General features: G+C 70.9%; 46 protein-coding genes and 3 rRNA genes (2 of these 49 only partly in view). 10 read left to right on the top strand and 39 right to left on the bottom strand.

Annotated features, from left to right (window positions below; all coding sequences use genetic code 11):
• Positions 1-254 carry the 5' portion of a chorismate mutase gene (gene aroH / locus FHR37_RS10430; protein WP_092655379.1) on the bottom strand. 139 nt of this gene lie to the left of the window's left edge, so 254 of the gene's 393 nt are visible here — the first part of the coding sequence; its start codon is at positions 252-254; the stop codon falls past the left edge of the window.
• A gap of 267 nt (positions 255-521) precedes the next feature.
• On the opposite strand from aroH, the gene FHR37_RS10425 reads away from it, so the two are divergent.
• Positions 522-1,427 (top strand): aminoglycoside phosphotransferase family protein, encoded by a 906-nt coding sequence (locus FHR37_RS10425; RefSeq protein WP_092884618.1) that lies wholly within the window; start codon positions 522-524, stop codon positions 1,425-1,427.
• 48 nt (positions 1,428-1,475) lie between these two features.
• Here the strand turns inward: FHR37_RS10425 and FHR37_RS10420 are convergent, their stop codons facing one another.
• Positions 1,476-2,477 carry an acyltransferase domain-containing protein gene (locus FHR37_RS10420; RefSeq protein WP_092884494.1) on the bottom strand — a complete coding sequence of 334 codons (1,002 nt, stop codon included), beginning with the start codon at positions 2,475-2,477 and terminating at the stop codon, positions 1,476-1,478.
• Between the two features lie 47 nt (positions 2,478-2,524).
• On the bottom strand, positions 2,525-2,968 hold the full coding sequence (locus FHR37_RS10415; protein WP_092884496.1) for an ester cyclase: 444 nt from the start codon (positions 2,966-2,968) through the stop codon (positions 2,525-2,527).
• Between the two features lie 92 nt (positions 2,969-3,060).
• Here FHR37_RS10415 and FHR37_RS10410 point away from each other — a divergent pair, with 92 nt between their 5' ends.
• Positions 3,061-4,110, top strand: coding sequence for a DUF4037 domain-containing protein (locus tag FHR37_RS10410; RefSeq protein ID WP_092884620.1), 1,050 nt, complete (start codon positions 3,061-3,063; stop codon positions 4,108-4,110).
• Positions 4,111-4,118: 8 nt separating this feature from the next.
• On the opposite strand, the gene FHR37_RS10405 is transcribed toward FHR37_RS10410, so the two are convergent.
• From FHR37_RS10405 to FHR37_RS10380, 6 genes are all read right to left on the bottom strand, one after another.
• Positions 4,119-5,207, bottom strand: a complete 1,089-nt coding sequence (locus FHR37_RS10405) for an acetate/propionate family kinase (protein WP_092884498.1) — start codon at positions 5,205-5,207, stop codon at positions 4,119-4,121.
• Positions 5,204-7,672: a phosphoketolase family protein gene (locus tag FHR37_RS10400; protein WP_092884500.1), complete on the bottom strand. Its 2,469-nt coding sequence runs from the start codon at positions 7,670-7,672 to the stop codon at positions 5,204-5,206. The genes FHR37_RS10405 and FHR37_RS10400 overlap by 4 nt, the downstream gene beginning before the upstream one ends.
• A gap of 64 nt (positions 7,673-7,736) precedes the next feature.
• Positions 7,737-8,393 (bottom strand): hypothetical protein, encoded by a 657-nt coding sequence (locus FHR37_RS10395; RefSeq protein WP_092884502.1) that lies wholly within the window; start codon positions 8,391-8,393, stop codon positions 7,737-7,739.
• Entirely contained in the window at positions 8,387-9,145 is a 759-nt protein-coding gene (locus FHR37_RS10390; RefSeq protein ID WP_175542587.1) for a MerR family transcriptional regulator, read from the bottom strand. Before FHR37_RS10390 ends, FHR37_RS10395 begins: the two co-directional genes overlap by 7 nt.
• Before the next feature lie 65 nt (positions 9,146-9,210).
• Positions 9,211-9,948, bottom strand: coding sequence for a creatininase family protein (locus FHR37_RS10385; protein ID WP_092884504.1), 738 nt, complete (start codon positions 9,946-9,948; stop codon positions 9,211-9,213).
• Positions 9,949-9,983: 35 nt separating this feature from the next.
• Positions 9,984-11,789, bottom strand: a complete 1,806-nt coding sequence (locus FHR37_RS10380; RefSeq protein ID WP_139239033.1) for a serine/threonine-protein kinase — start codon at positions 11,787-11,789, stop codon at positions 9,984-9,986.
• Positions 11,790-12,261: 472 nt separating this feature from the next.
• On the opposite strand from FHR37_RS10380, the gene FHR37_RS10375 reads away from it, so the two are divergent.
• Both FHR37_RS10375 and FHR37_RS10370 read left to right on the top strand, forming a co-directional pair.
• Positions 12,262-13,671, top strand: coding sequence for a cation:dicarboxylate symporter family transporter (locus FHR37_RS10375; RefSeq protein WP_092884508.1), 1,410 nt, complete (start codon positions 12,262-12,264; stop codon positions 13,669-13,671).
• A 279-nt stretch (positions 13,672-13,950) separates the two neighbouring features.
• Positions 13,951-16,644 (top strand): PEP/pyruvate-binding domain-containing protein, encoded by a 2,694-nt coding sequence (locus FHR37_RS10370; RefSeq protein WP_237768879.1) that lies wholly within the window; start codon positions 13,951-13,953, stop codon positions 16,642-16,644.
• 62 nt (positions 16,645-16,706) lie between these two features.
• Here FHR37_RS10370 and FHR37_RS10365 read toward each other — a convergent pair whose 3' ends face one another.
• From FHR37_RS10365 to ald, 6 genes are all read right to left on the bottom strand, one after another.
• Positions 16,707-17,441 carry a pseudouridine synthase gene (locus tag FHR37_RS10365; RefSeq protein WP_092884513.1) on the bottom strand — a complete coding sequence of 245 codons (735 nt, stop codon included), beginning with the start codon at positions 17,439-17,441 and terminating at the stop codon, positions 16,707-16,709.
• The gene (scpB, locus tag FHR37_RS10360; RefSeq protein ID WP_092884515.1) at positions 17,434-18,462 is read right to left on the bottom strand and encodes an SMC-Scp complex subunit ScpB; all 1,029 of its coding nucleotides are present in this window, start codon (positions 18,460-18,462) and stop codon (positions 17,434-17,436) included. The genes FHR37_RS10365 and scpB overlap by 8 nt, the downstream gene beginning before the upstream one ends.
• Positions 18,459-19,442, bottom strand: a complete 984-nt coding sequence (locus FHR37_RS10355; protein WP_378079763.1) for a segregation and condensation protein A — start codon at positions 19,440-19,442, stop codon at positions 18,459-18,461. Before FHR37_RS10355 ends, scpB begins: the two co-directional genes overlap by 4 nt.
• A 47-nt stretch (positions 19,443-19,489) precedes the next feature.
• Positions 19,490-20,365: a ParA family protein gene (locus FHR37_RS10350; protein WP_175542599.1), complete on the bottom strand. Its 876-nt coding sequence runs from the start codon at positions 20,363-20,365 to the stop codon at positions 19,490-19,492.
• 494 nt (positions 20,366-20,859) lie between these two features.
• On the bottom strand, positions 20,860-21,789 hold the full coding sequence (gene xerD / locus FHR37_RS10345; RefSeq protein ID WP_092884517.1) for a site-specific tyrosine recombinase XerD: 930 nt from the start codon (positions 21,787-21,789) through the stop codon (positions 20,860-20,862).
• Position 21,790: 1 nt separating this feature from the next.
• Positions 21,791-22,906, bottom strand: a complete 1,116-nt coding sequence (gene ald, locus FHR37_RS10340) for an alanine dehydrogenase (protein WP_092884519.1) — start codon at positions 22,904-22,906, stop codon at positions 21,791-21,793.
• A gap of 181 nt (positions 22,907-23,087) precedes the next feature.
• Here ald and FHR37_RS10335 point away from each other — a divergent pair, with 181 nt between their 5' ends.
• Positions 23,088-24,155, top strand: coding sequence for an aminotransferase class V-fold PLP-dependent enzyme (locus tag FHR37_RS10335; protein WP_092884521.1), 1,068 nt, complete (start codon positions 23,088-23,090; stop codon positions 24,153-24,155).
• 126 nt (positions 24,156-24,281) lie between these two features.
• Complete coding sequence (locus FHR37_RS10330; protein WP_092884523.1) at positions 24,282-25,808, top strand: helix-turn-helix domain-containing protein; 1,527 nt, start codon at positions 24,282-24,284, stop codon at positions 25,806-25,808.
• A 20-nt stretch (positions 25,809-25,828) separates the two neighbouring features.
• Here the strand turns inward: FHR37_RS10330 and FHR37_RS10325 are convergent, their stop codons facing one another.
• Both FHR37_RS10325 and FHR37_RS10320 read right to left on the bottom strand, forming a co-directional pair.
• Positions 25,829-26,407 (bottom strand): GNAT family N-acetyltransferase, encoded by a 579-nt coding sequence (locus FHR37_RS10325; RefSeq protein ID WP_092884525.1) that lies wholly within the window; start codon positions 26,405-26,407, stop codon positions 25,829-25,831.
• Between the two features lie 85 nt (positions 26,408-26,492).
• Complete coding sequence (locus FHR37_RS10320) at positions 26,493-27,335, bottom strand: 3-hydroxybutyrate dehydrogenase (protein ID WP_092884527.1); 843 nt, start codon at positions 27,333-27,335, stop codon at positions 26,493-26,495.
• Between the two features lie 190 nt (positions 27,336-27,525).
• Between FHR37_RS10320 and FHR37_RS10315 the strand changes: the two genes are divergently transcribed.
• Positions 27,526-28,236 carry an NBR1-Ig-like domain-containing protein gene (locus FHR37_RS10315; protein ID WP_092884529.1) on the top strand — a complete coding sequence of 237 codons (711 nt, stop codon included), beginning with the start codon at positions 27,526-27,528 and terminating at the stop codon, positions 28,234-28,236.
• A gap of 81 nt (positions 28,237-28,317) precedes the next feature.
• Here the strand turns inward: FHR37_RS10315 and FHR37_RS10310 are convergent, their stop codons facing one another.
• Entirely contained in the window at positions 28,318-28,908 is a 591-nt protein-coding gene (locus FHR37_RS10310; protein WP_092884531.1) for a TetR/AcrR family transcriptional regulator, read from the bottom strand.
• A 120-nt stretch (positions 28,909-29,028) separates the two neighbouring features.
• Here FHR37_RS10310 and FHR37_RS10305 point away from each other — a divergent pair, with 120 nt between their 5' ends.
• A complete protein-coding gene (locus FHR37_RS10305) occupies positions 29,029-29,763 on the top strand; it encodes an SDR family oxidoreductase (protein WP_092884533.1) in 735 nt (244 codons plus the stop codon).
• Positions 29,764-29,923: 160 nt separating this feature from the next.
• Positions 29,924-31,096 carry a serine hydrolase domain-containing protein gene (locus FHR37_RS10300; RefSeq protein WP_092884535.1) on the top strand — a complete coding sequence of 391 codons (1,173 nt, stop codon included), beginning with the start codon at positions 29,924-29,926 and terminating at the stop codon, positions 31,094-31,096.
• Here the strand turns inward: FHR37_RS10300 and FHR37_RS10295 are convergent.
• The 13 genes from FHR37_RS10295 to FHR37_RS10235 form a co-directional block, all read right to left on the bottom strand.
• A complete protein-coding gene (locus FHR37_RS10295; RefSeq protein ID WP_092884626.1) occupies positions 31,072-31,761 on the bottom strand; it encodes an NUDIX domain-containing protein in 690 nt (229 codons plus the stop codon). The genes FHR37_RS10300 and FHR37_RS10295 overlap by 25 nt on opposite strands.
• An 11-nt stretch (positions 31,762-31,772) precedes the next feature.
• Positions 31,773-33,644 (bottom strand): CTP synthase, encoded by a 1,872-nt coding sequence (locus FHR37_RS10290; RefSeq protein ID WP_237768880.1) that lies wholly within the window; start codon positions 33,642-33,644, stop codon positions 31,773-31,775.
• Between the two features lie 275 nt (positions 33,645-33,919).
• The gene (locus FHR37_RS10285; protein WP_092884537.1) at positions 33,920-34,990 is read right to left on the bottom strand and encodes a glycosyltransferase family 4 protein; all 1,071 of its coding nucleotides are present in this window, start codon (positions 34,988-34,990) and stop codon (positions 33,920-33,922) included.
• Positions 34,987-36,708: a lipid II flippase MurJ gene (locus FHR37_RS10280; RefSeq protein WP_092884539.1), complete on the bottom strand. Its 1,722-nt coding sequence runs from the start codon at positions 36,706-36,708 to the stop codon at positions 34,987-34,989. Before FHR37_RS10280 ends, FHR37_RS10285 begins: the two co-directional genes overlap by 4 nt.
• The gene (locus FHR37_RS10275; RefSeq protein ID WP_175542590.1) at positions 36,705-37,637 is read right to left on the bottom strand and encodes a hypothetical protein; all 933 of its coding nucleotides are present in this window, start codon (positions 37,635-37,637) and stop codon (positions 36,705-36,707) included. The genes FHR37_RS10280 and FHR37_RS10275 overlap by 4 nt, the downstream gene beginning before the upstream one ends.
• Entirely contained in the window at positions 37,634-38,587 is a 954-nt protein-coding gene (locus FHR37_RS10270; RefSeq protein ID WP_175542591.1) for a copper transporter, read from the bottom strand. Before FHR37_RS10270 ends, FHR37_RS10275 begins: the two co-directional genes overlap by 4 nt.
• On the bottom strand, positions 38,584-39,750 hold the full coding sequence (gene steA, locus FHR37_RS10265; RefSeq protein WP_237768881.1) for a putative cytokinetic ring protein SteA: 1,167 nt from the start codon (positions 39,748-39,750) through the stop codon (positions 38,584-38,586). The genes FHR37_RS10270 and steA overlap by 4 nt, the downstream gene beginning before the upstream one ends.
• A gap of 221 nt (positions 39,751-39,971) precedes the next feature.
• Positions 39,972-42,185 carry a DNA repair protein RecN gene (recN, locus tag FHR37_RS10260; protein WP_092884628.1) on the bottom strand — a complete coding sequence of 738 codons (2,214 nt, stop codon included), beginning with the start codon at positions 42,183-42,185 and terminating at the stop codon, positions 39,972-39,974.
• 10 nt (positions 42,186-42,195) lie between these two features.
• Entirely contained in the window at positions 42,196-43,257 is a 1,062-nt protein-coding gene (locus FHR37_RS10255) for an NAD kinase (protein ID WP_092884545.1), read from the bottom strand.
• Entirely contained in the window at positions 43,254-44,114 is an 861-nt protein-coding gene (locus tag FHR37_RS10250; RefSeq protein WP_179770991.1) for a TlyA family RNA methyltransferase, read from the bottom strand. Before FHR37_RS10250 ends, FHR37_RS10255 begins: the two co-directional genes overlap by 4 nt.
• Positions 44,089-44,340, bottom strand: a complete 252-nt coding sequence (locus tag FHR37_RS10245) for a hypothetical protein (protein WP_202818161.1) — start codon at positions 44,338-44,340, stop codon at positions 44,089-44,091. The genes FHR37_RS10250 and FHR37_RS10245 overlap by 26 nt, the downstream gene beginning before the upstream one ends.
• Before the next feature lie 125 nt (positions 44,341-44,465).
• Entirely contained in the window at positions 44,466-45,560 is a 1,095-nt protein-coding gene (locus FHR37_RS10240) for an HAD-IIA family hydrolase (protein WP_175542592.1), read from the bottom strand.
• Positions 45,557-45,970, bottom strand: a complete 414-nt coding sequence (locus FHR37_RS10235; protein WP_092884547.1) for a tetratricopeptide repeat protein — start codon at positions 45,968-45,970, stop codon at positions 45,557-45,559. Before FHR37_RS10235 ends, FHR37_RS10240 begins: the two co-directional genes overlap by 4 nt.
• 144 nt (positions 45,971-46,114) lie before the next feature.
• On the opposite strand from FHR37_RS10235, the gene FHR37_RS10230 reads away from it, so the two are divergent.
• Positions 46,115-47,551, top strand: coding sequence for a DUF1015 family protein (locus tag FHR37_RS10230; RefSeq protein WP_237768882.1), 1,437 nt, complete (start codon positions 46,115-46,117; stop codon positions 47,549-47,551).
• On the opposite strand, the gene FHR37_RS10225 is transcribed toward FHR37_RS10230, so the two are convergent.
• The 8 genes from FHR37_RS10225 to FHR37_RS10190 all read right to left on the bottom strand — a co-directional run.
• Positions 47,526-47,921, bottom strand: coding sequence for a single-stranded DNA-binding protein (locus tag FHR37_RS10225; protein ID WP_092884551.1), 396 nt, complete (start codon positions 47,919-47,921; stop codon positions 47,526-47,528). The two genes, FHR37_RS10230 and FHR37_RS10225, sit on opposite strands and share 26 nt — an antisense overlap.
• A 182-nt stretch (positions 47,922-48,103) precedes the next feature.
• Positions 48,104-48,781, bottom strand: a complete 678-nt coding sequence (locus tag FHR37_RS10220; RefSeq protein WP_092884553.1) for a tetratricopeptide repeat protein — start codon at positions 48,779-48,781, stop codon at positions 48,104-48,106.
• Positions 48,778-49,143 (bottom strand): hypothetical protein, encoded by a 366-nt coding sequence (locus tag FHR37_RS10215; RefSeq protein ID WP_139239034.1) that lies wholly within the window; start codon positions 49,141-49,143, stop codon positions 48,778-48,780. Before FHR37_RS10215 ends, FHR37_RS10220 begins: the two co-directional genes overlap by 4 nt.
• Positions 49,144-50,081: 938 nt before the next feature.
• Positions 50,082-50,198: ribosomal RNA gene (rrf, locus tag FHR37_RS10210) — 5S ribosomal RNA — on the bottom strand.
• Positions 50,199-50,377: 179 nt separating this feature from the next.
• Positions 50,378-53,509, bottom strand: a 23S ribosomal RNA gene (locus FHR37_RS10205).
• 456 nt (positions 53,510-53,965) lie between these two features.
• Positions 53,966-55,482, bottom strand: a 16S ribosomal RNA gene (locus tag FHR37_RS10200).
• The 16S, 23S and 5S rRNA genes sit together here, the layout of an rRNA operon.
• Before the next feature lie 738 nt (positions 55,483-56,220).
• Positions 56,221-57,552 carry a tyrosine--tRNA ligase gene (gene tyrS, locus FHR37_RS10195; protein WP_237768831.1) on the bottom strand — a complete coding sequence of 444 codons (1,332 nt, stop codon included), beginning with the start codon at positions 57,550-57,552 and terminating at the stop codon, positions 56,221-56,223.
• A protein-coding gene (locus tag FHR37_RS10190; protein ID WP_092883828.1) for a DNA-3-methyladenine glycosylase crosses the window boundary here: on the bottom strand, positions 57,549-57,671 show its 3' portion. 600 nt of this gene lie beyond the right edge of the window; the window shows 123 of its 723 coding nt (coding positions 601-723); the start codon falls outside the window, past its right edge; it ends in the stop codon at positions 57,549-57,551. The genes tyrS and FHR37_RS10190 overlap by 4 nt, the downstream gene beginning before the upstream one ends.

Genomic DNA, 57,671 nt, shown 5'->3' with positions numbered 1-57,671 from the left:
GGCATCCCGCCGCCGATCTCCAGCTCCCGCGCACACAGCAGCGGGACGTCGGTCATCCCCATCAGCCGGGCGGCGTAGGCGGGGAACTCCGACTGCACGTCGGAGGTGGCGGTGAAGATGACGCTGATCAGGTCGTCGTTGGTGAGGTCGTTGCTGTGCAGGACGGTGCGGACGAGCTCCGCGACCCGCTCCAGCAGGTGTTCTCGTTCGTCGACCTCGAGCTGGGTCGCGCCACGCACTGCCCGGACAGCCACCGTGGTTTCCTTCCGTACGGGTTCCGGGCCAGCCTATCGACGTGCCCCACAGTGCCGTCCCCGGGCGCTCCCCGGGCGCCTCCCGGGCGACGCCGCGTAGCGGGACGGACCGCGCGAACCGGGCGTACGCGATCCTGGGCCGAAACCCGCGTGACCACCCCGGCCGGCCGCCGGTATCGTCCCCGCCGGGGACGCGCGCTCGGCACGTCCGGACCCGCCGCCGATCTGTCGCGGCCCGAGCGGGTGAGGACCGGCACAGGGAGCACCATGCGGATCGTCGTACCCCCGAGCTTCGTGGACGAGCGGGTCCTGCTCGCCGGACCGGACGCCCACACCTGGCTCGACCGGCTGCCCGACCTCGTGGCCGAACTGGCCCGGCAGTGGGCGGTGGAGGTGCTGCCCGATCCGCCGCGGCACGGCGCCAACAGCCTGGTCTTCACCGCCCTGCACGGCTCGCAGCCGTGCGTCCTCAAGGTCTGCTGGGATCCGCTGAGCACGGCGAGGGAGGCCGAGGCGCTGCGGGCGTGGGACGGGCGGGGCATCGTCCGGCTGCTCGCCGCCCGACCCGAGGACGGCGCCCTGCTGCTGGAGCGCCTGGACGCCGGGCGCTCGCTCGCCGACCTCGAGCTGTACGACGCGGCCGGGATCGCCGGCGGGCTGCTGCGTCGGCTCACGGTGCCGCTCACGACGGACCAGCCGCTGCCCGCCGGAACCCCGAAGCTCGCCGACCTCGGCGCCGAGATCGCGGCGACGGCACACGAGCGGCAGCGCGCTCTCGGTGATCCGGTGCCGGCGCGGTGGATCGACCGGGTCGCCGCGACGGCCCGCGACCTCGCCGCCGACGCGGGCACCGACCTGGTGCACGCCGACCTGCACTACGGCAACGTGCTGGCGGCCGACCGCGAACCCTGGCTGGCGATCGACCCCAAACCGGTCGCCGGCGATCCGGAGTTCGCGGTGCCGGAGCTGATGTGGACCCGGGTCGACGAGGCCCCGGACGCCTGGTCGATCCGCCGTCTGCTGAGCGTCCTGACCGCGGCCGGCGGGCTGGACCCCGACCGGGCCCGCGCCTGGGCGATCGTCCGCGCGGTCGACTACTGGCTGTGGGGGCTGGACGTCGGCCTCACCATCGACCCGCCGCGCTGCGAACGCGTGGTGGCCGCCCTCGTCTGAGGACGGCCACCCACTGCCACGCGGTTCCTACCGACCTTGGCGTACGCCCTACAGCGCGACCCAGCCCGAGCGCACCTGCCAGTGCTTGCCGGCCTCGAGGTGCGCGGCGACCGCGCGCTCCAGCGTCGTCCGCCGGGGAAGCTGGTCGACCGTCGGATTGATCATCCGGAAGACGAACTGGAACACGTCCCGGTCGCCGTCGTGGCCGCCCGGCAGGAGCTCGAACCGCCGCTGGAACCGGATGATGTTGGAGTCCTCGGGCAGGTACTCGGCCAGCTGCGGGTCGAGCAGCCAGGACGAGCAGACGCCGTAGCGGTACTTGTCCTCGGGGAAGTACCGGTCGTAGAACTCCCGGGCGCGGCGGAACGACTCGTCGCACGCCTCGGGCGTCATCGGCCCGGACTCCGGGATGTGTACGCCGAGCACCGGGTCGCCCTTGCGGAACGGCGCGCCCCCGGCGGAGATCGTCTCGTCGTCGAAGTTGACCAGCGCCCGGTTGAACTGCAGCCGGCCGAAGTCGTAGATCAGGCCGCGGAAGTGCAGCGCGAACCAGCCCTGCACGTCCAGGCCGCCGACCCCGTGGATCCGGCGGTAGATCGCGATCTGGCGGCCGAGGTCGGCCAGGATCGGCCAGCTGTCCGATGCCGGGATGGCGCGGCTCTCGTGGTAGCGCAGCAGCGCCGGGATCGAGGCGAGGAAGACGTGGACGTAGAAGAACCGCCCCTTGGCACCCAGCTCCGCGGGGAGGTTCGGCCAGCGCAGCCACTCCGAGTCCAGGGTGCCCGTGCCGGAGACCAGGTGCTCGTGGCACCGCTGCAGGAGCCACCACAGCTGCGGGTCCTCGGCCGCGGTGAACCTGGTGGCCACGATGTCGGCCGCGTCGTCGGCGTGCAGTCCGAGCGGCTCGGCCAGCGCCTGCACCTGGGCGGGTTCGGCCAGGGTGACCTCGGTGTCGGGCGGGCCCACCCGGTCCAGCTCCGCCACAAATGTGGCGTACTCCTCGCCGCCACCCAGCCAGGCCGTCACCGCAGCCGCGTCCAGCTCACTCACGCACGTCCTCCTTCGACACCGACGAAAAGTCCCCGCTGAGCGGGGGTTCAGCTCTGGACCTGAAGCTGCCGCATCAGATGGTCGGCGTCCGAGGACACCCAGTACTCCGCGGCGCGGCCGTCTGCCAGCCGCACCAGGTCCAGCCCAGAGAATGCCACCCGCGTCCCCTCCGGTGCCCGGGCCCCCGGCAGTCCGCCGCGGTAGCTGCCGGTGAATGTCCAGCGCGCGGCCACCATGTCACCGTCCGCGATCGGCCCCTGGTCGATCCGTACGTCGATGTCGTCGAACAGCGCGGTGCTCTGCTCGACCAGCGCGAGCAGGGCCTTCGGGCCGCGGGCGGGGTCGTCGTGCCCGCCGCGGCGGATGGCGAAGTCGTCGGTCACGAGCTCGGCGGCGAGCCGGGCGCGCTGAGCGGGTTCGGCGCCCCACAGCTCGACGAGGAAGCGGTAGTAGAACTGCCGGGCGCTCGCGCGGTCCGGTGTGCTGGTCATCGGGTGATCCTCCCGTGTGCTGAAACCCTGAACCCCGAAAGCACCGAAAACCGATTGCGTACGCCCGGGCCGGTGCCGCCAGGATGGGCCGCGTGCCTGCCACCTTCGTTCCCGCCCTGGAACTCAATGCAGCCTTCCACACCGAGGTCGTCGCCCCCCTCGTACGACCCGCGGAGCACGCCGCGGCGTTGCTGGGCTGGGGGTCGGACGTCCTCGGCTACGACACCGACCGCTCCACCGACCACGGCTGGGGTCCCCGGCTGCAGGTGTTCGTCGGCGAGGCCGACGTGGACGCGGTGCGCGCCCGGGTCGACGCCGGGCTGCCGAGGGAGTTCCGCGGCTGGCCGGTCCGGTTCGGCTGGGACGACGCGCCCGAGGAGCACCGGGTCGACGTGCTCACCTGGCGGGACTGGCTGCAGGGCCAGCTCGGCGTGCAGCCGCTGGACGGGATGAGCACCCTCGACTGGCTGACCGTGCCGCAGCAGCAGTTGCTCGGAGTGGTCCGCGGCGCGGTGTACGCGGACCCGGCCGGTGAGCTGGCGGCGACCCGGGAGGCGCTGGCGTGGTACCCGCCGGACGTGTGGCGGTGGCTGGTCGCAGCTCAGTGGGGCCGGATCGCGCAGGAGGTGGCGTTCGTGGGCCGGACCGCCGAGGTGGGTGACGACCTCGGCTCCGCGGTGCTGGCCGGCCGGCTGGTCCGCGATCTGATGGGGCTGGGGTTCCTGCTCGCCCGGGAGTACCGCCCGTACACGAAGTGGGTCGGCACCGCGTTCGCCCGGCTGCCGAGGGCGGAGGCGCTCGTCCCGCCGCTGCGGCGGGCGGTGGCGGCCACCGACTTCGCGAGCCGCGAGCAGGCACTGGTCGAGGCGTACGAACTGGCCGGCAGGTGGCACAACGAGTCCGGGGTGAGCGATCCGGTCGACCCGCACGTACGGCCTTATCACAGCAGGCCGTTCCGGGTGCCGGACGCGGGCGGGTTCGCGGAGGCGTGCCGGAGCAGGATCGAGGATCCCTGGCTGCGGGCACTGCCGCTGGTCGGGTCGGTCGACCAGTTCGCCGACTCCACCGACGTGCTCAGCGCCGCCGACCGCACCCAGCACCTGCGCGCGCTGTACACCGGGCTGAACGCCCACCAGGACTGAAGCCCGGCTCACTGGCAGAGCCGGCGTACCTCCGCGGCGATCTGGAGGTCCTCCCGCGCCTCGATCACCAGCGTCCGCGCCCGGGCCGACGGCGCGGTGAGGTCGGTGTCTCCCTCGGCCCGGGAGTTCGCCTCGTCGTCCAGCGCCAGTCCGAGGAAGGCCAGCCCCTCCACGGTGCGGGACCGGACCAGCGGGGCGTGCTCGCCGACGCCTCCGGTGAAGACCAGCACGTCCAGGTCGCCCAGGCTCGCCGTCATCGCCGCGACCAGCCCGCGCAGCCGGTGGACGTACACCCCGATCGCGAGGCTGGCCTGCGCATCCCCCGCCTGCGCACGCTCGACCACCTGCCGCATGTCCGGCGTACCCGCCAGGCCGGTCAGCCCGCTGTCGTGTTCCAGCGCGGCGTCCAGGCCCTCTGTGTCGACCACGCCGTTGCGCAGCAGCCACACCAGCAGGCCGGGGTCGACGTCGCCGGGGCGGCTGGCCATCACCAGCCCGGCCAGCGGTGTGAACCCCATCGTCGTGTCGACGCTGCGGCCTGCCCGGACCGCGGTCGCCGACGCGCCGGCGCCGAGGTGGCAGACCACGGTTCGCAGCTCCTGCACCGGGCGGTCCACCAACTCGGCGGCGCGGCGGGCGGCATAGGCGGCGGACAGCCCGTGGAAGCCGTACCTGCGCAGGCCGTACTCCTCCCGCCACCGCGCCGGCAGCGCGTAGGTCGAGGCGGCCGGCGGCAGCGTGGAGTGGAACGCGGTGTCGAAGCAGGCCACCGCCGGCACGTCCGGGAGTTGCTCGGACACCAGGTCGATCCCGGCGAGCGCGGCGGGCTGGTGCAGCGGCGCGAGCGAGGTGTACTCCCCCAGCCGCGCGCGCACCCGCGGGTCGATCCGGACCGCCCGGGTGTACGCCGGACCGCCGTGCACCACCCGGTGGCCGACCGCGTCCGGACGATCCATCGCCTCCAGCGCCTCGGCCAGCGCCTTGCGGCCGGACTCGGGGTCGGAGGTCTCCACGTGCCGGCTGTCCAGCAGCTTGTCGTCCTCCAGCAGGGACAGCTTCAGCGTCGCCGACCCGGCGTTCACCACCAGCACCCTCATCGGGCACTCTCCTGTTCCCTGGAGGGATGGCCACCGGGCCAGGTCCAGTCACTGATCTCCGGCTGGTCCTCGCCGTTGTCCCGGGTGTAGCGCCGGGCCCACAGCCGGGCGTCCACCATCTGCTGGCGCAGCCCGGCCGCCCGGACCGAGAGGCCCGGCACCCGGTCGATCACGTCGATGACCAGGTGGAAGCGGTCCAGGTCGTTCAGCATCACCATGTCGAACGGCGTGGTGGTGGTCCCCTCCTCCTTGTAGCCGCGCACGTGGAAGCTGTCGTGGTTGGTCCGGCGGTACGTCAGCCGGTGGATCAGCAGCGGGTAGCCGTGGAAGGCGAAGATCACCGGCCGGTCGGTGGTGAACAGCGCGTCGAACTCCCGGTCGGGCAGGCCGTGCGGGTGCTCCGACGCGGGCTGCAACCGCATCAGGTCGACCACGTTGACGACCCGGACCTTCAGCTCGGGCAGGTGCCGGCGGAGCAGGTCGACCGCGGCCAGCGTCTCCAGCGTGGGCACGTCGCCGGCGCAGCCGAGCACCACGTCGGGCACCTCGCCGTGGTCGTTGCTCGCCCACTCCCAGATCCCGATGCCGCGGGTGCAGTGGGCGATCGCGTCCGGCATCGACAGCCAGTTGGGCGCGGGGTTCTTCCCGGCCACGACGACGTTGATGTAGTCGCGGCTGCGCAGGCAGTGGTCGTACACCGACAGCAGCGTGTTGGTGTCCGGCGGCAGGTAGATCCGTACGATCTCGGCCTTCTTGTTCACCACGTGGTCGAGGAAGCCGGGGTCCTGGTGGGAGAAGCCGTTGTGGTCCTGGCGCCACACGTGGGAGGAGAGCAGGTAGTTGAGGGAGGCGATCGGCGCCCGCCACGGGATCTGCCGGCACACCTTCAGCCACTTGGCGTGCTGGTTGACCATCGAGTCGACGATGTGGATGAACGCCTCGTAGCAGTTGAACAATCCGTGCCGGCCGGTGAGCAGATAACCCTCCAGCCAGCCCTGGCACAGATGCTCCGACAGCACCTCCATCACCCGGCCGTCCGGACCGAGGTGGTCGTCGCCCGGCTCGACTTCGGCGTCCCACGCCCGGTCGGTCGCCTCGAACACCGCCGACAGCCGGTTGGACGCGGTCTCGTCCGGCCCGAACATCCGGAACGTCGTGGGGTTGTCGCGGATCACGTCGCGCAGCCAGGTGCCCAGCACCCTGGTCGGTGCGTCCGTGGTGGCGCCCGGTGCCGGCACGTCCACGCCGTACGCCGCGAAGTCCGGAAGGTCCAGGCCCTGGAGCAGCAGGCCGCCGTTGGCGTGCGGGTTGGCGCCCATCCGCCGGGTGCCGGTCGGCGCGAGGGCGGCGAGCTCGGGCCGCAGCCGGCCGTCGGCGTCGAACAGCTCCTCCGGGCGGTAGCTGCGCATCCACTCGGCCAGCAGCTCCAGGTGGGCGGGGTTGGTGCGCACCTCGCTCAACGGGACCTGGTGCGCGCGGAACGTCCCCTCGACCCGGATCCCGTCGACCTCGCGCGGGCCGGTCCATCCCTTGGGGGTACGCAGCACGATCATCGGCCAGCGCGGCCGCTCGCCGTCCCCCGCCGCCGTCGCCCGGCCCGAACGCGCCGCCTGCTGGATCGCCCGGATCCCGTCGTACGCGGTCTCCATCGCCGCGGCCAGCTTCCGGTGCACCGCGGCCGGGTCGTCGCCGGCCACGACCAGCGGGCGGTAGCCGTACCCCTCCAGCAGACTGCACAGGTCGCGCTCGGGGATGCGGGCCAGCACCGTCGGGTTGGCGATCTTGTAGCCGTTCAGGTGCAGCACCGGCAGGACGGCACCGTCGTGCCGGGGGTCGAGGAACTTGTCGGAGTGCCAGCCGGCCGCGAGCGCTCCGGTCTCCGCCTCGCCGTCGCCGACGACGCAGCACACCAGCAGGTCGGGGTTGTCGAACGCCGCGCCGTACGCGTGCACCAGGGAGTAGCCGAGCTCGCCGCCCTCGTTGATCGACCCCGGCGTCTCCGGCGCGACGTGGCTCGGAATGCCGCCGGGGAAGGAGAACTGACGGAACAGCCGGCGCATGCCCGCGACGTTCTGGCTGATGTGCGGGTAGACCTCGCTGTAGGTGCCCTCGAGGTAGGTGTTGGCGACCAGGCCGGGGCCACCGTGACCGGGTCCGGTGACGAAGATCGCGGACACGTCGTGGGCGCGGATGAGCCGGTTCAGGTGCGCGTAGACCAGGTTGAGTCCCGGTGTGGTGCCCCAGTGCCCGAGCAGCCTGGGCTTGATGTCGGCGGGTTCCAGCGGCCGGCGCAGCATCGGGTTGTCGAGCAGGTAGATCTGGCCGACGGACAGGTAGTTGGCGGCCCGCCAGTAGGCGTCGATCAGCGCCAGGTCGGCGTCGTCCAGGCCAGTCGGCCCTGTCGGCACGGTCGCACCCGGGCCGGTGGCGTTGGTGATGTCCGTCGCGGCCGATCCGGCGGTCATGGCGGCCTCCCAGTCGTGGACGTCCGCTGCCAGCCTGCCCTGGCGAGACGTACACAAACCATGATCAGACCGACTCCTGCCGCTGTCGGTCATCGGCGGCCGGGCGCAGCGCGGCGTGCGCGGCCACCGGGTCGTCGGCGTAGAAGCGGACGGTGCGTACCCTCGCCTGCCGGCCGAGCGGGCGGACGACCGTGACGGGTTCGGTCAGGTCGAGGACGAGGTTGGTCTGGGACGAGACCGCCACCGCGAGCTGGTCGCCGGCCACCGTGACCATGCCGCTCTCGTTGTGGTTGCCGGCCCGGCGTACCGCGGCGATCCGGTCCCGGGGCACCCGCAGGTCGAAGAACGCGCCGTACCGGACGCGTACCTCCTGCGCGGAGACCACGTGCGGCCGGGTGATCGCCGCGGCGAGCATCGCGAGGACGGCCACGACGGCGTAGGCGTCGACCAGCAGGAACACCGAACGCAGCACCACCGGTGCGTGCAGCGCCCGCAGGACGACCTCCAGCGCCACCAGCTCGACCACCATGAAGAACAGGAACAGCGCGGTCAGCGGCGTCTGCGCGCGGGAGTAGGAGACAGCCGTGGCACCGGTGGGTACGCCGTGCCGCCGGCGCGCGATCCACAGCGCGATGCTGACCATGCCCCGCAGGTCGAAGCTCATCACCCGGCGCACCGGGACCGGGATCGCGGACCGGACCCGCCGGACGGCGGTCAGCATGGTCCACGGTCCCGCAGCCTGGTCACCAGCGCCCGGAAGACCTCGACCTGTGCCGCGGACAGCTCACGCGTCATCGTCGCCAGCCACTGACCGGTCTCCGGGTCGTCGACGCTGGCGACCATCGCCGAGGCGATCTCCTCCGGCAGGTACGCGGCGAGCTCGGCGGCGAGCGCGCCGACGCGGGGGTCGGCCGGGTCGGCGCCGGCGAGCTCGTCCAGCTTCCGGTAGATCTCGCGCGCTCCCCCGCCGGTGGTCTCCTCCGGCAGTGCCCGGAACAGCTCGGCGAAGCTCGCCCGGTCGGCCTGGTCGGCGCCCGCGTCGAACACCGTGATCAGGTCCCGGTCGAACTGCCCGAACGCCGACCCCTCGGTGGGCAGGTCCCGCAGGAGGGCCGCCAGCTCGGGCGACACCGTGGAGTCCGGATCCAGCTCGCCCTGAGCCAGCAGCGCGGTGAGCCGGGCCCGTCTGGCACCGATCGCCTCCTGTTGCCGGGCCAGGTCGGCGTCGAGCTCGGCCAGCACCTCGCGCAGGTCCCGGCCCCGCTCGTCGGCGAGCACGTCGCGGATCTCCTCCAGCGACAGCCCGAGCTCGGTCAGCCGGCGGACGCGGGCGAGGACGACCGCGTCCCGCAGGCGGTACTCCCGGTAGCCGTTGGCGAGTCGTTCGGGCTCGGGCAGCAGCCCCTGGTGGTGGTAGTGCCGGACCGTACGCGTGGACACCCCGACGAGGGTGGCGAGTTCACCGATGCGCATGCACCCATTGCACAGGTTGACGCCGCGACAAGGTCAACCGTGGATCGAGACGGCTCCGGGCAGCCTCAGATCGCGGCGGCCAGGTCGACCAGCTGGCCGGCGAGCCGGCGGACCAGGTGGTCCAGCCACTCCCGGCCCTGGGCCGCGTCGGCCTTGGCCGGGTCGTCGGTGTAGCCGTCCTGGTCGTGCCAGGACGCCTGCCGCTGGATCTCCACCCCGGGCACCGCCGGGATCGTGGGTACGTCTGTACGCGGCGCGCGTTCGGTGACGAGCTCGGGGTCGACGGCCAGCACCAGGGAGGTCTCGAACCCGCCCGCGTGCCCGGGCAGCGGCGTACCACCGAGATCGGCGTCCGCCGCACCGTCCCAGTAGTCGAGGTAGCCCACGGTGATCGGCGACCGGACGGACGCGGCGGCGGCCGCGGCCGAGCAGATGCCGCGGTTCCCGCCGTGGCCGTTCACGATCACCAGCCGGCGCCCGCCGCAGTCGGCCACGGAGCGGGCCACGTCGAGGAGCAGGGCGAGCAGCGTCTCCGGCCGCAGGGACAGCGTTCCCCCGAACGGCAGGTGGTGGTCGGACGCACCGATCGGCAGGGTCGGGGCGAGGACGAGAGGGCGCGCGGCGGACTCGGCGGCCAGCTCGACCGCCCGGGTGGCCGCGGTCTCGGCCAGCAGCGCGTCGGTCCCGGTCGCCAGGTGGGGCCCGTGCTGCTCGGTGGCGCCGATCGGGAGCACCACCACCGCCTCGGGCAGCAACGCGGTCAGCTGGTCCCGGGTCTGTGCCTGCCACCGGACGACGCTCATGTCGGGTCCCCTCCGCCGCGAGCCGTCGACGGCTCTCAGTTGTTCTTACCGTGCCCGTTGTTCTTGCCGGGCCCCTTGTTTCCGTGCCTGTCGTTGCCTTTGCCGGCAGTGGGGCCCTGCTCACCCTGCCAGCCCGCGCCGAGGATCCTGTCCAGCGTCCCGCCCGCCGGAAGGTCGTTGGCGCGGTTGGCCTTCGCGAACTCCTCACGCAGCTTCTGCATCCGCTCACGGGCCTTCTCCGGGTCACCGTCCGCGTACGCCTGGCGGGCCTTGTCCACCGACTCGCGCAGCCGGTCGGCGACCTTGGGGTCGACCCGCCCGGTCGAGGACAGGAACGCCAGTGCGGCGTCGAGGCGGTTCAGCCAGGCCGGCGAGCCGACGGCGGGAGTGTTCGCGTCCCCGGAGTTGCCGGACTCCGACACCCGGGTGGTGGAGCGCGGCGCGGGCGTTGCCTTGTTCGGCCGGCTCTGGGTCTTGCTCGGGCTCGGGCTGCGGTGTCCGGTGGCCGACGGGGCGGCCTGCCGGCCGCCCGCCGCCGGAGTGTCACTGGACCGCGCGGTGTTCTTCCAGACCCACAACGACGCGCCCAGCAACGCCACCGCGAGGACGGCCGCCACCGCCAGGACGGCAAGGCTGCCCGACCGGCGACGAGGACGAGCAGGGGCGACCGGGCGGGCCGGCGGCCTGCCGTCTCCTCCACCGTCGGCGTCCCGTCCACCGGCGTTCCGTTCACCGGCGGCGTCATCGCGTTCCAGCTCGGGGAGGGCGAAGGTACGGGTGGCCTGCTCGGAGTGGGCGGGCGTTCCGGCCCCGTCCCCGTCACCGGCCTCGTCCCCAGCACCGACCTGCCCGGCCGAGGCCCATCCGTTCGCGGCGGCGGCACCTCCGGCGGCGGCACCTCCGGCGGCGGCACCTCCGGCGACGGCCACCGCCGGCGTCAGCGCGGTCGCCGCCTCCGCCGGGTCCGGCCCGGCCCGGCCGTTCGCCCCGGCCGACCCGTTCGAGGCCGTGGACGTGGTCGTGGAGGTGGTCAGCAGCGCGGTCCGGACCGCGGCCGCGTCGGCCGGACGGTCGTCGGGCTCCTTGGCCAGCAGGCCGAGGACCAGCTGGTCCAGGTCCTCCGGGACGCCCGGGCGCAGCCGGGACGGTGCCGTGGGCGGGTTGTGCAGATGGCCGTACACCACCTCGGTCGAGCCGCCGACGAACGGCGTCCGGCCGGTCAGCAGCTGGTAGAGCACGCAGCCCAGGGCGTACAGGTCGCTGCGCGCGTCGGCGGACCGGCCGCGGACCTGCTCGGGGGCGAGGTAGGAGGCGGTGCCGACGATCGTCCCGGTGCGGGTGAGCCGGGTGGAGGCCTCGTCGAGCACCCGGGCGATGCCGAAGTCGACGACCTTCAGCGAGCCGTCCTGGGTACGGACGAGGTTGCTCGGCTTGACGTCGCGGTGGACCACCCCGGCCTGGTGTGCCGCGTGCAGCCCGGCGGCCGCCTGGGCGCCGAGGTCGCGTACGTCGTCGGGAGGCAGCGGGCCGCGGGCGGACAGGATGGCGGCGAGAGTACGCCCGTCCAGCAGCTCCATCACCAGGAACGGCCGACCGGACCACTCGCCGACGTCGAAGACCGCGACGACGTTGCGGTGGCTGAGCTGGGCGGCGGCTCGCGCCTCGCGGACGAAGCGCTCCCGGTCACCGGCCTCGGTCACGCCCGCGTGGAGCAGCTTGACCGCGACCGGCCGGCCCAGGGTGGAGTCGTGTGCACGCCACACCTCGCCCATGCCGCCGCGACTCAGCAGCTCCTCGAGGCGGTAACGCCCGAGGGTTGTTCCGGCCCTCACCGCACTCACGTTCACCAGTCCTCAGCCGACGGATTCGTTGCGGATCTTCATTTTCACCGCCGAAGCAGCGTACGCATGCGCAGCGGGCAACCGCACGCACACCGCCTCCCGGCGCGCCGCGCCCGCGCGTCACTCACGCAGCGTCCGGACGGCCGCACGTTCGGTCGTTCGCCAGGTCGCACGTCAGTCGTACCCGGGCAGCGGCTCGTCGTCCACCTCTGGTCCCCACGAGTTCGGACCGCGAGTTCGGACCGCGAGTTCGGACCGCGAGTTCGGACCGCGAGTTCGGACCGCGAGTTCGGACCGCGAGAGCGACCGGTCCGGCTCATGATCGGCAGCCGGGGATGCGGGTGGCCGCCAGGCCGGTAGATTTCGCCGCGCGCCGAACCGTCGGCGTGATCATCAGGAGACGGTCACTGCCGGCGCACCCCTTCGGCAACCAGGATGGTCGTCCTCCTCCGCCGGAAGGTCAGGAGAGCCCATGACAGGTCAGACGCCGTCCGAGGACCGACCGGCCGCGCCGCGCCGCGACCGCATCCACTTCCTGTATCCCGCGGTGATCGTGGCTGTGGTTCTCGGCGCCGCGGTCGGGTTGCTGTTCCCGGACTTCGGCATGTCGCTGAAGCCGGTCGGGGACGGTTTCGTGGCCCTGATCCGGATGATGATCAGCCCGATCATCTTCTGCACGATCGTGCTCGGCGTCGGTTCGGTACGCCAGGCCGCCAAGGTGGGCCGGGTCGGTGGCCTCGCCCTGGTGTACTTCCTCGCCATGTCGACGGTCGCGCTGGCGATCGGCCTGGTGATCGGCAACCTGATCCACCCCGGCTCCGGTCTGCACCTGACCGAGGCACTGCGCTCGGCCGGCCACGAACAGGTGTCCTCGGAGGCGAAGTCCACCAGCGAGTTCCTGCTGGGCATCATCCCCACCACGCTGCTGTCCGCCCTGACCGGTGAGCAGGTGCTGCAGACCCTGCTGGTCGCCCTGCTGGTCGGTTTCGCGGTGCAGGGACTCGGCCGGCCCGGCGAGTCCGTGCTCGGCGCGATCGCGGTCATCCAGCGCCTGGTCTTCCGGATCCTGTCCATGATCATGTGGCTGGCGCCGATCGGCGCGTTCGGCGCGATCGCCGCGGTGGTCGGCGCGACCGGCGTGGACGCGCTGATCAGCCTCGCCCAGATCATGCTCGGGTTCTACGCCACCTGTCTCATCTTCGTCGTGGTCGTCCTCGGCCTGCTGCTGCGCCTGGTCGCGAAGACGTCGATCTTCTCCCTGCTGCGCTACCTGGCACGGGAGTTCCTGCTGATCGTGTCCACGTCGTCGTCGGAGTCGGCGCTGCCGCGGCTGATCGCCAAGATGGAACACCTGGGAGTGAGCCGTTCCGTGGTCGGCATCACCGTGCCGACGGGCTACTCCTTCAACCTCGACGGGACCGCGATCTACCTGACGATGGCCTCGCTGTTCGTCGCGGACGCGCTCGGCAAGCCGCTGGCGATCGGCGAGCAGATCTCCCTGCTGGTCTTCATGGTGATCGCCTCCAAGGGCGCGGCCGGAGTCACCGGAGCCGGGCTGGCGACACTGGCCGGCGGCCTGCAGAGCCACCGGCCCGACCTGGTAGACGGCGTGGGCCTGATCGTGGGCATCGACCGCTTCATGTCCGAGGCCCGGGCGCTGACGAACTTCGCCGGGAACGCCGTCGCGACGGTCCTGGTGGGCACCTGGACCGGTGAGTACGACCGGGAGCGGGCGCGCGAGGTCTTCGCCGGCCGGGCGCCGTTCGACGAGGCCACGATGGTCGACGACCACGGCGACCGCGGCGACCACGACAGAGGTGGCGCGGGCCACGACACCGGCGCGCGCGAGGTGGAACCCGCCGGAGGCGGTGCCCGCGGCTGACGTCCGCCACGCAGGGTGCCGGTGCCTCCCCCCGGAGCCCGGCGCCCACGAGGAACGCGCCCGCCGCCCGATCCGGCTCAGCCGCCGGTAGGGCGGCGGGCGCTTCGCGTTCGTGACTCGCGGATCCCCCGCGACGAGTGGCGTTCGTCACCCAGCGGGTTTCGCCGTTGACCACCGGATCGGCCGGGAGTAGCTTCCACGTTGACCAGATGCGTTCATCTGGTCAACGACTCCAGGCGCCGCGCGCGCTGGATGCTCCACGAAGGGAGCACTGCCCCGGTGAACGCCGATTCCACCGACCAGGCCCGCCACCCAGGTCGCCCGGGCCACCCACAGGGCCCGGGCCAGACCGGCCCCGACTCCGCACGCCCCGACACCGCCCACCCCGAGACACCTCTTCCGTACGTCCTCCCCCTCGACCACCCCTCCGCCGGCATCGCCGAGGTCGGCGGCAAGGGTGCCTCCCTGGCCCGCCTCGCCCGCGCCGGTCTGCCGGTGCCGCCCGGCTTCCAGGTGACGACCGCGGCGTACCGCGCGTTCGTCGGCCGGGACAGCCGACAGGACCGGATCCTCGCCGCCGTGTCCGGACTGCGCGCCGACGAGCCCACCCGATGCGAGGAGGCGGCGCGAAAGATCGGCCGGCTGTTCGCCGAGGGCGCCGTACCGGCCGAGGTCTCCGCCCCGGTCGAGCAGGCGTACGCGAGTCTGGACGACGGCAACCTCCCGGTCGCGGTGCGTTCCTCGGCCACCGCGGAGGACCTGCCGGGGATGTCGTTCGCCGGCCAGCAGGACACCTACCTCAACCTCCGCGGCCGCGACGCCGTGCTGGACGCGGTACGCCGGTGCTGGGCCTCGCTGTGGACCGCCCGCGCGATCGCGTACCGGATCCGGCACGGCATCCCCGCCTCTGACGTCGCCCTCGCCGTCGTGGTGCAGGAACTCGTCACGGCCGACTCCGCCGGCGTGATGTTCACCGTCGACCCGATGACCGGCGACCGTGCGTACGTCCACGTCGACGCCACCTGGGGGCTGGGCGAGGCCCTCGTCGGCGGCCAGGTCACCCCCGACTCCCTGCTCGTCGACCGCGAGACCTTCGCGGTGGCCCACCGCGAGACCGGCGACAAGTCCGTACGGACGGTACGCACCGAGCAGGGCACGCACGAGGAACCCGTGCCGCCGCACCTGCGGAACGCCCCGGTCCTCGACGACCGGCAGGCCGGCGAGCTGGCCCGGATCGGCGTCGACGTGGAGGAGCTCTACGGCTGCCCGATGGACGTCGAGTGGGCCCGCCACGACGGGCAGTTCTTCCTCGTCCAGGCCCGGCCGGTCACCGGACTTCCGACCGGGCTGCCCGCCACCGGGACCGAGGAGTGGAACGACAGCCTGCGCGGTGACTACCTGTGGACGTCGGGCAACCTCGGCGAGGCGATCCCGGACGTGATGACGCCCTGCACCTGGTCGCTGATCAACATCTTCATGGCGGACACGATGGCGCTGTCGGCCGTCGGGGAGCACCGGCTGTCCGGCAACATCGGCGGCAGGTTCTACCTCAACCTCAGCGTCGCCGCGGCGGCCGCCCAGGCGTTCGGCATGTCGAAGCTGTTCTACTCGAGCATCCCGGAGATCTTCGGCCGGATCCCGGACGGCGTCACGATCCCGGCGCTGCCGCTCTCGCGGTGGCGACTCGTCGCAAGCGTGCTCGGCGAGGTGGTGCCGTTCTACCGCCGGTTGCGGACGTACCAGAAGAACTTCCCGGCCCTGGTCGCCGACGCGCCCGCCCGCTTCGAGCGCGTCCGCGCCGCGATCGCAGCCGCGGACACCACCTCGGCGCTGGCGAGGGTGTGGGCGGGCGAGGGTGAGCCGTACCTGCGGGACACCAGCCGGATGCTGGCCGCCGGCTCCCGGATGGACGGCAACGCGCTGGCGACGATCGGGCGCCGGGTCCGCAAGGTGGCCGGTGAAGGCGACGCGAACGCCCTGCTCACCGGCCTGCACACCGCCGACGGCGAACTGGCCAGCCTCGGCCCGCTGGTCGGGCTGGCGCGGGTACGCCGGGGACAGCTCGACCGGGACACCTACGTCCACCAGTGGGGCCACCGCGGGCCGCACGAGTTCGAGGTGTCCGTGCCGCGTCCGGCCGAGGATCCCGGCTGGGTCGACCGCGAGCTCGCCGCGATGGACGGCGCCCACGAAGACGCGACCGACCTGCTCGCCCGCCAGCAGCAGGCACGCGAGGCGGCCTGGGAACGCACGCGCGCCCGGCTCCGGCCGCGGGAGCTCTCCGCGCTGCGCCGCCACGTCGACCGCGCGGCGCACGCCGCCCGGGCACGTGAGGCCGCGCGGTCGGAGGTGATCCGGGCGTTCTGGGCGATGCGGATCCTCGTCCGGCGGGCCGGTGAGCTGACCGGCCACGGCGACGACCTCTTCTTCTGCGCCATCGAGGAGATCGTCCGGATCCTCGACGGCGACGACGCTCCGCTGGCACGGGTTCCGGCGCGCCGGGCGGCGTACGACCGCTACCGCGCGCTGCCGGTCTACCCCACGCTCATCCGCGGCGCCTTCGACCCGGTGCGCTGGGCCGCCGACCCGAACCGGCGGCTCGACGTGTACGACGCGACCGCCGAGCACGCGCCGGTGGCCGAGACCGTGACCGGGTTCGCCGGCGCGGCCGGAGTCGTGGAGGGCGTCGCCCGCGTCATCGCCAGCCCGGAGGACGGTGCGCAACTGCGACCGGGCGAGATCCTGGTCACCTCCGTCACCAACATCGGCTGGACTCCGCTGTTCCCGCGGGCCGCCGCGGTGGTCACCGACATCGGTGCTCCCCTGTCGCACGCCGCGATCGTCGCCCGCGAACTCGGCATCCCGGCCGTCGTCGGCACCGGCAACGCCACCGTCCGGCTGCGCAGCGGCGACCGGATCCGGGTGGACGGCGAGCGCGGCACCGTCGACCTGCTGGAGGCGTTGCCGAGGTAGGAGTCGCCCCGCGAGGTCGACGCGGCTCCCGGGGTCCCAGGCTGCCGGGCTGCCTGCCCGGGTCAGAGCTCGATGGTGTCCAGCAGGGTGCCGAGCTCCGCCTGGCTGAGCGGCCGGACCTGCCCGGGGGCCAGGTCGCCGATCTTCACCGGACCGAGTGACGTACGCGCCAGCCGGCGGACCGGGTGACCGACCTCGGCGAGCATCCGCCGGACGATGTGCTTGCGCCCCTCGTGGATGACGATCTCCACCATGGCCTTGCCGCCGGACTGGTGCACGACACGGAACGCGTCCGCGCGTGCCGGGCCGTCCTCGAGTTCGACGCCCTCCCGCAGCGCCCGGCCGACCCGCGGGGAGACCGGACCGGGCACCTCGGCGACGTAGGTCTTCTGCACGCCGTACGATGGGTGCGCCAGCCGGTGGGCGAACTCCCCGTCGTTGACCAGCAGGATCAGCCCCTCGGTGTCGGTGTCCAGCCGGCCGACGTGGAACAGGCGTTCCGGCCGGTCGCTGACCAGGTCGCCGAGGCAGCGGCGGCCCTGCGGGTCGCTCATCGTGCTGACCACGCCGCGCGGCTTGTTCAGGACGAGGTAGACCTTGGTGTCGTCCACCGCGATCCGCTTGCCGTCCACACGCACCGAGTCCCGGCTCGGGTCGACCCGGGTGCCGAGCGTCGTCACCACCTGGCCGTTGACCTCGACCCGGCCCGCGACGATGAGTTCCTCGCCGGCGCGCCGGCTGCCGACCCCGGCCTGGGCGAGCACCTTCTGCAGCCGAATGCCCTCGGACTCACCCATCGCCGTCGGTCCTCCGTTCGGTGCTCACGTCCTGCTGTTCGGCCTCGGTGGCCTCGGGCTCCACGTCGTCCTCAACCTCGGGCTCCACGTCGTCGTCCGGTTCCGCCGCGGCCTCACCCTCGGCCTCGGGCTCCACGGCTGGTTCCACCACGTCCTCCGCGTCGCCCAACGGCATCTGCGCGGGAACCGACGGCGCCACCTCCGCGGGTGCACTCACCTGCTCGGCCTCCATCTCGTCGATGTCCGGGAGGTAGGGCGCGAGGTCCGGCAACTCCTCCAGCGACCGGACGCCGAGGCGTTCCAGGAAGTACGACGTGGTGCGGTAGAGCGTCGCGTTGCTCTCCCCCTCCGCGCCGGCCTCCTCCACCAGCCCCCGCGTCACCAGCGTGCGCATCACGCCGTCGCAGTTGACGCCGCGGATCGCCGACACCCGCGCCCGGCTGACCGGCTGCTTGTACGCGACCACGGCCAGCGTCTCCAGCGCGGCCTGGGTGAGCTTGGCCTGCTGCCCGTCGAGGACGAACCGCTGGACGATCTCGGCGTACTCCTCGCGTGTGTAGAGCCGCCAGCCGCCCGCGACCTCGCGCAGGTCGAACCCACGCTCCTGCAGGGTGTACTCCGCGGACAGGGTGCGCAGAGCCTCGTCGATGTCGGGCCGGGGCCGTCCGAGAACCTGCGCCAGTGTGACCGGAGACAGCGGCTCGTCGACGATCAGCAGGATCGCCTCGATCGGCCCGTGCAGATCACCGGGTACGACGACGTCGAGGGTCTCCTCGGCCTCGTCGTCAGCCGGAGCCTCCGCGGCCTGCTCGTCAATCGGAGCTTGCTCACCGTCAACCGCAGCTTGCTCGCCAGTCCCCTCGTCAACCGGGGCCTGCTCGTCCGCGCCGGCCGTGGTGCCCTCGGTCGGCTCGGCCGGTGCACCCACCCCACCCACTTCGGCCGCCTCAGCGGCCTCCGCCGGCTGGTCGGTGGACGGCACCGGGCGCTCGACCTCGGGCGCGTCGTCGGCACCGCTCATGTGCTGTCTCCTGTCGAATCCGGCTCGTCCTGCTCGCCGTCGCCGTCCTGCTCGTCGTTCGCTTCTGGCTCGTCGGTGGCTTCCGGCTCGGCCTGCTCGCCGCCGCCGTCCTGCTCGTCGAACTCGTCGCTGACCGTGACCGCGCCGTCGTCGCTACCGGCCCAGCGCACGGTCAGCTCGGCCAGGGCCTCGGCCTGCTCGAAGGTCACCGCGCCCTCGCGGAAGAGTTCCAGCAGAGCGAGGAACCGCGCGATCGTCGTCACGACGTTCGGCGAGTCGGCCACCAGCGCCCGGAACGTCGTCGAGCGTATCCGGCGCAGGCGTTCGACCAGGATGGTGCCCTGCTCCCGCACGCTGACCCGGGGCGCGTGGATGTGCGCCAGCGACACCACCGGCTCCGGGCGCGGGCGCATCGCCCGGGCAGCGAGCCGGGCGAAGTCGTCCACGCCGAGGCCGATCAGCACCTCGGGCAGCAGCTTGGCGAACCGGTCCTCCAGCCCCACGGCACGGGGGAACCGGCGCGCCTCCCGCGTCATCCGCTCCGCCAGCAGCCCACCCACCTGCTTGTACGCGCGGTATTGCAGCAGCCGGGCGAACAACAGGTCCCGGGCCTCCAGCAGCGCGAGATCCTCCTCGTCCTCGACCTCTCCCTGCGGCAGCAACCGGGCGGCCTTGAGGTCGAGCAGGGTGGACGCGACGAGCAGGAACTCCGTGGTCTGGTCGAGGTCCCATTCCGGGCCCTTCGCCCGGATGTAGGCGATGAACTCGTCGGTCACCACCGACAGAGCCACCTCGGTGACGTCCAGTTTGTGCTTGGAGATCAGCCCGAGGAGGAGGTCGAACGGGCCCTCGAAGTTGTCCAGCCGGACGGTGAACGTGCTCCTCCGGCCGATCGCCGCCGCCGGCTCCTCCTCGGCCGCACCCTGCGCGGGGTCCCCGGGCGCCGGCTCGTCTCCGGGCTCGTCTGCGGGCACGCTCACGTGGTCGGTCACGAAGGTCTGTGCGGTGGTCAGCCGAGTCAGCCGGATCAGCCGAGCCGGCCGACCAGCTCGCGGGCGAGCTGGCGGTAGGCCTCGGCGGCCACGCTGTTCGGTGCGTAGGTCGTGATCGGCTCGCCCAGCTTGTTGGTCTCGGGGAAGCGGACCGTACGCGAGATCACGGTGTGGAATACCGTCTCGCCGAACCGGCCGACGACCTCCTCCAGGATCTCCCGGGCGTGCAGCGTCCGCATGTCGAACATCGTGGCGAGGATGCCCTCGATCCTCAGCCGCGGGTTGATGCGCTCCTGCACGGTCTTGATCGTCTTGTCGACCAGGAAGCCGAGCCCGCGCAGGGCGAAGTACTCGCACTCCAGCGGGATGATCACACCGTCGGCGGCGGTGAGCGCGTTGACGGTGAGCAGACCCAGCGAGGGCTGACAGTCGATCAGGATCAGGTCGTACTCCGGCCGCAGCGACTCCAGCTGACGGGCCAGGGTGGTCTCCCGGGCGACCTCGGTGACGAGCTGGATCTCCGCACCGGACAGCGAGATGTCCGAGGGCAGCAGGTCCATGCCGTCGACCGCGGTCTTGACCCGGATGTCCTCGGCGGTCACGTCACGGTCGATGACCATGTCGTACGTCGTGGCCTCCAGCGCCAGCGGGTCGATACCCAGCCCGATCGTCAGCGACGCCTGCGGATCGAAGTCGACCAGCAGCACGCGGCGGCCGAGCTCGGCCAGCGACGCACCGAGGTTGATGGCGGTGGTCGTCTTGCCGACCCCGCCCTTCTGGTTGACGATCGCGATGATGCGGGCCGGGCCGTGGCTCTCCAGCGGCGGCGGGACGGGGAACTGCGGGCGCGGCTTGGGCGAGGACGACCTGTCCCCGTCACCGGCGCTGGGTGCGGGCGCGACCGGCGTCAGGTCGGGCTCCTCGGTCTCGACCGGCCCTGACGGGACTGACGGGACCGGCGGTACCGTCGGTGCGGTCGGCTCGGTCGGCGGCGGTATCACCGACGGGTCCGCGGGAGTGGACGGGTCGATCACCGGAGCAACGTCCGGCTCGGGTGCCGGCTCGGGGTCGATCGTGGGAGTCGTCCCCCACTGCTGCGCCGCCGGCGTCTGCACCACCTGCTGGTCGGACTGATGCTCAGGCTGGTACGACTGTTGCGCGGACTCGTGCGACTGCTGGGCAGACTCGGTTCCGGCACCGTTCGTCGAGTCGTTCACGGCTCGCGTAACCTCCTGCCACGTCGGGCCCACCTTCTCGGGCAGCGACTCTGCGGTTGGGAACTCTAGTCTCACCTGCCGGTGAACCCGGCGGGGAGGCCAGGGGCACCGAGCCACCGCCGGTCCTCGAAGCGATCCCGGCGGCACATGCGCCGTACTGCCTACGACCGTAGTGCCAACCCGGGCTTTCACGCCCGCGCACGGGGGTGTGTCGCGGCATACACCTCGCGCAGCTTGTCGACGGTGACGAGCGTGTAGACCTGCGTGGTCGTCACCGACGCGTGCCCGAGGAGTTCCTGGACCACCCGGACGTCCGCGCCGCCGTCGAGCAGGTGGGTCGCGAAGGAGTGCCGGAGCGTGTGCGGCGACACCTCCGCGGGCACGTTCGCGCGTTCGGCGGCGTGCCGCAGCACGGTCCACGCGCTCTGCCGGGACAGCCGGCCGCCGCGGGCGTTGAGGAACAGCGCCGGGGTGCCCTTGCCGCCGGCGGCAAGCGCGGGCCGGGCCCGCACCTGGTAGGCGGTGACGGCCCGGCCGGCGTAGGAGCCGACCGGCACGATCCGCTCCTTCCCGCCCTTGCCACGCAGCAGGACCGCGCCGGTGTCCAGGTCGAGGTCGTCGACGTCCAGGCCGACCGCCTCGGAGATGCGCGCGCCGGTGCCGTAGAGGAGTTCGAGCAGCGCCCGGTCGCGCAGCGCCAGTGGGGTGTCGCCGGCGCCGGAGGCCTCCAGGATGCGTTCGACGTCGGTCACCGGCAGCGCCTTCGGCAGCCGGCGCGGCGGCACCGGCGGCCTCACCTCCCGCGCCGGGTCGTCCGTCGTCAGCCCCTCCCGGTGGGCGAACTTGTGGAACCCGCGTACGGCGACCACGGTCCGCGCCGCCGAGCTCGCGCCGAGCGGAGGGTGGTCGGGGTCACCCTCCCGCAGCCGGACGAGGAACGCGCTGACGTCGGCGGGCCCGATCCGGTCGGCCCGGTCGAGCCCCCGCCCGGCCAGGAACTCCGCGTACCGGCGCAGGTCCCGGCGGTAGGACGCCAGCGTGTTGGCCGCCAGCCCGCGTTCGACGCTGAGGTGGTTGAGGTAGCCGGTGACCGCCCGCTCCACCCCCGTGGCGGTCACCTCAGGCCACCACCGCGGCGAAGTCGGTGTGCGGTAGTCCGTGCGCCTCCGCGACGGGTGCGTTGACCAGGTGCCCCTCGTGGGTGTTCAGCCCCAGGCCGAGGGCGAGGTCGGCCCGGCTGGCCTCCTGCCATCCCCGGTCGGCGAGCTCGAGCACGTAGGGCAGCGTGACGTTGGTCAGGGCGTACGTCGAGGTGTGCGGCACCGCGCCGGGCATGTTCGCCACGCAGTAGAAAACCGAGTCGTGCACGCGGTAGGTGGGCTCGTCGTGCGTGGTGGGCCGGGAGTCCTCGAAGCAGCCGCCCTGGTCGATGGAGATGTCGACCAGCACGCTGCCCGGCTTCATCCGGGACACCTGCTCGGTGGTGACCAGCGTCGGCGCCTTGGCGCCCGGGACGAGGACCGCGCCGATCACCAGGTCGGCGTCCAGGACGGCCCGTTCCACCTCGTAGGCGTTGGACGCCACCGTCTGCAGGTGGCCGCGGTAGACCCGGTCGGCCTGGCGGAGGCGTTCGATGTTCTTGTCCAGCAGCAGGACCTCGGCCTGCATGCCGAGCGCGATGGCGGCGGCGTTCAGCCCGGACACGCCGGCACCGATCACCACGACCTTCGCGGCGTACACGCCGGAGACGCCGCCCATCAGGATGCCGCGGCCGCCGCCCTGGCTCATCAGGTGGTACGCACCGACCTGCGGCGCCAGCCGGCCGGCGACCTCGCTCATCGGCGCCAGCAGCGGGAGCGAGCCGTCGGGCAACTGCACCGTCTCGTACGCGATCGCGGTGGTCCCGGACTCCAGCAGCGCGGTGGTGAGCTGCCTGGACGCCGCGAGGTGGAGGTAGGTGAAGAGCACCTGGCCCTTGCGCAGCCGGGAGTACTCCGAGGCGATCGGCTCCTTGACCTTGAGGACGAGATCGCTCTCGGCCCACACGTCGTCGGCGGTCTCGATGATCTTGGCGCCGGCCCGCTCGAACTCCTGGTCCGGGATCGACGACCCCTCCCCCGCCCCGCGTTCGACCACCACGTGGTGACCGTGGCGGACCAGTTCGTGCGCACCCGCCGGGGTCAGCGCGACACGGTACTCGTGGGTCTTGACTTCCTTGGGGACACCGATCTTCACGGTCGCTCGTTGCCTTCCGCTGGCTCGCGCGGCACGGCGTCGTTGCCGTACCGCCTGTACGCCGCGGACCGGGCGGGGCGCACCTGTCGCGGCGGGGCGAGTGTAAACCTGGCGGGGCGGGCCGGGCGCTCCGTCCACAGGCGTGGCGCGGATCGCCGCCGATCCCGGGCAGGATGGGGCGATGGACCTCGCCGCCGCCCAGGACCTGTTCGACGCCGAGCCGGGCTGGCTGAACACCGCCAGTTTCGGCCTGCCGCCCCGCCCGGCCTGGGACGCGCTGCAGGAGGCGCTGGCGGGCTGGCGGCACGGCACCACCGGCTCCCAGCCGTGGTTCGACGCCACCCAGCGGGCCCGGGAGGCGTTCGCCCGGCTGGTCGGCGCCCCCGCCGCGGACGTCGCGATCGGGAGTACGACCTCCGGCCTGCTGGCCCCGGTGGCCGCGGCCCTCCCGGCGGGCTCACGGGTGGTGGTGCCGGACGTGGAGTTCACCTCCAACCTGTTCCCGTGGCTGGTGCACGCCGACCGGGGCGTGGAGGTGGTGACCGTGCCGGTGGACGAGCTCGTCCAGGCCGTCGACCGGCGTACGACGGTGGTCGCGTTCAGCGCGGTCCAGTCCGCGACCGGGCAGGTGGCCGACTTCGACCGGCTGGTCGAGGTGGCCCACGACGCCGGTGCGCTGGTGGTCGTGGACGCCAGCCAGGCGGCCGGCTGGCTGCCGCGGGATTGGACCCGCGCCGACGTGGTGGTGGCCTCGGCGTACAAGTGGCTGATGGCGCCGCGCGGTGCGGCGTTCGGCTACTTCGCGCCTTCGGTGCGTGAGCGGCTGCGCCCGATCCAGGCCGGTTGGTTCGCCGGCGATGAAGTGGCGTCGTCCTTCTACGGCCCGCCGCTGCGGCTGGCCCCGGACGCGCGGAGGTTCGACATCTCGCCCGCGTGGTTCTGCTACGTCGGCGCCGCGCCGGCCCTGGACCTGGTGCTGGCCGTCGGCGTGGACCGCGTACACGCCCACGACGTCGGGCTGGCGAACCGCTTCCGGGAGGGACTCGGCCTGCCCCCGGGCGACTCCGCGATCGTGTCGGTCGAGGTGCCGCGCGCCGAGGAGCGGCTGGCGGCGGCCGGGATCCGAGCCGGCTTGCGCAACGGCCGGGTGCGCGTATCGTTCCACCTCTACTCCACCGAGGACGACGTGGAGCGCGCGGTCGGCGCGTTACGCCCGGCCACCGGACCCGGGTTCACCGGGTCCGGATGAGACGTGACCGCTGACGGCCAGTGACATCATGAGCCGCAATCGACGGTCCGGCGTGAGGCAGTTCATACCGCGACACGCCGCCACCCGGCGTGCGACGACACCACATGTGAGATACGGTCTCGCCCCATGACCGAGGACTACCTACGCCGCATCGGCACCCTGATCCGGGACGCACGCCAGCATCGCGGCTGGACGCAGGCCCAGCTCGCCGAGACGTTGGGCACCAGTCAGAGCGCGATCAACCGGATCGAGCGCGGCCACCAGAACCTCAGCCTGGAGATGCTTGCTCGCATCGGCGACGCCCTCGACAGCGAGATCGTGTCGCTCGGCACGTCCGGTCCGATGCACCTGCGGGTGGTCGGCGGGCGGCAGCTGTCCGGCAGCATCGACGTCAAGACCAGCAAGAACGCCTGCGTGGCCCTGCTGTGCGCGTCCCTGCTCAACCACGGCCGCACGACGCTGCGCCAGGTGGCCCGGATCGAGGAGGTCAACCGCATCCTCGAGGTGCTGCACAGCATCGGCGTCCGCACCCGCTGGCTGAACGAGAACAACGACCTGGAGATCGTCCCGCCGGCCACCCTCGACCTGGACGGCATGGACGTCGCCGCCGCCCGGCGCACCCGCAGCGTGCTGATGTTCCTCGGCCCGCTGATGCACCGCGAGGACCGTTTCCAGCTGCCGTACGCCGGTGGCTGCGACCTCGGCACCCGGACGGTCGAGCCGCACATGGTCGCGTTGCGGAAGTTCGGCCTGGAGGTCAAGGCGACCTCCGGGTTCTACAACGCCGAGGTCGACCGCACCGTCTCCCCCGGTTCGATCGTGCTGACCGAGCGCGGCGACACGGTGACCGAGAACGCCCTGCTCGCCGCGGCCCGCCACGACGGCGTCACCGTCATCCGCAACGCCAGCCCCAACTACATGGTCCAGGACCTCTGCTTCTACCTGGCCGAGCTCGGCGTCCGCATCGACGGCGTCGGCACCACCACGCTCACCGTGCACGGGGTGCCGGCCATCGACCGCGACGTCGACTACGCGCCCTCGGAGGACCCGATCGAGGCGATGAGCCTGATCACCGCGGCGATCGCCACCTCCTCCGAGCTCACCGTCCGGCGGGTCCCGATCGAGTTCATGGAGATCGAGCTGGCCCAGCTCGCCGAGATGGGCCTGCACTTCACCCGCAGCGAGGAGTACGCCTCCCACAACGGCCGGACCCGGCTGGTCGACGTGACGGTCTTCCCGTCCACGCTGCACGCACCGATCGACAAGATCCACCCGATGCCGTTCCCCGGGCTGAACATCGACAACGTGCCGTTCTTCGCGGTGATCGCCGCGGCGGCCAACGGCACCACGCTGATCCACGACTGGGTGTACGAGAACCGCGCGATCCACCTCACCGAGCTGAACAAGCTCGGCGGCCGGGTCCGGCTGGCCGACCCGCACCGGATCTACGTCGACGGGCCGACCCACTGGTCGGGCACCGAGGTCATCTGCCCGCCGGCGCTGCGCCCCGCGGTGTGCATCCTGCTGGCGATGCTGGCCGCCAAGGGCACGTCGGTGCTGCGCAACATCTACGTCATCAACCGTGGGTACGAGGACCTCGCCGAACGGCTCAACCAGCTCGGCGCGCAGATCGAGTCCTTCCGCGACATCTAGGTCTGTCCTGCGGGCCAGACCTAGAGAAAGACCCGCTGGGCCGTGTCGGCGCGGGCCGCGGTCCGCGGCGTCCCGCGCCACTCGTCCTCGAGGATGCCGAACGTCTCGGAGTCCCGCCACCCGTCGCGCAGCAGCATGGTGTGGCGGAGCCTGCCCTCGTAGGTCATGCCGAGCCGGCGCAGGAGTGCCGCGGAGCCGGTGTTACGCGGGTCGCAGGTGGCGGCGATCCGGTGCTGGCCGCGCTCGGCGAAGCCGATCCGCAGCAGGGCCCCGCCGATTGCCGTACCCACGCCTTTGCGCCACACCCGCGGGTGCACGGCGTAGGAGATCTCGCCCTGCCGGTGGCGCGCCCGCGGACCGACCTCGAGCACACCCATGCCGAGCACCTCACCGTCGACCAGCGCGGCGTACGACTCCCGCAGCAAGGGCAAGTCAGACCAGGCGTCGACCGCACCGCGTACGAACGCCTCCGCCTCGGCCGGTGAGTCGGGTCCCCATGCCTGGTAGCGGCAGGTCTCGGGCGGGCCGGACCAGGAGTGGACGGCCGGCCAGTCCGTCAGCTCGAGCGGACGCAGCAGCACCTCAGGACGCGGGGACATCCGGGAACCCTACGCCCGCTGGTGGGGCGGATCACCTTGTTTTGCTGAGGTTTCCAGGCGCCGCCACGCGGACACGCCGCCCTCGTCAGGAAGCGGTCCAGCCGCCGTCGAGGGTGAGCGCGGCGCCGGTCAGGGACGTGGTCGCGGGTCCGCACACGAACGCCACCAGCTCGGCCACCTCGTCGGGTTCGACCAGGCGCTTGAGCGGTGTGCGGGCCAGGAGCACGTCCTCCAGCACCTGCTCCTCCCCCACGCCGTGCGCCTGCGCCTGCGCGGCGAGCTGCTTTTCCACCAGCGGTGTCCGGACGTACCCCGGGCAGATCGTGTTGGACGTGACACCACGCCCGGCCGCCTCCAGCGCGAGCACCTTCGACAGGCCCTCCAGTCCGTGCTTGGCCGCGACGTAGGCCGACTTGTACGCCGAGGCCCGCTGGCCGTGTGCGGAGGAGACGTGCACCAGCCGTCCCCACCCCCGCTCGTACATGCCGGGCAGCACCAGCCGCGCCAGCCGGAACGGCGCCTCCAGCATCACCCGCTGGATCAGCGCGAACTTCTCCACCGGGAACTCCTCCACCGGCGCGACGTGTTGCAGGCCGGCGTTGTTGACCAGGATGTCGGCCCCGCGGAGCGCGTCCAGTTCGTCGAGAGCGTCCAGCGCGGCCGGATCGCCGAGGTCGACCGGGTGCGACTGTCCGCCCACCTCCGCGGCCACCGCCGCGGCACCGTCGGCGTCGAGGTCCAGCACGACCACGCGTGCGCCTGCCCGGGCGAGCCGGTGGACGCAGGCTCGACCGATTCCGCTGGCGCCACCGGTGACCACGGCCGTCCGGCCGGTCAGGTCGACGCCGCCGGCGGCCGGGGCTGTGCCTGCTGCCGTGGTGGCTGGTGCTGCCGGCGCGGCAGGCGCGGCTGGTGTGGTGTCGGTCATGCCGACCTACCGTACGTCCGTACCCCGGCGGGGTCCCGGCCGGTGGGCGGGGGCCCGGCCGCCGGCCGGGCCCACCCTCTCCCCCCATCGGGTGTCGTAGCAGTCCCCACCCCACACACCCGATGGACGTAACCGTAGATCGGGGTGTATTTATGCGGCGAGATCTAATCAATTCCACCGGGGGGATGGGATGGCGGGCCACCGTGGCCGGCCGGAGAAGCCGTTGCCGCTGCCGACGAACGCGAAGGAACGCTTCGGTGCGCAACTGCGCGAGCTCCGGCACATCAACGAACTCGGGCTGGCCGCGATGGCGGCCCGGTCCGGCTGCTCGGTCACCACGATCGGGCAGGCCGAACGCGGCGTCCAGATACCAGGCGAGGCCCTCGTGCACACCTGGGACACCGTGCTGAACGCGAACAACATTCTCAACGCCTACTACGAGGACATGCGGTACGAGGAGCGGCACCGGCGCCTCACCTCGCCGCAGCGCCGCGCGCCGAGGCGTCCGGCGCCGGAACGGCCGATACCCGGAGACCGCAGCGAGTGGGTCGCCGACGTCACCATTCCCGACGGCACCCTGATGCGTCCCTCGCAGACGTTCACCAAGACCTGGCGGCTCCGCAACGCCGGTTCGGTCCGGTGGGTCGAGCGGTACCTGATGCGGCTGGGCACCCTGGTCGCGGCCGGGCAGGTGGCCACCCCGCGGCTGACCCCGATCCCGGACACCGAGCCCGGCGAGGAGGTCGACATCAGCGTTCCCTGCAAGGCGCACATCATCCCGGGCACGTCCGTGGCGCACTTCAAGTTCGCCGACGCGGACGGACACCTGTACTTCCCGACCACCGACTACGCCGGAATTCTGTTGTCCATCACCGTGCTCGACGACGGCCGCTCCCACTGAGTCCGTGGGCGAAAGGTGGTGCCGGCGCAGCGGCGGCACCATCCGCTCCTGACCGCGGCTCGACGACGGTACTGACGCCTGTCAGCCGTCGGGCGCCTGTGACGGTGCGGGCCTCAGCCCGTCCATGGTGAGGTCGAGAAGGCGTTCGGCCTGGTCTCGTTGCTCGGGCTTCGCCGACGTGAGGGCGATGCCGGCGAGTGCGGCGAACATGTCGGTCGGGTGGATGTCCGAGCGCAGCGCGCCGGCGGCGGCGCCCGCTTCCATGAGGGTGGAGAGCGCGGTCTGGATCAGGTCACGGCTGTGGCCGTAGGGGTCGGCTCCTGAGGCGACGACCGCGCGCAGGGCGTCGGCCATGCCGAGCTTGGCGGTGGCGTAGTCGATGAAACGCCCCATCCAGGCGCGCAGGGCCTCCCGTGGCGGCATCGTCGCCAGCAGATCGGGGACGGCATCGCACAGCCGCGCCACCTCGTTGCGGTAGGCCGCCTCGATCAGGATCTCCCGGGTGGGGAAGTTGCGGTAGAGCGTGCCGGTCCCCACTCCCGCCTCCCGGGCGATCCGCTCGAAGTGGGCGTCGAGCCCCTCTTCGGTGAACACCCGCACCGCTGCGGCCAGGATCCTGTCCCGGTTGCGCTGGGCGTCGGCCCTCAGTGGGCGTTCCGTGTCCCGTGCCATCGACGGCTCGCTCCCTCGTCCCGTTTGCAAAGTGGAGGCGCGTCCACTTAGGGTGAACCTAACCGGCGGAGCCTCCACTTTAGGTGGTGTGCTGCGCTCATTCCACTTTCGGAGGATGTCGTGTCGGGAATCGAAGGCAGGGTCGCGGTGATCACGGGCGCCAGCAGCGGGATCGGAGAGGCGACCGCACTGCTGCTGGCCGAGCGGGGGGCGACGGTGGTGCTCGGCGCTCGTCGGCCGGAGCGTCTGGAGACGCTGGCCGCCCGCATCGAGAATGCCGGCGGCCAGGCCGCCTACGTACGCACGGACGTGAAGCGCCGGGAGGACGTGGCCGGTCTGGTCGGGCTGGCCCGCGACCGGTACGGCAGGATCGACGCCCTCGTCAGCAACGCCGGCGTCGGCCTGATCTCCCCCCTGGACGACCTGCGGGTCGAGGACTGGGAGGAGATGATCGACGTCAACCTCAAGGGCGTCCTGTACGGAATCGCCGCCGCACTGCCGGTCTTCCGGGAGCAGGGCTTCGGGCACTTCGTGAACATCGTCTCCACGGCCGGGCTGCGCATCGTGCCGCAGCAGTCGGTCTATGCCGGTACCAAGAACGCGGTCCGCACCATCTCCGAGGGCCTGCGCCAGGAGGCCGGTGCCAACCTGCGGGTCACGGTCGTCTCGCCGGGCGTCACCCGCACGGAGTTCTCTGACTCGATGGCGCCGGAGATGCGGGCTCAGGTCCTCGACCGCATGGGCGACATCGCGATTCCGCCGGACGCCATCGCCCGTGCGGTCGCCTTCGCCCTCGAGCAGCCCGCCAACGTCGACGTGGGCGACATCGTCGTCCGCCCCACCGCGCAGAACTGACTCGGTCGTCCAGGTCGCCGGAGTTCGCGCACCGACCGCCGACCGCCGCCGCCGGAGTGTCGGCGCCGATGAGTTCCGGTGGCCGGAGCAGTCTTCCTCCCAGCGTCGCGACCGACCGGCGGCCCGCGGCCACCGAGCCAGGAGAAGGCGGACCAGACCGATGACCGAGCTGAACGACCTGAACGACCTGAGTGACCTGCTGAGTACGCACGTCCGCGAGGGCACGGTGCCGGGCGCCGTGGCCGTCGTGGTCCGGGGCGACGATCCGGAGTCGGCGGTCGCCGGCTCGATCGACGTCGAGGGCACCGCACCGATGACGCGGGACTCGATCTTCCGGCTCGCCTCGCTGACCAAACAGATCACGGCCGCCGCCATGATGGTGCTCCTGGAGGACGGCCGGCTGGGCCTGGACGACCCGATCGCCAAGTGGCTGCCCGAGCTCGCCGAACCGAAGGTGGTGCGCACGCCGGGCAGTCCGGTCGACGACGTGGTGCCGGCCGTGCGGCCGATCACCGTCGAGCACCTGCTCAGCTCCCGGGCCGGCTGGGGATTCCCGTCCGACTTCACCCTGCCGGCGATCGGGCTGATCTTCGACATTCAGAAGAGCGGGCTCGACCCGCAGCACGTCGAGGCCCCGGACGCCTGGCTGGCGGCGCTGTCCTGCGTCCCGCTGCTCTACCAGCCGGGCGAGGCGTGGCTCTACAACACCTGCTCGGACCTGCAGGGCGTGCTGATCGGCCGGGTCACCGGCCAGTCGTTTCCGGAGTTCCTGGCCGAGCGGCTGTTCGAGCCGCTCGGCATGGCCGACACGGCGTTCGAGGTTCCGGCCGGCAAGCGGGGGCGGTTCACCAGCATGTACCGCAGGGACCCCGACGGGGGCGGGCTGGTGCTCGCGGACGCTCCGGACGGACAGTGGAGCAGCCTGCCGGCCTTCCCGTCCGGCGCCGGCGGCCTGGCCGGCACCGCCGGCGACTGGCTCCGCTTCGCACGGATGCTGCTTGCGGGCGGCACGCACGAGGGCCGCCGGGTGCTGACGGCGGAGTCCGTACGCCGGATGACGACAGACCACCTGAGTGCAGGACAACGCGAAATCGGCGAGCTGTTCCTGGACGGACAGGGCTGGGGCTACGGCGGATCGGTCGACCTCGCGCCCACCCGGCCGTGGAACGAACCCGGCCGCTACGGATGGACCGGCGGCAGCGGAACGGCTGCGTACATCTCCCCCGCGAGCGGCACGATCTCGCTGTTGCTCACTCAGGTGGCGATGGACAGCCCGGTGGCGCCGCCGGTGATGCGGGACTTCTGGACCTACGTCGGCCGAAGCGGCTCGTAGGGCACCGCCTCGCGGGCCGGCCACGGCGCGTCGGCCGGGCGGAGCGCGTCGAAGCCGGCGCCGTTGCGGGCCGCCCAGGCCGCCAGCGCACCCATCACCAGTGAGGGATTGTGCAGGTCGCCGGCCAGCACCCCCGCCACGACGTCGGCCAGCGGCGTCCAGGAGACGGTCATGTCCGCCTCCTCGTCGACGCCGTTGTGCCGCTCGTCGTGCGGCACCTCCGACAGGCCGCGGGCGAGGTAGATGCGCAGCGACTCGGTGGTCATCCCAGGCGAGGTGAAGGCGTCCACCAGCACCCGCCAGTCGCGGGCCCGGACGTGCCCCTCCTCGTACAGCTCCCGCTGGGCAGCGGCGAGGTAGTCCTCCCCCTCCACGTCGAGCAGCCCCGCGGGAGGCTCGAAGAGGCGGTGGCCGACCGGATGGCGGTACTGATGCACCAGCAGCATCCGGTCGCGGTCGTCCATGGCGATGATGCCGACCGCACCGGAGTGCACCACGACGTCGCGGGTGAACTCCCGGCCGTCGCCGCCGTCGACGACGTCCTTCCGGACGGCGATCACCCGGCCGGTGCTCAGGGTGTACGACGAGGAGGCGACCGGCCAGCGCTCGGGTACGTCGCGTGGAGGGGCTCCGTCGGCGTTCTGGTTACCGAACCTGCCGTCCACCGTCGCACCGCTCACCGGCGTACTCCCGTGCGCAGCCAGCCGTCCCGCTGCCGGAGCGGCACCGCTCCGTGCGTCCCGTCGGCCTCACCGGAGGTCTCGGCCAGGTCGGCACCGTCGGCGTCGGGATCGGCGTCGGCCGCCGTGAGCGAACCGGCCCCGGCCGAGTCCGCGGACTCCTGCCGCCCGGTGGCCATGCCGTCGGCGTCCTCGGCGTAGACCAGCCCGAGGTCGCCGACCGGGAGCTGCATCTCCCGCTGGCGGGCCAGCGCGGCCTCGACCAGTCCGGTGAACAACGGGTGCGGGCGGGTCGGCCGGGACCGCAGCTCGGGGTGGGCCTGGGTGGCGACGTAGTACGGATGAAGGTCGCGGCGCAGCTCGACGAACTCCACCAGCCGGCCGTCCGGCGACGTGCCGGAAATGACCAGGCCGGCCTCCTCCAGCTGCGTGCGGTAGGTGTTGTTGACCTCGTAACGGTGCCGGTGGCGTTCCTCGACGTACGGCTCGGCGTAGGCCCGGCGCACCAGCGAGTCCTCGGCGAGCTTCGCGGGATACAGCCCGAGCCGCATCGTGCCGCCGAGGTCACCGGACCCGGCCACGATCTCGCGCTGCTCCTCCATCGTGGCCACCACCGGGTGGGCGCAGGTGGCCTCGAACTCGCTGGAGTTGGCGTCGTCCAGGCCGGCGAGATTGCGGGCCACGTCGACGACCATGCACTGCAGGCCGAGACACAGGCCCAGGGTCGGCAGCTGGTGTTCGCGGGCGTAGGCCGCCGCGCCGACCTTGCCCTCGACACCGCGTACTCCGAACCCGCCGGGAATGCACACCGCGTCCACGTCGGCGAGATGGCGGGCCGCGCCCTCCCGCGTCGTGCACTCGTCGGAGGGCACCCAGCGGATGTTGACCCGGGTGTCGTGCTGGAAACCGCCGGCACGCAACGCCTCGGTCACCGAGAGGTAGGCGTCGGGCAGGTCGATGTACTTGCCGACCAGGGCGACCGTCACCTCGTCGGCGGGGTGGTGGACCCGGCGCAGCAGCTCGTCCCACTCGGTCCAGTCGACGTCGCGGAACGGGAGGTTCAGCCGGCGTACGACGTAGGCGTCCAGACCTCCGCCGTGCAGGACCTTGGGAAGGTCGTAGATGCTCGGCACGTCGGGATTCTCGATGACGGCTTCCTCGTCGACGTCGCACATCAACGAGATCTTCCGCTTGACGTTGGGCGGAAGCTCGCGGTTGCACCGGCAGACGATCGCGTCGGGCTGGATACCGATGCTGCGCAGGGCCGCGACGGAGTGCTGGGTCGGCTTGGTCTTCAGCTCGCCGGACGGCCCGAGGTAGGGCACCAGGGACACGTGCAGGAAGAACACGTTGTCGCGGCCCACGTCGTGGCGTACCTGCCGGGCCGCCTCCAGGAACGGCAGCGACTCGATGTCGCCGACCGTGCCGCCGATCTCGGTGATCACGACGTCGATGCCGGGGCCCGCCATCCCCCGGATCCGGGCCTTGATCTCGTTGGTGATGTGCGGGATGACCTGGACGGTGTCCCCGAGGTAGTCGCCGCGGCGCTCCTTGGCGATCACGCTGGAGTAGACCTGGCCGGTGGTGACGTTCGCGCTGCGGCCGAGGTCGACGTCCAGGAACCGCTCGTAGTGGCCGATGTCGAGGTCGGCCTCGGTCCCGTCGTTGGTGACGAACACCTCACCGTGCTGGAACGGGTTCATGGTGCCGGGATCGACGTTGAGATAGGGGTCGAGCTTCTGCATGGTGACCCGCAACCCGCGTGCCTTCAGCAGATTGCCGAGGCTGGAGGCGGTGAGGCCCTTGCCGAGAGAGGAGGCGACGCCCCCTGTGACGAACACGTGCCTGGTGGGCGAAGAGGCGGCCAAAGCTACTCCCCGTGGTCGGTCGGGGCCGGAAACCCGGGCGGAATCCAGCATGTCCACGGGCTTTCAGCCTAGCAACAGCCGATCGGCCCGCCACACACCACGCCGGTCCGCGGGACCGGGCGGATGGTCGGACGTTACACCCCGGCGGTGACACCCGGACACGCCTGGGGACCTGCCCGGGGACACGACTGGGACACGGTTGAGACAGGGCTGGATCCGCGACGGGACACGGTGGGACGAGGCGGGACGCGGTGGATCGGCCGTGGATGCCCGGGTCATCCGGGTGTGACGGCCTCCTGGTAGATCTTGGCGATCTCCCGCGCCGTCTCGTCCTCGTCCGGCCAGGTGGCGGCCTGTCGCGGGCCGGCCGCACGCAGTCGCGCCGCGACCTCCGGTCGATCAAGGACCTCCGCGAGCGCGGCGGCCACCGCACCGGGATCGTCCGGTGGGACCAGCAGGGCCGCCGAACCCACCAGGTCGGGTATACCGCCCACCGCGGTGGCGACGAGGGGGACGCCGGACCGCAGGGCCTCCTGCGCCACCAGCGCCCGGGCCTCCCACCGGCTGGTGAGTACGGCGACGTCGGCCGCGGTGAGGAGCTCCGCGACGTCGGTGCGGTGCCCGGCCAGCCGGACCGGCAGCCGCTCGCGTTCGATGCGTTCGGCCAGCTCCGCGTGCAGGGGACCTTCGCCGGCGACCAGCACCAGCGGCGGAAGCGCGTCCCGGTCGAGCAGCCGGACCACGGCGTCGAGGAGTACGTCGTACCGCTTCTGCGGGGCGAGCCTGCCCACCGCCAGGATCAGCGGCCTGGCCGCGAGCCCGAGCGACCTGCGTACCTCATCCCGGCCGCGGCCGGGAGGAGCGAGCGCCGGCGCGGACACCGACAGGAACCGGGCGTCGCGGGCACCCAGGCCGACGGCCGCCTCGGCCAGGTCGGCCGAGGCGGCGAGCACGACCGTCGCCCGGCGGACGACCCACCGGCGGGCCAGGTGCAGGGGCAGCCGCCGCCAGCCGGTGGCCGAGACGTTGTTGTGCCAGCTGACCACCAGTGGCACCGAACGCCGGCCGGCCAGCGCCGCGACCACCGAGGCGGCGTGCCCGTGCGCATGGATCACGTCGGCGCCTGCCAGGACGGCTCGCCCCCTCCGGACCGAACCGGGCGCCGGGACGTCCAGGGGCACGAACTGCGCCACCCGGCCGAACCCGAACCGGCGATCGGTTGCGGCCGGCCCGGCGATCCGGACGGTGTGGCCGGACTCGACCAGCCGAACGGCGAGGGAGCGGACGTGTTGCCCGATGCCGCCCGTGCTCGGCCCGAGCACCAGGGCGATGCGCGGTGCCCTCACCGTCGCCCGCCGATCCGCCGGAACACCGACAACAGGTCCTCACGATCGACCACTGCCATGAGCAGGCCCACGAGCACGGCGAACACCGTCACCACCGCCAGCCCGGCCACCATCGCCCCCGTCACCGCACGCACGATGTCACCGTCCGCGAACCCCCGTCCCGTCCACCGGCCGGCCGCCGCCGAAGCCGTCGCGGCGACGCTACCCGCGAGCACCGACAGGCCGAGTCCGCGCAGCGATCCGGGTCCGGTCGCGCGGCGTACCCCGCCGAGCAGCACGACGGTGCCCAGGACCAACCCGACCGACGTGGCCGCGCCCAGACCACCGACGGTGGCCGACGCCGGCAGGCCCGCGGTGGCGGCGACCGCGGTGGCGGCGACAGCCAGCCACCCGGACGTCGTTCCCCACGCCGCCCAGGCGGAATTCCCGCGGGCGTAGAGCAGCCGGCCGGCCAGGGTCACCAGCCCGAGCGCGGGAACCGCCGGAGCGAACGCGACGAGGGCACCGGCCAGAGCCGACGTCGCGTCGCCGCCGCCGGGTCCGAGGACGAACAGCCTGGCCAGCGGAGCCGACGTCCCGGCGAGCAGGGCACCGCCGAGCGCCCCGAGCAGAACCACCGCCCGGACCGCACCGGCGGTGAGCCGGCTCAGCTCGGTCGCATCGGCCTCCCCCGGTGCATCTGCCGGCGCGGGCGGGTCGGGCGTGCTCGGCGCCGCGGGCCGGTCGGTCGAGGCCAGCGCCGCCGCGTGCGGGAAGACCGTGGTCGCGACCGGGACCACGAGCACCGCGTACGGCAGGGTGAACAGCGCGTACGCCCAGGTGTAGAGGGTCAGCGTCCCCGGCTCGCCGCGGTGGTTGGCCAGCCAGGTGAGCACCAGCGCGACGAGTTGCTGGGCGACCAGGGCGAGCATCCCGGCTACCGCCAGCCGGCGAGCGCGCGCCGCGACACCGGGTGGGAACCGCAACGTCGGCCGGATCGGTGCGACAGGCCCCTTCACCCGCGTGAACGCCACGAGCACGGTGAGGGCCATCGCCACCACCCCGAGCGAGGTGCCGCCCGCGAGCACGGCCACCGCACGGCCGGAGACCGCCTGCGCGCCGAGCGAGCCACCGGCGACGACCGCGAACCCCGCGTACGCCGCGACCACCACCACGCTGCTCGCCAGCGGGGCGAGTGCGGCGGCCAGGAACCTGCGCTGTGCCTGCAGGGCACCGGAGACCACGACAGCCACGCCGTAGAACCACAGCTGCGGTGCGAAGATCACCAGCATCCGGCCCGCGAGGTCGGCGGTGGCTTCGCCGCAGCCGGCACCGGCGGCGTGGCCGGCCAGCATGAGGTGGGCGTACGGACCGGCCAGTGCCGCCGCCAGGACGGCCACAGGGGTGAGAACGAGCAGCGTCCACGTCAGCAGTGCCGACAGCGTGCGGGCCGCGTCGCCGGCCGCGGCCCGGGAGGTGCGACCCGCCAGCAACGGAACGACCACCGAGGCCAGCGCCCCGCCGGCGACGATCTCGAAGGCGACGTTCGGCAACTGGTTCGCGGTGTTGTACGCGTCGCCCAGACAGGTGTCGCCGACGGTCTTGGAGAAGAGCAGCCACCGGCCGAACCCCACCACCCGGGCGGCGACGGTGACCGCGGCGACCAGCACGGCCGCGCGGGCCAGGCCCGTCCCCCCTGCGCGCGGGCGAGCCGCCGTGGGCTCCCGCGCCGTGGTCATCGGCGCGGCGGGCGGCGGCCGAACTCGTCCAGTCGGCGCAGCGGCGCGTGTCGGTCGATCACGGCGGTGAACGATACCCGTTCGGAGGCGAGGGTCAGCCCGACCAGCCCGGCGAGAACCGCCAGCCGGGCGGGCCGGGGAAGCCTCGCGGCCATGGCCACACCGAGCCCGGCGCCGAGCGCGTTGGCACCGCAGTCGCCGAGCATGCCGATCTCGGCGAGGTCGTCGGCCAGCAGACCGGCCGCCGCTCCGACCGGTGCCGCCAGCACGGGACCGGCCGAGGTCAGGAGGAAGGGCGCCGGAGCGAGTACGACCTTCAGTGCACGTCCGGGCCGAAGGTCCAGGAGGTTGACGAGGTTGGCGGACGCGGCGACCAGCGCGCCGTCGGTGAGGACCGTCACCACGCCCGTCCGGGGTCCGCGGGCGCGGCCGAGCAGCGCCGCGGCGAGAACCCCGCTCGCGCCGATGCCGGCGACCTTGACCGCCCCGCTGGTGATCACGCCGCGCCGCAGCGCGCCCAGGTGACCACGCAGCCCCTTGGCCGTCGGTGTACCGGTCAGGTCGTCGTAGGCGCCGACCGCACCGCTGCCGACGACCGCGGCCGCCGCGGCCAGGCGTTCTGCCGGCGTGAGGCCGGGCATCGCCATGGTGGCCGCGAGGGTCCCGGCGACAGCGGCCGGGCCGAGCAGCATGCTGACCTGTTCACCGCGATGGTTGGTGCGGCTCCAGCGATCGGCCTGATCGTCGCCACCGTCGCCCGTGCGCGGCTGAACGCGCCGGAACGCCTGCCGAGCGGCGAACGCGGCCCCGGTCGCGACGACGAGCCGCGCGGCGGCCTCGCGGGTGCGGGAGGGCGGCCGAAGTCCGCGCCGCGAAGCGCGCGGTGTCCGCCGGCCCGCCCGGAGTCCTTCGGCGGGTGAGCCGGTCATGAGCCGGCGGTCGGCTGCTTGGGCAGCGCCCCGTCGGTCGAACCCACGGCGCCGTACTGGCCGACACCTCCGCCGGCCTGTTCGGCCAGCGCCCACACCGCCGCCACCTGGCCACTGGCGAGGTCGGCGACGTCGACCGACGAGACCTCGCCGCGGGCCTGCTTGTCCGCGCGCAGGCCGGCGAGTACGCCGCCATCACCGGCGGAGGACGGGTCGCCGACCACCACGGCACCACGGCTGGCGGAGTCCAGTGACCGGGCGAGCGACACCCATGCCTGGACGGCGTCGGAGTTCGAGGTGGGCTTCGCCTTCGGCGGCACCACCGGCGCGACCACCACGGCCAGGTCCGCCTGCGGGAGGTCGCTGTCGCCGTCGACCAGGTCGCCCTCCCCGAACGCGCCCATGATGGTCGGCGTGGCGCTGTCCCTGCGGCCCGCCGCCTTGGCGTCGCGGGTGACCAGTGCCCGGGCGAGCACGACTCCGGCCCGGTCGTACGCAGAACCGTTGTCCGGCATTCGTACGTCACCGGTGACCAGCCTGGTGGCGAGTTCCTCGAGGAACTGTCGCTGGCTCGGGTCGGACCACTTGTCGGTCATCGAGACGGTGCCGGTGACCGTGGCGTCGGCGCTGGTCAGGCTCGCCTGGACATTCTTGACCACACTGTTGTCGGCGTTGGGCAGGGCGACCACCACGACCTTCTGGCCGCTGAGCCGCCCCTTGACCAGGCCGGGTGCGATGTCGGCGGCGAACGAGTCGCGGTACTTGTCGCCCTGCTGGAGGTCGGCGATCTGCTTGCGGAGGCCGTCCTTCTCCTTGCTCACCGCGGAGATGGTGCCCCGCAACTGCTGGTCGAGCTCGCCCTTCAGCGGGCCGGCGCCCAACGCGACCCCGACCGCGAGGGCGAGGAAGATCGCGGCGATGGAGACGAGGAAGTAGCGGAAGTCGATCACGTGAAGAGCCCTTGGATCCAGAAGACCAGGTCGTTCCACCGGATGCCGACAACCTCCAGCCAGGCCTGTCCCGCGGGCGTGGCCGCGAGCGCGACCAGGAACGCGAGCAGGCCGGCGACCAGCAGCATCACGATCTGCCAGGTCTGGATCCGGGAACGGTAGAGCCGGCTGACTCCCTTGGCGTCGACCAGCTTGCCGCCCACCCGCAGCCGGGTCAGGAACATGCTGGCCGCTCCGGAGCGGCCCTTGTCCAGGAACTCCACCAGCGAGAGGTGGGTGCCTACGGCGACGATGAGCGCTGCGCCCTTGGAGTCGGCGAGCAGCATCGCGATGTCCTCGCTGGTGCCGGTGGCGGCGAAGACGCGCGACTCCAGGCCGAGGCGATCGAGCCGGTCCGCGCCCGGCGCGCGCCCGTCACGATAGGCGTGCACGATGAGTTCGGCGCCACAGCGCAGGGCGGTGTCGGACACCGAGTCCATGTCACCGACGATGATGTCCGGCTTGAGCCGGGCCTCCAGCAGCGCGTCGGCGCCGCCGTCCACCCCGACAAGGATCGGGCGGTACTCCCGGATGTAGGACTTGAGTGCGACGAGGTCCTCGCGGTAGTCGTAGCCACGGACCACGATGAGGACGTGCCGCCCCTCCATCTGGGTGCTGACGTCGGGGACCCCCACGCCGTCCAGCAGCAGGTCGCGATCGCGCCGGAGGTACTCCATCGTGTTGGCTGCGAAGGCCTCGAGCTGGATGGCCAGCCCCGACCGTGCGTCGTCGGTGGCCTTGGCGACGGTCTCCTGGGTCTGTTCCGACCCGAGGGCGACCTCGGTGTCGCCGCGGTACAGGCTCGCACCGTGCAGGCGTACCGCGTCCCCCTCGCCGACCTTCGCGAAGACGTCGGCGCCCACGTCGTCGACCAGTGGGATCCCGGCAGCCATCAGGATTCCCGGGCCGAGGTTGGGATAGCGCCCGCTGATCGACGGCGCGGCGTTGACGACAGCGGCGACCTGAGCGGAGACCAGTGCCTCCGCGCTCACCCGGTCGAGGTCGACATGGTTGATGACGGCGATGTCACCGGGACGAAGCCGCTTGGTGAGGTTCTTCGTCCGCGAGTCGAGTCGAGCGACACCGACGACACCGGGCAAGGCCACCGGTCGTGGACGGCGCAAAGTAGGTAGTCTCATCGCAGTCCAGATACTGCCACGCGAGCATGTCCAGTGGGCGCATGTTGTGCTGTGGGCGTGGCGCAGTGCGGTGACACCGCTACGGGCACCTGCTGCCGGCCTGACCGTCGGCACAGGTACGCGACATCGACCCGCTTACCGTGGTCCACTCCGACGTGATCCCGGCGGGTGCCACGAACACATTTCAGGCCTCTCCACCGCGAGCTTCAGGCCTCTCCACCGCGAGACCTGCCGGCCCTCGTGGCCTTCCTCGTCCTGCCGCCCGCAGCGTTCTGGCCACCTTTCGCGACCTCACTGGCATCGGCCGGCTCGGGGTCCTTGGTTCGCTGTCGGGCCTTGCTTTGCTCAGCGGCCTTGCTTTGCTCAGCGGCCTTGCTTTGCTGACGGGCCCTGGTTTGCCTGGTGTCGTCCCGCGCGGCCTTGGCGGCGCCTCCGGATTCGTTCGCGTCACCGCCGACAACCTTGGCGTCCTTCGCGTTCCCTCGCAGGGCCTCTGCGGTCGCGCTGGCTGCGACGGCCTTCTTCCTCGCGGACTTCCTCGCGGGAGGTTTGGCCGCGTCCGCGCGCGCCTGGGCCGCGGTGGCGAGGAGTTCCTCCGCATGCGCCTGTGCGCTGGCGGACCCGTCCAGACCGGCGAGCATCCGGGCGAGCTCCGCCACCCGGCCCTCGTCGTCCAGCCAGGTGAGCCCGCTGCGGGTCACCGAACCGTCGTCACTCTTGCGTACGACGTAGTGCCGATCGGCGAACGCGGCCACCTGCGGAAGGTGGGTGACCACCACGACCTGCGCGTTGACCGCGAGCCGGGCCAACCGGCGGCCGATCTCCACCGCGGCCCGGCCGCCCACGCCGGCGTCCACCTCGTCGAACACGAACGTGGGTACGCCGTCCACGCCGGCGAAGACCACCTCGACCGCGAGCATCACCCGGGAGAGCTCCCCGCCGGACGCACCTCGCTGGACCGCACGGGCGGGAGCGCCTGGGTGCGGTCGTAGCCGCAGCTCGATCTCGTCGACGCCGTGCGCGCCGTACGCCAGCCATCGGCCGTCGACCAGCAGAGCCCGCTGGTCGACCGGGCCGGCCTCGGCGTCCGTGCCGGATGGGGTTCCGTTGTCCGGCTGGGTCGCACCCCGTCTGCTCCGGGTCGGCCGTCGCTCCTCCGCCGAACGCCGCTCCGGCACCTCGGAGGTGCGCACCTCGGTCTGGGACACATCGGCAGTGAGCACGGCGTGCGGCATGGCGAGTGCGCCCAGCTCGGTGGTGACGGCGGCGCCGAGGCGCTCGGCGGCTGCCGTGCGTGCCGAACTCACCTCGTGGGCAAGCGTGCCGAGTTCGGTCGCCAGCTTCCGGCGTTCGGCCTTGAGGGCGCTGATCGTGTCGTCGGATCCGTCCAGCTCCGCCAGCCGGATCGCCGATCTGCGCGACCATGCGAGGACGTCGTCGATCGTGTCGCCGTACTTGCGGGTGAGCGCACCGAGGATCGCCCGCCGTTCACCGATGGCCTGCAGCCGTGCCGGGTCGGTGTCCACTCCGACGGCGTAGGACGCCAGGTCGGAGCCCGCGTCGGCCAGCAGCGCGGCCGCCTCTGCCAGTCGGTCGGCCACCCCCGCGAGCTCGGGGTCGTGCACTCCGGCCGCGGTGAGCGCCTTCCGCGCGCTTGCCACCTGCGACAGCGCGTCGACCGGCGCTCCGGTCACGTCCTCGTCTCCGGTGAGGGCGGACTGTGCCTGGGACGCGGCGGCTCGCAGCGAGTCCGAGTGCGCGAGGCGTTCCTCCTCCACCGACAACGCCTTGTCCTCCCCCGGCTGTGGGTCGGCCGCCTCGATCTCCGCCAGCCCGAACCGCAACAGGTCGGCCTCCTGGGCGCGGTCGCGGGCCCGCGCGACCAGAGTGGACAGCTCGGCTTCGACCTCGGCGAGCCTTGAGTAACGGATCCGGTAGGTGGCGAGTGGCTCCTGGACACCTGCGCCCGCGTATCTGTCCAGGATCTCCCGCTGCCGTGAGGGGCGCAGCAGCCGCATCTGATCGGACTGGCCGTGCAGGGCGACCAGCTCCTCTGCCAGCTCCGCGAGCACTCCCGCGGGAACTCCCGCACCACCGGCGTAGGCGCGGGACCGGCCGTCGCGGCCGATGGTCCGCATCACGATCAGCGTGTCGTCCTCGAGCTGTGCGCCGGCCTCGACGGCCCGCCGCGCCGCGGCCGAACCAGGGTCGAGCCGAAGCCTGCCCTCCACGACCGCGCGTTCGGTCTGGCGACGAACCAGCCCGGCATCGGCCCGCCCGCCGAGCAGCAGGGACAGGCCGGTCACCACCATCGTCTTGCCGGCGCCGGTCTCGCCGGTGACGACGGTCAGGCCCGCGTCGAGGTCGAGCACGGCGTCGTCGATGACGCCGAGCCCCTGGATCCGGAGCTCCTCCAGCATCGCCGGCACTCTACGGGGTCTCGCCGGCGCGACCGGGCCGTTCGCCCGCGGCACGCTCGCGACTGTCGGATGAGGAGGCGGATGAAGAATCGGACGAGTCGACGGCCGTGGGGTCGGGTCCGGGAGTGGTTTCCGGGCGGGCGTTGGTCATCCTCGCCGCGGCCCGGCGAGCACGGTCCTCCCGCCGCCCACGCCATCCGTGCACCGGCAGGTCGAACTTCGCCACCAGTCGGTCGGTGAACGGGCCCTGGTGCAGCCGGGCGAGCCGCACCGGCCGTGCACCGTGGCGTACCTCCACCCGCGCACCCGGTGGGAGTTCCTCGGTGCGTCGCCCGTCGCACCACAAGACACCCGGGCCGGGGTTGCGCTGCATGAGCTCGATCGCCACCACCGAGCGCGGTGACACGACCAGCGGCCGTGAGAACAACGCATGTGCGCTCAGTGGCACCACGAGCATCGCCTCCAGCTCCGGCCACACCACCGGTCCGCCGGCGGAGAACGCGTAGGCGGTGGATCCGGTCGGTGTGGCGGCGACGACACCGTCGCCGCCCCATCTAGACAACGGCCGCCCGTCGACCTCCACGACGACCTCGAGCATGCGTTCGCGGGCGGACTTCTCCACGCTCGCCTCGTTGAGCGCCCACTGGGTCGCGGCGACCGCGCCATCGACCAGGACGGTCACGTCGAGGGTCATGCGTTCCTCGACGGCGTACTTGCGGTGGACGACGTGGTCGATCGTGACGTCGAGGTCGTCACGCTCGGACTCCGCCAGGAAGCCGATGTGGCCGAGGTTGACTCCCAGGACGGGGGTGCCCGAGGCGTGGGCCACCTCGGCGCCACGCAGGATCGTGCCGTCGCCACCCAGCACCATGACGATCTCGCAGCCCTCCGCGGCGACCGGAGAGACGTCGACCACCTCGGCCTTGTCCAGGCCGATGTCCTCGGCGTCGGGGGCGAGCAGGCGCACGCCCACGCCGGCGTCGGCGAGCCGGGCGGCCGCCTCTCTCGCCAACTGGGTCGCCTCGGCTCGCCCGGTGTGAACCACGAGGAGCACCGTGCGGTCGTCGGTCACAGCGAGGTCTCCTTCGGCGAGCCGGGTGGGTCCAGAGCGGCAAGGGTGGTGTCGTCCCACGGTGGTGCGTCGGCGCGGAGCCAGAGGAAGTACTCGGTGTTGCCTGCCGGACCGGGAAGTGGGCTCACCGTAGCGCCGGCCACCCCCAGGCCCACGTCGCCCGCGGCAACGGCGACCGTGCGTACCGCGTCGTGGCGTAGCGCGAGCTCGCGGACCACGCCACCCTTGCCCAGCCGTGAACGGCCCACCTCGAACTGCGGCTTGACCAACACGACGAGATCCCCGCCGGGACGGACCAGGCCGGCCAGCGCGGGCAGGACGGTCGCGAGCGAGATGAAGGACAGGTCGGCGACGAGGAGGTCCACCGCGCCGCCCACCTGCGTGGGTCGCAGGTCGCGGACGTGTGTGCGTTCGTGGACGTCGACGGCCGGGTTGTCCCGGAGTTCGGCAACGAGCTGGTCGTGCCCCACATCGACCGCGACCACCTGCCGCGCGCCCGCGCGCAGCGGCACGTCGGTGAACCCTCCGGTGGACGCGCCGGCGTCCAGGCAACGCCGCCCGTCGACTGTCAGGCCGAGCGGCCCGAAAGCCTCCAGCGCCCCGGCCAGCTTGTGCCCGCCACGGGAGACGAACTCCGGGCCCGGGGAATCCACTTCGCACACGTCGCCGGCGGCGACCCTGCTGGCCGGTTTGCAGACCGGCCGCCCGTCGACGCGGACGTTTCCCGACGTGATCAGGTCGGCCGCGTGCTCGCGTGACCTGGCCAGTCCTCGTCGGACGAGTTCGGTGTCGAGACGGGTCCGGCGGCCCGGGGCGTCGGGCGGGCCGTGGTCACGGCCGTCCAGCGTCGTCCCCATGGTCCTCGCCGGCTGCCAGCAGTGTTTCGTGCAGGCGGCGGTGGGCGTCCTCGTAGATGTCGATGTGGTCACTCGGCGCCAGGCCGGCGAGCTCGCCGAGCCGGTCGAGCACGGCATCCACGTCGGGTCGGCCGGTCGGGTCGTACTCGGGCGGTTGCTCATCCGCGGCCGCCGCCTGGACGGAGATGGCTTCCTCCACCGGAGTGTCGTCTTCCACAGTGCCCACGTCTCCTTGGTCCGAGTTTCCCCGCCGCGACTCCGGCCGTACGGACGACTCGCTCCGCGCGCTGCGTACGTGGTGGTCAGCGAGCCGGCCGCTGACCACTCCTGCTCCTGGCCCGCCACTTGACACTAACCCATCGCCGCGTCCTGGCCACGCAGCAGTGCGAGGGCCTCCGACGCGTCGATCCGAGCGGGTTCGGTGGCGGTCCACACGGCGGCGAGCAGCGCACGAGCGCCGTCCAGCGGGTCACCGCTGCCGGACAGCCGGACCACAAGCTGCCCCTTCCGGCCGTCGGCGCCCGCCGCGTCCTGGCGTTCGAGCGTCGCGGTCCATTCCCCGCAGGTGGCGCTGCCGTCGCCGGCCCGGGGAGCCGGGTGCGAAGCGAAGAGCCCGGCGAGATCGCGGGCGAGATAGGTCGGGCGCTGGTTCTCCGGTGCGGTCAGAAGGTCGGCGAGCTTCGACACACCGGTGAGTACGAGCATGCTCGGCATGCCGGCCGCGTTCGCCCCCTCGATGTCGGTGTCGAGCCGGTCGCCGATCACCAGGGGACGCTCGGCGCCCACTCGTTCGACCGTCTCGCGGAACAGTGGCGGCGCCGGCTTACCCGCGATCACCGGTGTCTGGCCGGTCGCCATCCGGATCACCTCGACGAGGGTGCCGTTCCCGGGTGCCAGACCCCCGTCGGTCGGCAGGGTCCGGTCGACGTTGGACGCGATCCACGGGACGTTTCGCCGCACCGCGTAGGCGCCTTCGGCGAGCTGCCGCCAGCCGACCTCCGGATGGAACCCCTGGACGACCGCGGCCGGATCCTCGGCAGCTGTACGGACCGGGACCAGCCCACGCTCCCTGATGGCGACCAGCAGACCCTCGCCACCCACCACCAGCACCCGCGATCCCACCGGCACTCGCTCGGCGACCAGGCGCGCCGCCGCCTGTGCCGAGGTAACCACGTCGCCGACCTCGGCGCGGACCCCGACCTTGCGAAGGTGCTCGACCACCGCGTCCGGAGTGCGGGACGCGTTGTTGGTCACGAACGCGACCTTCATGGCGGCCGCCCGCGCCCGCTCCAGGTCCTCAGGGGCCCTTGGTACGGCGTCCGCGCCCACGTAGACCACGCCGTCGAGGTCGAACAGTCCGGCGTCGTACTGCTCGACCAGGGGACGGTCGGCTTCGGACAACGGCTCGGGCGCCGCGTCCTGCTCGGTCGTGGTCTCGTCGGTCACTTCATGTCCTCCCGGGCCCTGAGGGTCGCCCGGACCTGCCGGAGCGCGTTGTCGTAGTGGTCGACGGACGGGCGCATCGCCGCCGCCATCGCGAGGTGAGGTGCCGCCGCGTCGTGTCGGCCCATTCTGCTCAGAGCCAGACCGAGACCGAAGTGTGCGTAATCGTCGGAGGGATTATCGTCGACGAGTCCCTCGAACGCCTCGGCGGAGTCCGCGTAGTGCCGGCTGTTGAACAATGCCCGTGCGAGAGCCTCCCGGATCGACTTCGAACCCGGCTCGGCCTCCCGGGCCCGCACGAGCAGCTGCGCCGCGGCCGCGGAGTCGCCGCCTTCGAGCAGGGCGAGGCCCCTGCGATACCAGTCGTAGACGTCACCGCCGGGTGTGCCGACATTCGCATCGTCGTTGATCATGGTGTCCTCCCTCCTCGGCGCCCTCAACCGGAGGCCGGGCCGGGCTATTCCACCCGGTCCGCCGGCCTCGGTTTCGCACGGACACCTGCCCGAGGATGCCCCAGGCACCTCGCCCGAACCGGGTGGACACCTACGATGCCCAGCGTGACCGACCCTTCCCCGACTCCCGGCACCGGTGCCCGGCCGCTGGTGCTGTCGCCCTTTGTGGGTGTGCGCTACGACCCCGAACGGGTGAGCGACCTCGCCGCCGTGACATCGCCACCGTACGACGTCCTCGATCCAGGCAGCGTGACCGCGCTCACCGCGGAGGAATTGCACAACATCGTCCGGGTGGTTCTCCCCCGGCCGGCGGGTCCGGCCGACTGGACCTCCGACGAGCGGTCGGGCCCCGGCGAAGGCGACCCGTCCACCACGGGGGACGAATCGCCCGGCGTCGCTGACTCGCGTGCCGGCGAAGCCGGACGGATCGGCAGCGGCGGCGAGGCTGGTCGGCAGCCCGGGTCGGACCCGGACCAGCCGGACCACTACCGGCGGGCCGCTGGCCTGCTCAACCGATGGCGAGCCGAAGGCATCCTGCGGGCCGACACCGAGGCCGCGTTGTACGTCTACGAACAACGCGTGCCCGAATCCGGCGGGAACGGCCGTCAGCAGTTCGTTCTGCGAGGGATGTTCGGCGCCGTGGCCCTGCGGGAGCCCGAAGAAGGGGTGATTCTTCCCCACGAGGACGTGATGCCCGGACCTGTGGCCGACCGGCTGGCGCTGATGAGCGCCTGCGAGGCCAATCTGGAACCGATCCTGTTGGTGTACGACGGCGGAGGGCCGGCGAGCGACCTGGTGGAGGCGACGGTTCGAAGCGAGCCGCTGGTGTATGCCCGCACCGCGGACGGTGTCGATCACCAGCTGTGGCGGATCACCGACCCGGGCGCGCTGAGCACCATCGCCGCCGACCTGGCTCCGCGCCAGGCACTGATCGCCGACGGTCACCACCGGTACGCGTCCTACCTGAAGCTCCAGCGCCAGATCCGGGCCACGGGCGCCGGGCCGGGCCCCTGGGACAGCGGACTCGCACTGCTCGTCGACCAGCACGCTCACCCGTTGCGGCTCACGGCGATTCATCGGACGGTCGCGGGGATCACCCTGGCTGAGCTGGTGACACGGGCGGGCACCGACTTCGCCGTCGAATCCTTCGACGGCGACGGTGACCGGGCGCATGACGCGCTCGCCGCGGCCCGTGGCCGACGGAACGCGTTCGTCGTCACCGACGGGCTTCGCTGGGACCTGTTGAGCATCCCCGCCGAGACCACCGCCGGGCGAGGCCGCCTGGACACGGAGGTGCTGCACGATCGGTTGTTCGGGCGCATCCTCGGCCTGGCCGAGGAGCACATCGGCTATGCGCACAGTGAGCGAGCTGCCGTCGACCACGCCCGGAACGGCCACGGCGTCGCCGTGCTCCTCAACCCGGTCGACGTCGCCACTGTGCAGGCTGTCGCCCGGGAAGGTGGCCGGATGCCGCGCAAGTCGACGTCGTTCGGGCCGAAGCCGCGCACCGGATTCGTCATGCGGATGTTCGACCAGCACTGACCGTCTCCTTGTCGACGAGCAGACGCACGCTGGCCGCCTCGACCTCGTAACGGCTGATCGGTCCGGCCTCACCGCGACGGAACCGCCGCCGCAGGGCGCCGGCCACCTCGACGATGTCGCCGGAACTCCACTGCTCCATCTCGGCGTGGCACTCGGCCGACCAGGAAGCGCACTCGATCGTGTCCACGACGGCCGATCGCGGAGGCAGAGTCTTCGGATCTCGCTGCACCACGAGCCGGACGCTGACCACGGCCGAGCCACTGGGCAGCTCGCGCCGCGTCGCGGGCGCCGACACCCGACCGACCAGCGTCACTTCGTTGCGGTGAGGAGGACACGGGGCCCGCGGCTTCTGCGCGTCGGAGTCGGTCATCGGGGCTGCCTCCCTCTCTGGAAGGTCCGTCGTAGCGGGTTGGCAGCCCCAATCTCCTCTGCTTCGGCACCGGCATCCAGGTGAGCGTCCTCGCCTGTGTACAACGCTGCCGATCCGGCAGTTGTGGACAACAAGCCGGCGCAGGACGATTCACCCAGGTCAGGCTCGCCGAGCCGCCACTCTCACTCCTCGCCGAGCCGGGCCAACCGCTCCTCGGCGTCGGTCTGGGCATCGACGTCGACTTCGAGAACCCGCGCGAACCATCGTGCGGCCTCCTCACGCCGGCCGAGCTCCTCGAGGGTGTCGGCATAGGCGTAACGCACCCGGGTGACCGCGGTGACCGACGCCCGGCCGTGCAGAGCGGGTACGTCGAGCAGCGCCAGTGCCGCGGCGGGCTGGCCCAGGTCACGTCGCGCCCCGGCCTCGACGATCAGCAGCTCGACGCGGGCCACCGGGTCCAGCTCCGACCGGTCGACCGTCGCGATGAGATCCAGTGCGCGCTCAGGACGGCCCAGTCCACGCTCGCTGTCGGCCATCGCGGGGAAGTACTCCGGCGAGCCGGTCATTCGGCGAGCGGCGCGAAACTCCGCCAAAGCCTGTTCGTACTTCCCGGCGGCGTAGGCGGTGTACGCCACCGCCTCGCGCACCACGCCCAGGCGGGAACCTTCGCTGCGCGCGGCCAGCGCGTGTTCGAGCGCCGCGTCCGGGTCCTCGTCGACGAGCTGCCCGGCCATCACGAGGTGGCGCGCCACCCGGTCGGCCGTGGCCTTGGTGAGAGTGCCGAGCTGCGACCGCACGTCCGGGTCCAGCTCGAGCCCGGTGACGTCCCCGGGAAGCTCCGGCCCTACGGGCTCGTTCACCGGTCGGGCCCGGTCACGGGTCCCTCCCCGCCGGCGGTCGTCCGCACCCGGACGGGTGTCCCGAACCGGGCGGTCGGAGTCGCGACCGCGGCCGGCGTCGGCAGGTCGGCCCGGCCGTTCGTACCGGTTGCCGCCGGACGGTCCTGAGGAACGCTGCTGCTGAGAGCGCCCTCTGCTCCCGGAGGCGTCACTCCGCGGCCGGTCGCGATCTCCGAACCCACGGTCACGACCACCGCGGTCGGAAGCCCCACCCCGAGGCCGGTCGCGATCCCCGAACCCACGGTCACGACCACCGCGGTCGGAAGCCCCACCCCGAGGCCGGTCGCGATCCCCGAACCCACGGTCACGACCACCGCGGTCATCGCTCCGGGCGTACCTACCGCCGCCCTGCGCCGCGTCCGAACGACGGCCGCCACGGTCCGGGCGCTCAGCGCGTGAGGACCGGTCGTACCCTCCGGACGCCTCGTCACGGCGCGAACGATCCGCGTCACGGCCGGTGGACTCACGCCTGGAGGAGTCCGAACGCCACCCGCGGCTCTGCCCACCACGGTCGGCTCCGGGACGGCCGCGGTCGTCCCGGCGGTCCCCGGTGCGACGTTCCGAGCCGGAGCCCCCGCCACCCCCACGATCCGTACGACTCGTACGAGCACGGTCACCACCGGGACCATCTCGGTCCGGACGGGGCCGCGAGGTCCAACCGCCCTCAGCCGGTCGACCACGCCGGGAGTCCCCGCCGCGTTGATCACCGGACCTTCGGCTCGGCTTGAACCCACTCCCCGAGTCCTGTCCGCGCGATGTCCGCTCCGTCCCGCCGCGCTGACCGGCGCCGGATGACCGGCCGTCGCTGGACCGCTCGCGCCAGCCACCAGCCCCTCGAGCTCGTGGCTCCGACTGCCGGCTGCCGGACGATCGCGATCCGGACGCGCCTCCGCGGCCACTGCCTCCACGGGCGCCGCCTCGGTCGGTGCGACCTTCAGCCGAACGCCGGCTGTCGCGGTCACGTCGATCGCGGTCTGGTTCCTGGCCGCGCCTCGAACTGTCGCTCATCGTGCTCCTCAGGGGGACGGCTGACGTCCCCATCTTGCCGCGTGGGTCGCGCCGGGTTGTCGCCGGTGTGGCGGGGGCGGCCGAAGGCAGGTCCACGGCGAGTCCTGTACGGCTCGCCGTCCGGGAACGTGGCCGGAGACGACCGTCGTTCCTGACCGCCGGATTCATGACTGCCAGAATTGATGGCCGCCGGGTTTTGGTTCCGGACATGACTGAGGGCCACCCCGTGTGGGGTGGCCCTCAACCAATGTATGTCCGGCGGCGTCCTACTCTCCCACAGGATCCCTCCTGCAGTACCATCGGCGCTGAAGAGCTTAACTTCCGGGTTCGGAATGGGACCGGGTGTTTCCCCTTCGCCATGACCGCCGTAACGCTGTGAAGATGTGAACCAGCAACCACAACTGCCGGGCCCACACAAACTCCCCGACCTACTTGGCCGGTGTTGTGTGGCGGGGTGGGTGGTTCGTTTCTTCAGAACCGCATAGTGGACGCACAGTCTTTGTTTCGCAGGTCACGTGTGTGGTGCTCACACCCGCGAAAGGTGTGGTGTGTGACAAGCCCTCGGCCTATTAGTACCAGTCAGCTTCACGAGTCTTTAGTCCTCGCTTCCACATCTGGCCTATCAACCCAGTCGTCTTCTGGGGGCCTTACCCGGTTAACCCGGTGGGAGACCTCATCTTGAAGCGTGCTTCCCGCTTAGATGCCTTCAGCGGTTATCACTTCCGAACGTAGCCAACCAGCCGTGCTCTTGGCAGAACAACTGGCACACCAGAGGTTCGTCCGTCCCGGTCCTCTCGTACTAGGGACAGCCCTTCTCAAGTCTCCTGCGCGCACAGCGGATAGGGACCGAACTGTCTCACGACGTTCTAAACCCAGCTCGCGTACCGCTTTAATGGGCGAACAGCCCAACCCTTGGGACCTGCTCCGGCCCCAGGATGCGACGAGCCGACATCGAGGTGCCAAACCATGCCGTCGATATGGACTCTTGGGCAAGATCAGCCTGTTATCCCCGGGGTACCTTTTATCCGTTGAGTCACGGCGCTTCCACGTGCCACCGTAAGATCACTAGTCCCGACTTTCGTCCCTGCTCGACCTGTCGGTCTCACAGTCAAGCTCCCTTGTGCACTTGCACTCGCCACCTGATTGCCAACCAGGCTGAGGGAACCTTTGGGCGCCTCCGTTACATTTTGGGAGGCAACCGCCCCAGTTAAACTACCCACCAGGCACTGTCCCTGATCCGGATAACGGACCGAGGTTAGACAGCCAATACGATCAGAGTGGTATTTCAACGTTGACTCCACCCGAACTGGCGTCCAGGCTTCACAGTCTCCCACCTATCCTACACAAACCGAACCGACCACCAATACCAAGCTGTAGTAAAGGTCCCGGGGTCTTTCCGTCCTGCTGCGCGTAACGAGCATCTTTACTCGTAGTGCAATTTCGCCGGGTCCGTGGTTGAGACAGCGCCCAAGTCGTTACGCCATTCGTGCAGGTCGGAACTTACCCGACAAGGAATTTCGCTACCTTAGGATGGTTATAGTTACCACCGCCGTTTACTGGCGCTTAAGTTCTCAGCTTCGACCGTGAGGTCTAACCGGTCCCCTTAACGTTCCAGCACCGGGCAGGCGTCAGTCCGTATACATCGTCTTGCGACTTCGCACGGACCTGTGTTTTTAGTAAACAGTCGCTTGGGCCTGGTCTCTGCGACCTTCACCGCTGCAGGGAGCAAGTCCCCTCACGGATCCGGTCCCCCTTCTCCCGAAGTTACGGGGGCATTTTGCCGAGTTCCTTAACCACGGTTCGCCCGATCGCCTTGGTATTCTCTACCTGACCACCTGTGTCGGTTTGGGGTACGGGCGGCCTTGTCACTCACTAGAGGTTTTTCTCGGCAGCATGGGATCACTCACTTCGCCTCAATCGGCTCGGCATCAGGTCTCAGACATCATGAGACGCGGATTTACCAACGCCTCGTCCTACGCCTTTGCCCGCGGATCAGCTTTCGCCTACCATCGCCGCGTAGAGCTACCCTCCTGCGTCACCCCATCGCTTGCCTACTACCGGATCGGTTCACGCGCTCACCCAGAACAACCCCGAAAGGTCGAACCAGACTCGGGCGCTTAGCATCACCGGGCTCAGCATGGGCGCGACAAAGCCGGTACGGGAATATCAACCCGTTGTCCATCGACTACGCCTGTCGGCCTCGCCTTAGGTCCCGACTTACCCAGGGCGGATTAGCCTGGCCCTGGAACCCTTGGTCATTCGGCGGAGGAGTTTCTCACTCCTCTTTCGCTACTCATGCCTGCATTCTCACTCGTGTAGCATCCACGACTGGGTCACCCCGCCGCTTCACACGCCACACGACGCTCCCCTACCCATCCACACGTCTGGACCCCACCCCGAAAGGTAAGGGCCGAACAATACGTGAATGCCACAGCTTCGGCGGTTCGCTTGAGCCCCGCTACATTGTCGGCGCAGAATCACTTGACCAGTGAGCTATTACGCACTCTTTCAAGGGTGGCTGCTTCTAAGCCAACCTCCTGGTTGTCTCTGCGACTCCACATCCTTTTCCACTTAGCGAACGCTTAGGGGCCTTAGCTGGTGATCTGGGCTGTTTCCCTCTCGACTATGAAGCTTATCCCCCACAGTCTCACTGCCGCGCTCTCACCTACCGGCATTCGGAGTTTGGCTGATTTCGGTAAGCTTGTCGGCCCCCTAGACCATCCAGTGCTCTACCTCCGGTAGGAAACACGCGACGCTGCACCTAAATGCATTTCGGGGAGAACCAGCTATCACGGAGTTTGATTGGCCTTTCACCCCTACCCACAGGTCATCCCCCGGCTTTTCAACGCCGGTGGGTTCGGGCCTCCACGCGGTCTTACCCGCGCTTCACCCTGCCCATGGGTAGATCACTCCGCTTCGGGTCTAGAGCACGCGACTCAAACGCCCTGTTCGGACTCGCTTTCGCTACGGCTTCCCCACACGGGTTAACCTCGCCACGCACCACTAACTCGCAGGCTCATTCTTCAAAAGGCACGCCGTCACACCCCACAAAGGGAATGCTCCGACGGATTGTAGGCACCCGGTTTCAGGAACTATTTCACTCCCCTCCCGGGGTACTTTTCACCTTTCCCTCACGGTACTAGTGCACTATCGGTCACCAGAAAGTATTTAGGCTTGGCGGGTGGTCCCGCCAGATTCACACAGGATTTCACGGGTCCCGTGCTACTTGGGAACACGTCCAGGAGCCACCACGTTACGTCTACAGGGGTATCACCTGCTATGCCGGGACTTTCCAGACCCTTCGACTTCCGCAGCGGTTTATAACTCCTCGCCAGATCAGCAGCTCCGACAAGACGGTCCCACAACCCCGCATAGGCAACACCTGCCAGCTATCACACCTACACGGTTTAGCCTCTTCCGCTTTCGCTCGCCGCTACTCACGGAATCACAATTGTTTTCTCTTCCTGCGGGTACTGAGATGTTTCACTTCCCCGCGTTCCCTCCGAACGCCCTATGTGTTCAGGCGCCGGTGACTGGACATGACTCCAGCCGGGTTTCCCCATTCGGACACCCCCGGATCACAGCTCGGTTGCCAACTCCCCGGGGCTTTTCGCAGGCTCCTACGTCCTTCATCGGCTTCTGGTGCCAAGGCATCCACCGAGTGCCCTTACTAACTTGTCACAACAAACAGACACACAGTTCTCGGCAAAACAAAGATGCTCGCGTCCACTATGCAGTTCTCAAGAAACGAACGGAAACCACCCCACAACCACCGCGCACCACCCGAAACAACCCCGAACGAGAAACATCCCGCCGGCGAAACCCGGGCGGCCGTCCGGTGAAGGAACGGCCCGACAACCAAAGAAACCCGACCACACAACCCGGCGGAAAAACCGCCGGCCATGGCCTGATCCCTCAGGACCCAACAACGTGCCTCAGCGCCACCCACAGCCCACGCCCCGCTCCACACATCTCCACCAAACAGGCGAAGACGCAGTACTAGGCCACGTGAAAACCGTGGGTAAACACCCACTAGCCGATGCTCCACTAAATGAGCTCACCGCTCCGACACACTCGGCCGGACAACGGCGCCCTGGACAACCACCCCGAAGAGCAGCCGCCAGAAAAGCTCCTTAGAAAGGAGGTGATCCAGCCGCACCTTCCGGTACGGCTACCTTGTTACGACTTAGTCCTAATCGCCAGCCCCACCTTCGACGGCTCCATCCCACAAGGGGTTAGGTCACCGGCTTCGGGTATTGCCGACTTTCATGACTTGACGGGCGGTGTGTACAAGGCCCGGGAACGTATTCACCGCGGCGTTGCTGATCCGCGATTACTAGCGACTCCAACTTCACGGGGTCGAGTTGCAGACCCCGATCCGAACTGAGGCCGGCTTTTAGGGATTCGCTCCACCTTACGATTTCGCAGCCCATTGTACCGACCATTGTAGCATGTTTGCAGCCCTGGACATAAGGGGCATGATGACTTGACCTCATCCCCACCTTCCTCCGAGTTGACCCCGGCAGTCTCCTATGAGTTCCCGGCATTACCCGCTGGCAACATAGGACGAGGGTTGCGCTCGTTGCGGGACTTAACCCAACATCTCACGACACGAGCTGACGACAGCCATGCACCACCTGTGCAGAGCCCTTACGGACCCCGTATCTCTACGAGATTTCTCTGCATGTCAAACCCAGGTAAGGTTCTTCGCGTTGCATCGAATTAAGCAACATGCTCCGCCGCTTGTGCGGGCCCCCGTCAATTCCTTTGAGTTTTAGCCTTGCGGCCGTACTCCCCAGGCGGGGCGCTTAATGCGTTAGCTGCGGCACGGAGGACGTGGAAGTCCCCCACACCTAGCGCCCAACGTTTACGGCGTGGACTACCAGGGTATCTAATCCTGTTCGCTCCCCACGCTTTCGCTCCTCAGCGTCAGGTAAGGCCCAGAGAGCCGCCTTCGCCACCGGTGTTCCTCCTGATATCTGCGCATTCCACCGCTACACCAGGAATTCCACTCTCCCCTGCCTACCTCTAGTCTGCCCGTATCGAAAGCAAGTCCGGAGTTAAGCCCCGGATTTTCACTTTCGACGCAACAAACCGCCTACGAGCCCTTTACGCCCAATAATTCCGGACAACGCTCGCGCCCTACGTGTTACCGCGGCTGCTGGCACGTAGTTGGCCGGCGCTTCTTCTGCGGGTACCGTCACTTGCGCTTCGTCCCCGCTGAAAGAGGTTTACAACCCGAAGGCCGTCATCCCTCACGCGGCGTTGCTGCATCAGGCTTCCGCCCATTGTGCAATATTCCCCACTGCTGCCTCCCGTAGGAGTCTGGGCCGTGTCTCAGTCCCAGTGTGGCCGGTCGCCCTCTCAGGCCGGCTACCCGTAAAAGCCTTGGTAGGCCATCACCCCACCAACAAGCTGATAGGCCGCGAGCCCATCTTCAGCCAATAAATCTTTCCACCCCCACCCATGCAGGCAAGAGTCATATCCGGTATTAGACCCAGTTTCCCAGGCTTATCCCAGAGCTGAAGGCAGGTTGCTCACGTGTTACTCACCCGTTCGCCGCTCGAGTACCCCGAAGGGCCTTTCCGCTCGACTTGCATGTGTTAAGCACGCCGCCAGCGTTCGTCCTGAGCCAGGATCAAACTCTCCGTTGAAAACCAACAAAAAGCCACCCCAGCAAACAAACAACCCGAAGGTCGCCTGTCACCAAAGGAATCCGCGACAAAACACCACACAAACCATCAGACAAAAAGCCCTCAGGCCCGCACAGCATTCTGCCAACGGGGCAAAAAACACTGCATCGACTTTCGGCACGCTGTTGAGTTCTCAAGGATCAGACACACACCAGAACCCGACTTCTCAGCCCGGCTCCGGGGCAACCGTTCTAGCTTAGCGATTCGGTCTCACCCAGGCAAATCGGGCGATTTCGAACCGATTCACCCCATGAAGTATGACCCTCTTCCGATGTCCGCAGACTCCGGCGTCAGGCTTTGCTTCGTTTGGGGTGTTGTCACCGGATCGGCCACCTTTCGGTGTCCCGCGCTCTCGGCGACTTGACCTACCTTACCGACCTCTTCGCAACCCGGCAAATCGGGCCCTCTGTAAGTCGGCCCCCCGTCTCGATCCACCCGGCGCGCACCAAACAGTGCACCGGACGAGCGGCGTCGATTCAAAGGGGATCCCCGCCGGACCGGCCGCCAGTTGGCGTCCCGCGACCCGTGCGAAGCGAGTAGAACCATACGGATCGCCGACCGGGACGTCAAATCGGGCCCGGACGCGCGTCGAACGACGGCCTCACGGCTGCCCCGGGCAGGGGGGATCCACTCCTGCCCGGAGCGCACGCGGTGCCCGGGCAACGTCCAGGAGCACGTGTCCCTGTGGGGGCGGTGCACCTAGGTCGAGACCTCGACGCCCGCGACGTTGCGCCTTCCGCGGCGTAGCACCAGCCACCGCCCGTGGAGCAGGTCGCCGGCGGACGGTGCGGACTCCACCGACGTGACTCGCTCGTTGTTGAGGTAGGCGCCACCCTCGTCGATGGTCCGCCGAGCTGCGGACCTGCTGGCCACCAGGCCCGTCTCCGCGAGGAGGTCGACCATCGGTGGGAGCGCTCCCCCGGTGTCGCGTTCCACGCGCACGTGCGGCGTTTCACGCAGCGCGGCATCGAGGGTTCGGGCGTCGACGTCGGTGAGAGCGCCGCGCCCGAACAGTGCTCCGGAGGCCGCGATCACCTGGGCGCACTCGTCCGCGCCGTGGACCAGCGTGGTGAGCTCCTCGGCCAGGACTCGTTGGGCTTCGCGAGCGGCCGGGCGTTCCGCCGTGGTCTTCTCCAGCATCTCCAGCTCCTCCCGGGAGCGGAAGCTGAAGACGCGGAGGTACTGGCCGACGTCGGCGTCCGCGGTGTTGAACCAGAACTGGTAGAAGGCGTACGGCGACATCATCTCCGGGTCCAGCCAGACGGTCAGGCCACCCGCGCTCTTGCCGAACTTCGTGCCGTCGGACCGGGTCAGCAGAGGCGTCGCCATCGCGTGCACCGTGGCGCCCGCCGCCCGGCGGATGAGGTCGACGCCCGCGGTGATGTTGCCCCACTGGTCGCTACCGCCGGTCTGCAGGGTGCAGCCGTACCGGCGGTACAGCTCGAGGTAGTCGAACGCCTGCAGGATCTGGTAGCTGAACTCGGCGTAGCCGATCCCCTGCTCGGTGTCCAACCGCGCCTTCACGACCTCCTTCTGGATCATCTTGTTGACCCGGAAGTGCCGGCCGATGTCCCGGAGGAACTCCAGAACGCTGACCGGCGCCGTCCAGTCGAGGTTGTTCACGATCTGCGCGGCGTTCGGACCGTCGAAGTCGACGAACGGCGTGACCTGCCCTTTCAGGCGTTCGACCCACCCGGCCACCGTCTCCGGGTCGTTCAGGGTGCGCTCGGCGTCAGGTTTGGGATCACCGATCAGGCCGGTCGACCCGCCGATCAGGAGCAGCGGCGTGTGGCCGGCCTGTTGCAGCCGCCGGGCCGTCACCAGCTGGACGAGGTTGCCGTGGTGCAGGCTCGGCGCGGTCGGGTCGAAACCGACGTAATAGGTGACGGGTCCCTCCGCGAGCGCGGCGCGGAGCGCATCCTCGTCGGTCGACTCCGCGAGCAGGCCACGCCAGCGCAGGTCGTCCAGCACCGACTGCGCCGGCGGCGTCGACTGCTCCGGCTGCTCTGTGTTGTCCCCGGGACCGGTCACCGTGGTTCCTTCCTCGGTCGGATCGATGGTTCGGTGGTGGCTGCGTCGACTCCAAGAGTGCCTGAGCCGGGTGCGATGGTGGTGGAGCCGGGTGGCTCCGCGACGCTCCTGCGCCGCTT

This window comes from Actinopolymorpha cephalotaxi (genome assembly GCF_013408535.1).
GTDB lineage: Bacteria > Actinomycetota > Actinomycetes > Propionibacteriales > Actinopolymorphaceae > Actinopolymorpha > Actinopolymorpha cephalotaxi.
The sequence above is the reverse complement of the archived record's forward strand: the minus strand, read 5'-3'. Positions and strand labels throughout refer to the sequence as shown.

Coding starts and splice junctions, on each gene's coding strand:
- FHR37_RS10425 (WP_092884618.1), top strand. CDS start 522: ATGCGGATCGTCGTACCCCCGAGCTTCGTGGACGAGCGGGTCCTGCTC.
- FHR37_RS10415 (WP_092884496.1), bottom strand. CDS start 2,968: ATGACCAGCACACCGGACCGCGCGAGCGCCCGGCAGTTCTACTACCGC.
- FHR37_RS10405 (WP_092884498.1), bottom strand. CDS start 5,207: ATGAGGGTGCTGGTGGTGAACGCCGGGTCGGCGACGCTGAAGCTGTCC.
- FHR37_RS10400 (WP_092884500.1), bottom strand. CDS start 7,672: ATGACCGCCGGATCGGCCGCGACGGACATCACCAACGCCACCGGCCCG.
- FHR37_RS10395 (WP_092884502.1), bottom strand. CDS start 8,393: ATGCTGACCGCCGTCCGGCGGGTCCGGTCCGCGATCCCGGTCCCGGTG.
- FHR37_RS10390 (WP_175542587.1), bottom strand. CDS start 9,145: ATGCGCATCGGTGAACTCGCCACCCTCGTCGGGGTGTCCACGCGTACG.
- FHR37_RS10385 (WP_092884504.1), bottom strand. CDS start 9,948: ATGAGCGTCGTCCGGTGGCAGGCACAGACCCGGGACCAGCTGACCGCG.
- FHR37_RS10375 (WP_092884508.1), top strand. CDS start 12,262: ATGACAGGTCAGACGCCGTCCGAGGACCGACCGGCCGCGCCGCGCCGC.
- FHR37_RS10365 (WP_092884513.1), bottom strand. CDS start 17,441: ATGGGTGAGTCCGAGGGCATTCGGCTGCAGAAGGTGCTCGCCCAGGCC.
- scpB (WP_092884515.1), bottom strand. CDS start 18,462: ATGAGCGGTGCCGACGACGCGCCCGAGGTCGAGCGCCCGGTGCCGTCC.
- FHR37_RS10335 (WP_092884521.1), top strand. CDS start 23,088: ATGGACCTCGCCGCCGCCCAGGACCTGTTCGACGCCGAGCCGGGCTGG.
- FHR37_RS10330 (WP_092884523.1), top strand. CDS start 24,282: ATGACCGAGGACTACCTACGCCGCATCGGCACCCTGATCCGGGACGCA.
- FHR37_RS10325 (WP_092884525.1), bottom strand. CDS start 26,407: ATGTCCCCGCGTCCTGAGGTGCTGCTGCGTCCGCTCGAGCTGACGGAC.
- FHR37_RS10320 (WP_092884527.1), bottom strand. CDS start 27,335: ATGACCGACACCACACCAGCCGCGCCTGCCGCGCCGGCAGCACCAGCC.
- FHR37_RS10315 (WP_092884529.1), top strand. CDS start 27,526: ATGGCGGGCCACCGTGGCCGGCCGGAGAAGCCGTTGCCGCTGCCGACG.
- FHR37_RS10310 (WP_092884531.1), bottom strand. CDS start 28,908: ATGGCACGGGACACGGAACGCCCACTGAGGGCCGACGCCCAGCGCAAC.
- FHR37_RS10300 (WP_092884535.1), top strand. CDS start 29,924: ATGACCGAGCTGAACGACCTGAACGACCTGAGTGACCTGCTGAGTACG.
- FHR37_RS10280 (WP_092884539.1), bottom strand. CDS start 36,708: ATGACCACGGCGCGGGAGCCCACGGCGGCTCGCCCGCGCGCAGGGGGG.
- FHR37_RS10275 (WP_175542590.1), bottom strand. CDS start 37,637: ATGACCGGCTCACCCGCCGAAGGACTCCGGGCGGGCCGGCGGACACCG.
- recN (WP_092884628.1), bottom strand. CDS start 42,185: ATGCTGGAGGAGCTCCGGATCCAGGGGCTCGGCGTCATCGACGACGCC.
- FHR37_RS10250 (WP_179770991.1), bottom strand. CDS start 44,114: ATGGGGACGACGCTGGACGGCCGTGACCACGGCCCGCCCGACGCCCCG.
- FHR37_RS10235 (WP_092884547.1), bottom strand. CDS start 45,970: ATGATCAACGACGATGCGAATGTCGGCACACCCGGCGGTGACGTCTAC.
- FHR37_RS10225 (WP_092884551.1), bottom strand. CDS start 47,921: ATGACCGACTCCGACGCGCAGAAGCCGCGGGCCCCGTGTCCTCCTCAC.
- FHR37_RS10215 (WP_139239034.1), bottom strand. CDS start 49,143: ATGACCGCGGTGGTCGTGACCGTGGGTTCGGGGATCGCGACCGGCCTC.